The 57,671-nt window shown below is 28.1% G+C and carries 56 protein-coding genes, 1 other RNA gene and 1 pseudogene (1 of these 58 only partly in view); 53 read left to right on the forward strand and 5 right to left on the reverse strand.

Annotated elements, in window-relative coordinates:
- The 22 genes from BN7997_RS01705 to BN7997_RS16395 form a co-directional block, all read left to right on the forward strand.
- Positions 1-991 carry the 3' portion of a sigma-54-dependent Fis family transcriptional regulator gene (locus BN7997_RS01705; RefSeq protein WP_071119161.1) on the forward strand. It extends 779 nt beyond the left edge of the window, so only the last 991 of its 1,770 coding nucleotides appear in the window; the start codon falls outside the window, past its left edge; its stop codon occupies positions 989-991.
- 292 nt (positions 992-1,283) lie between these two features.
- Entirely contained in the window at positions 1,284-2,588 is a 1,305-nt protein-coding gene (locus BN7997_RS01710; protein ID WP_071119162.1) for an L-cysteine desulfidase family protein, read from the forward strand.
- Positions 2,589-2,656: 68 nt separating this feature from the next.
- On the forward strand, positions 2,657-3,196 hold the full coding sequence (gene hpt, locus BN7997_RS01715; RefSeq protein WP_071119163.1) for a hypoxanthine phosphoribosyltransferase: 540 nt from the start codon (positions 2,657-2,659) through the stop codon (positions 3,194-3,196).
- A 317-nt stretch (positions 3,197-3,513) separates the two neighbouring features.
- On the forward strand, positions 3,514-3,918 hold the full coding sequence (locus tag BN7997_RS01720) for a VOC family protein (protein WP_071119164.1): 405 nt from the start codon (positions 3,514-3,516) through the stop codon (positions 3,916-3,918).
- An 80-nt stretch (positions 3,919-3,998) separates the two neighbouring features.
- Positions 3,999-4,604, forward strand: a complete 606-nt coding sequence (locus BN7997_RS01725; RefSeq protein WP_071119165.1) for a DUF4397 domain-containing protein — start codon at positions 3,999-4,001, stop codon at positions 4,602-4,604.
- Between the two features lie 313 nt (positions 4,605-4,917).
- Entirely contained in the window at positions 4,918-6,294 is a 1,377-nt protein-coding gene (locus BN7997_RS01730; protein WP_071119166.1) for a metallophosphoesterase, read from the forward strand.
- A 530-nt stretch (positions 6,295-6,824) separates the two neighbouring features.
- Complete coding sequence (locus BN7997_RS01735) at positions 6,825-7,076, forward strand: alpha/beta-type small acid-soluble spore protein (protein WP_083334976.1); 252 nt, start codon at positions 6,825-6,827, stop codon at positions 7,074-7,076.
- Positions 7,063-7,809 carry a class I SAM-dependent DNA methyltransferase gene (locus BN7997_RS01740; protein WP_071119167.1) on the forward strand — a complete coding sequence of 249 codons (747 nt, stop codon included), beginning with the start codon at positions 7,063-7,065 and terminating at the stop codon, positions 7,807-7,809. The genes BN7997_RS01735 and BN7997_RS01740 overlap by 14 nt, the downstream gene beginning before the upstream one ends.
- Before the next feature lie 26 nt (positions 7,810-7,835).
- Complete coding sequence (gene hslO, locus BN7997_RS01745; RefSeq protein WP_071119168.1) at positions 7,836-8,711, forward strand: Hsp33 family molecular chaperone HslO; 876 nt, start codon at positions 7,836-7,838, stop codon at positions 8,709-8,711.
- 178 nt (positions 8,712-8,889) lie between these two features.
- Entirely contained in the window at positions 8,890-10,236 is a 1,347-nt protein-coding gene (gene rpoN, locus BN7997_RS01750) for an RNA polymerase factor sigma-54 (protein ID WP_071119169.1), read from the forward strand.
- Positions 10,237-10,382: 146 nt separating this feature from the next.
- On the forward strand, positions 10,383-11,402 hold the full coding sequence (locus BN7997_RS01755; RefSeq protein WP_071119170.1) for a sugar-binding transcriptional regulator: 1,020 nt from the start codon (positions 10,383-10,385) through the stop codon (positions 11,400-11,402).
- 65 nt (positions 11,403-11,467) lie between these two features.
- Positions 11,468-12,475, forward strand: a complete 1,008-nt coding sequence (gene gap, locus BN7997_RS01760) for a type I glyceraldehyde-3-phosphate dehydrogenase (RefSeq protein WP_071119171.1) — start codon at positions 11,468-11,470, stop codon at positions 12,473-12,475.
- A gap of 125 nt (positions 12,476-12,600) precedes the next feature.
- Positions 12,601-13,800, forward strand: a complete 1,200-nt coding sequence (locus BN7997_RS01765; RefSeq protein ID WP_071119172.1) for a phosphoglycerate kinase — start codon at positions 12,601-12,603, stop codon at positions 13,798-13,800.
- Positions 13,801-13,964: 164 nt separating this feature from the next.
- Positions 13,965-14,708 carry a triose-phosphate isomerase gene (gene tpiA, locus BN7997_RS01770; RefSeq protein ID WP_071119173.1) on the forward strand — a complete coding sequence of 248 codons (744 nt, stop codon included), beginning with the start codon at positions 13,965-13,967 and terminating at the stop codon, positions 14,706-14,708.
- A 12-nt stretch (positions 14,709-14,720) separates the two neighbouring features.
- Positions 14,721-16,247 (forward strand): 2,3-bisphosphoglycerate-independent phosphoglycerate mutase, encoded by a 1,527-nt coding sequence (gene gpmI, locus BN7997_RS01775; protein WP_071119174.1) that lies wholly within the window; start codon positions 14,721-14,723, stop codon positions 16,245-16,247.
- Positions 16,248-16,349: 102 nt separating this feature from the next.
- Positions 16,350-17,660, forward strand: coding sequence for a phosphopyruvate hydratase (gene eno / locus BN7997_RS01780; protein WP_071119175.1), 1,311 nt, complete (start codon positions 16,350-16,352; stop codon positions 17,658-17,660).
- A gap of 216 nt (positions 17,661-17,876) precedes the next feature.
- Complete coding sequence (gene secG, locus BN7997_RS01785; RefSeq protein WP_083334988.1) at positions 17,877-18,098, forward strand: preprotein translocase subunit SecG; 222 nt, start codon at positions 17,877-17,879, stop codon at positions 18,096-18,098.
- A 389-nt stretch (positions 18,099-18,487) separates the two neighbouring features.
- Complete coding sequence (melB, locus tag BN7997_RS01790; RefSeq protein WP_071119177.1) at positions 18,488-19,864, forward strand: melibiose:sodium transporter MelB; 1,377 nt, start codon at positions 18,488-18,490, stop codon at positions 19,862-19,864.
- A gap of 69 nt (positions 19,865-19,933) precedes the next feature.
- Entirely contained in the window at positions 19,934-22,201 is a 2,268-nt protein-coding gene (locus tag BN7997_RS01795) for an alpha-galactosidase (protein ID WP_071119178.1), read from the forward strand.
- Positions 22,202-22,229: 28 nt separating this feature from the next.
- Positions 22,230-22,850 carry a YczE/YyaS/YitT family protein gene (locus BN7997_RS01800; RefSeq protein WP_071119179.1) on the forward strand — a complete coding sequence of 207 codons (621 nt, stop codon included), beginning with the start codon at positions 22,230-22,232 and terminating at the stop codon, positions 22,848-22,850.
- Positions 22,851-22,968: 118 nt separating this feature from the next.
- Positions 22,969-23,448 (forward strand): HTH domain-containing protein, encoded by a 480-nt coding sequence (locus tag BN7997_RS16280; RefSeq protein WP_071119180.1) that lies wholly within the window; start codon positions 22,969-22,971, stop codon positions 23,446-23,448.
- A 19-nt stretch (positions 23,449-23,467) separates the two neighbouring features.
- Positions 23,468-23,557 (forward strand): IS3 family transposase, encoded by a 90-nt coding sequence (locus tag BN7997_RS16395; protein WP_083334977.1) that lies wholly within the window; start codon positions 23,468-23,470, stop codon positions 23,555-23,557.
- A gap of 59 nt (positions 23,558-23,616) precedes the next feature.
- Here BN7997_RS16395 and BN7997_RS01810 read toward each other — a convergent pair whose 3' ends face one another.
- Complete coding sequence (locus tag BN7997_RS01810; RefSeq protein ID WP_071119181.1) at positions 23,617-24,480, reverse strand: AraC family transcriptional regulator; 864 nt, start codon at positions 24,478-24,480, stop codon at positions 23,617-23,619.
- A 291-nt stretch (positions 24,481-24,771) separates the two neighbouring features.
- Between BN7997_RS01810 and rnr the strand changes: the two genes are divergently transcribed.
- The 9 genes from rnr (at position 24,772) to BN7997_RS01855 (ending at position 36,773) form a co-directional block, all read left to right on the forward strand.
- The gene (gene rnr, locus BN7997_RS01815; protein ID WP_071119182.1) at positions 24,772-26,961 is read left to right on the forward strand and encodes a ribonuclease R; all 2,190 of its coding nucleotides are present in this window, start codon (positions 24,772-24,774) and stop codon (positions 26,959-26,961) included.
- A 130-nt stretch (positions 26,962-27,091) separates the two neighbouring features.
- Positions 27,092-27,547: an SsrA-binding protein SmpB gene (gene smpB / locus BN7997_RS01820; protein WP_071119183.1), complete on the forward strand. Its 456-nt coding sequence runs from the start codon at positions 27,092-27,094 to the stop codon at positions 27,545-27,547.
- 126 nt (positions 27,548-27,673) lie between these two features.
- Positions 27,674-28,025, forward strand: a transfer-messenger RNA (tmRNA) gene (gene ssrA / locus BN7997_RS01825).
- A gap of 140 nt (positions 28,026-28,165) precedes the next feature.
- Positions 28,166-28,870, forward strand: coding sequence for a lantibiotic protection ABC transporter ATP-binding protein (locus tag BN7997_RS01830; RefSeq protein ID WP_071119184.1), 705 nt, complete (start codon positions 28,166-28,168; stop codon positions 28,868-28,870).
- Positions 28,863-29,585: a lantibiotic immunity ABC transporter MutE/EpiE family permease subunit gene (locus tag BN7997_RS01835; RefSeq protein WP_071119185.1), complete on the forward strand. Its 723-nt coding sequence runs from the start codon at positions 28,863-28,865 to the stop codon at positions 29,583-29,585. The genes BN7997_RS01830 and BN7997_RS01835 overlap by 8 nt, the downstream gene beginning before the upstream one ends.
- Before the next feature lie 2 nt (positions 29,586-29,587).
- Complete coding sequence (locus BN7997_RS01840) at positions 29,588-30,334, forward strand: lantibiotic immunity ABC transporter MutG family permease subunit (protein ID WP_071119186.1); 747 nt, start codon at positions 29,588-29,590, stop codon at positions 30,332-30,334.
- Positions 30,335-30,348: 14 nt separating this feature from the next.
- Positions 30,349-31,014, forward strand: a complete 666-nt coding sequence (locus tag BN7997_RS01845) for a response regulator transcription factor (protein ID WP_071119187.1) — start codon at positions 30,349-30,351, stop codon at positions 31,012-31,014.
- On the forward strand, positions 31,005-32,369 hold the full coding sequence (locus tag BN7997_RS01850; RefSeq protein WP_071119188.1) for a sensor histidine kinase: 1,365 nt from the start codon (positions 31,005-31,007) through the stop codon (positions 32,367-32,369). The genes BN7997_RS01845 and BN7997_RS01850 overlap by 10 nt, the downstream gene beginning before the upstream one ends.
- Positions 32,370-33,116: 747 nt before the next feature.
- A complete protein-coding gene (locus BN7997_RS01855; RefSeq protein ID WP_071119189.1) occupies positions 33,117-36,773 on the forward strand; it encodes a cell wall-binding repeat-containing protein in 3,657 nt (1,218 codons plus the stop codon).
- Positions 36,774-36,996: 223 nt separating this feature from the next.
- Here BN7997_RS01855 and BN7997_RS15525 read toward each other — a convergent pair whose 3' ends face one another.
- Entirely contained in the window at positions 36,997-37,143 is a 147-nt protein-coding gene (locus BN7997_RS15525) for a hypothetical protein (protein WP_154665232.1), read from the reverse strand.
- Between the two features lie 314 nt (positions 37,144-37,457).
- On the opposite strand from BN7997_RS15525, the gene BN7997_RS15530 reads away from it, so the two are divergent.
- Entirely contained in the window at positions 37,458-37,601 is a 144-nt protein-coding gene (locus BN7997_RS15530) for a hypothetical protein (RefSeq protein ID WP_154665233.1), read from the forward strand.
- Between the two features lie 55 nt (positions 37,602-37,656).
- Here the strand turns inward: BN7997_RS15530 and BN7997_RS01860 are convergent, their stop codons facing one another.
- Positions 37,657-38,631, reverse strand: a complete 975-nt coding sequence (locus tag BN7997_RS01860; RefSeq protein ID WP_071119190.1) for an IS30 family transposase — start codon at positions 38,629-38,631, stop codon at positions 37,657-37,659.
- A 72-nt stretch (positions 38,632-38,703) separates the two neighbouring features.
- Here BN7997_RS01860 and BN7997_RS01865 point away from each other — a divergent pair, with 72 nt between their 5' ends.
- From BN7997_RS01865 to BN7997_RS16140, 3 genes and pseudogenes are all read left to right on the forward strand, one after another.
- Positions 38,704-39,750: a DUF5011 domain-containing protein gene (locus BN7997_RS01865; RefSeq protein WP_195906789.1), complete on the forward strand. Its 1,047-nt coding sequence runs from the start codon at positions 38,704-38,706 to the stop codon at positions 39,748-39,750.
- Between the two features lie 24 nt (positions 39,751-39,774).
- Positions 39,775-40,392 (forward strand): annotated as a pseudogene (locus BN7997_RS01870) (immunoglobulin-like domain-containing protein); the annotation flags it as partial.
- 33 nt (positions 40,393-40,425) lie between these two features.
- Positions 40,426-40,530: an LPXTG cell wall anchor domain-containing protein gene (locus BN7997_RS16140; RefSeq protein ID WP_278335231.1), complete on the forward strand. Its 105-nt coding sequence runs from the start codon at positions 40,426-40,428 to the stop codon at positions 40,528-40,530.
- 204 nt (positions 40,531-40,734) lie between these two features.
- Here BN7997_RS16140 and BN7997_RS01875 read toward each other — a convergent pair whose 3' ends face one another.
- Positions 40,735-41,316: an IS630 family transposase gene (locus BN7997_RS01875; protein WP_143023134.1), complete on the reverse strand. Its 582-nt coding sequence runs from the start codon at positions 41,314-41,316 to the stop codon at positions 40,735-40,737.
- Complete coding sequence (locus tag BN7997_RS01880) at positions 41,229-41,579, reverse strand: IS630 transposase-related protein (RefSeq protein WP_071119193.1); 351 nt, start codon at positions 41,577-41,579, stop codon at positions 41,229-41,231. Before BN7997_RS01880 ends, BN7997_RS01875 begins: the two co-directional genes overlap by 88 nt.
- Positions 41,580-41,911: 332 nt before the next feature.
- Between BN7997_RS01880 and BN7997_RS01885 the strand changes: the two genes are divergently transcribed.
- From BN7997_RS01885 to BN7997_RS16160, 18 genes are all read left to right on the forward strand, one after another.
- The gene (locus tag BN7997_RS01885; protein WP_071119194.1) at positions 41,912-43,075 is read left to right on the forward strand and encodes a V-type ATP synthase subunit I domain-containing protein; all 1,164 of its coding nucleotides are present in this window, start codon (positions 41,912-41,914) and stop codon (positions 43,073-43,075) included.
- A gap of 314 nt (positions 43,076-43,389) precedes the next feature.
- Entirely contained in the window at positions 43,390-44,121 is a 732-nt protein-coding gene (locus BN7997_RS01890; protein WP_071119195.1) for a C40 family peptidase, read from the forward strand.
- Between the two features lie 508 nt (positions 44,122-44,629).
- Complete coding sequence (locus tag BN7997_RS01895; protein ID WP_330385851.1) at positions 44,630-45,286, forward strand: lytic transglycosylase domain-containing protein; 657 nt, start codon at positions 44,630-44,632, stop codon at positions 45,284-45,286.
- A gap of 36 nt (positions 45,287-45,322) precedes the next feature.
- Positions 45,323-45,745 (forward strand): YaaR family protein, encoded by a 423-nt coding sequence (locus tag BN7997_RS01900; RefSeq protein ID WP_071119196.1) that lies wholly within the window; start codon positions 45,323-45,325, stop codon positions 45,743-45,745.
- 11 nt (positions 45,746-45,756) lie between these two features.
- A complete protein-coding gene (locus BN7997_RS01905) occupies positions 45,757-46,077 on the forward strand; it encodes a FliM/FliN family flagellar motor switch protein (RefSeq protein ID WP_071119197.1) in 321 nt (106 codons plus the stop codon).
- Between the two features lie 28 nt (positions 46,078-46,105).
- On the forward strand, positions 46,106-46,375 hold the full coding sequence (locus BN7997_RS01910) for a flagellar biosynthesis anti-sigma factor FlgM (protein ID WP_071119198.1): 270 nt from the start codon (positions 46,106-46,108) through the stop codon (positions 46,373-46,375).
- A complete protein-coding gene (locus tag BN7997_RS01915; protein WP_071119199.1) occupies positions 46,376-46,789 on the forward strand; it encodes a flagellar protein FlgN in 414 nt (137 codons plus the stop codon). It begins immediately after the preceding gene.
- A gap of 16 nt (positions 46,790-46,805) precedes the next feature.
- Positions 46,806-48,125 (forward strand): flagellar hook-associated protein FlgK, encoded by a 1,320-nt coding sequence (gene flgK, locus BN7997_RS01920; RefSeq protein WP_071119200.1) that lies wholly within the window; start codon positions 46,806-46,808, stop codon positions 48,123-48,125.
- Between the two features lie 13 nt (positions 48,126-48,138).
- Positions 48,139-49,113 carry a flagellin N-terminal helical domain-containing protein gene (locus BN7997_RS01925; protein WP_071119201.1) on the forward strand — a complete coding sequence of 325 codons (975 nt, stop codon included), beginning with the start codon at positions 48,139-48,141 and terminating at the stop codon, positions 49,111-49,113.
- A gap of 12 nt (positions 49,114-49,125) precedes the next feature.
- A complete protein-coding gene (gene fliW / locus BN7997_RS01930; RefSeq protein WP_071119202.1) occupies positions 49,126-49,497 on the forward strand; it encodes a flagellar assembly protein FliW in 372 nt (123 codons plus the stop codon).
- 11 nt (positions 49,498-49,508) lie between these two features.
- Positions 49,509-49,721 (forward strand): carbon storage regulator CsrA, encoded by a 213-nt coding sequence (gene csrA, locus BN7997_RS01935; RefSeq protein ID WP_071119203.1) that lies wholly within the window; start codon positions 49,509-49,511, stop codon positions 49,719-49,721.
- A gap of 9 nt (positions 49,722-49,730) precedes the next feature.
- Positions 49,731-50,111, forward strand: a complete 381-nt coding sequence (fliS, locus tag BN7997_RS01940; RefSeq protein ID WP_071119204.1) for a flagellar export chaperone FliS — start codon at positions 49,731-49,733, stop codon at positions 50,109-50,111.
- A gap of 12 nt (positions 50,112-50,123) precedes the next feature.
- Complete coding sequence (gene fliD, locus BN7997_RS01945) at positions 50,124-51,665, forward strand: flagellar filament capping protein FliD (RefSeq protein ID WP_071119205.1); 1,542 nt, start codon at positions 50,124-50,126, stop codon at positions 51,663-51,665.
- Between the two features lie 20 nt (positions 51,666-51,685).
- Positions 51,686-52,003, forward strand: coding sequence for a hypothetical protein (locus BN7997_RS01950; protein ID WP_071119206.1), 318 nt, complete (start codon positions 51,686-51,688; stop codon positions 52,001-52,003).
- Positions 52,004-52,113: 110 nt separating this feature from the next.
- The gene (locus tag BN7997_RS16145) at positions 52,114-53,259 is read left to right on the forward strand and encodes a flagellin N-terminal helical domain-containing protein (RefSeq protein ID WP_071119207.1); all 1,146 of its coding nucleotides are present in this window, start codon (positions 52,114-52,116) and stop codon (positions 53,257-53,259) included.
- 287 nt (positions 53,260-53,546) lie between these two features.
- The gene (locus tag BN7997_RS16150) at positions 53,547-54,695 is read left to right on the forward strand and encodes a flagellin N-terminal helical domain-containing protein (RefSeq protein WP_071119208.1); all 1,149 of its coding nucleotides are present in this window, start codon (positions 53,547-53,549) and stop codon (positions 54,693-54,695) included.
- Between the two features lie 287 nt (positions 54,696-54,982).
- Positions 54,983-56,140 carry a flagellin N-terminal helical domain-containing protein gene (locus BN7997_RS16155; RefSeq protein ID WP_071119209.1) on the forward strand — a complete coding sequence of 386 codons (1,158 nt, stop codon included), beginning with the start codon at positions 54,983-54,985 and terminating at the stop codon, positions 56,138-56,140.
- Positions 56,141-56,427: 287 nt separating this feature from the next.
- On the forward strand, positions 56,428-57,576 hold the full coding sequence (locus tag BN7997_RS16160) for a flagellin N-terminal helical domain-containing protein (protein WP_071119210.1): 1,149 nt from the start codon (positions 56,428-56,430) through the stop codon (positions 57,574-57,576).
- Positions 57,577-57,671: the final 95 nt, after the last annotated feature.

Consider the following 57,671-nt stretch of genomic DNA (forward strand, 5'->3'; position numbering starts at 1 on the left):
AAAAAATTATAATAAAATTAATAAAGAATATAAGATAATGCTTGATAATATAATAGGAGAAAGTCAAATTATAAAAAATACAAAAAGTGAAGCATTGATGGCATCAAAATCAACATCTACTGTATTAATAATTGGAGAAAGTGGGACAGGTAAAGAATTATTTGCAAGAGCTATACATAACCACAGTCAAAGGAGTGAGAATCCTTTTATAGCAGTAAATTGCGCTGCTATACCAGATAATTTACTAGAAAGTGAACTATTTGGATATGAAGAAGGAGCATTTACTGGTGCTAAAAAGGGGGGAAATTTAGGAAAGTTTGAACTAGCTGATAAAGGTACTATTTTCTTAGATGAAATAGGAGATATGAGCCTTCACTTGCAAGCTAAATTACTTAGAGTTCTACAAGAAAAGGAACTTAATAAAATAGGATCTAATTTAAATAAATCAATAGATGTAAGGGTAATAGCGGCTACAAATAAAAATCTAGAAAATATGGTCAGCAATGGATTATTTAGAGAAGATTTATACTATAGATTAAATGTTATACCTATAAATTTACCAAGTTTAAGAGAACGGAAAGAAGATATACCTTTATTGATAGATTTTATGGTTAAAGAGTATGCTAAAAAGCTTGATAAAGATGTAGAATATGTTGATGAAAGTGTATTAGAAACTTTAATAAAATATAAATGGCCAGGCAATATTAGAGAACTACAAAATATAATAGAATATAGTGTAAACATGTCATCCTCTAATAGAATTACCGTTGATATATTACCAAGCCAAATAAAGCAAAAGCCAAAAAATCAAGTATCGATGGAGATTGAAGATATAGAAACTTTGGATGAGCTAGAAAGAAGAGAGATAATAAAAGCCTTAAATAAATATAAGGACTATAAAAAGGATAAAGATTTAGTAGCTAAGGCTTTAGGAATATCAAGAGCTACTTTATATCGAAAATTAGATAAATATAACATAATCTCAAAATGAGACAAAATCTCATTTTGAGATTTTTTTTTATCATTTTGATACAAATATATAATTTTAATAATGCATAAAATTTATTTTTTGTATAAAATAAAATTAATAAATAAAAATATTTTTTTATGACAAATTTAGATAAATCTTTAAATAACTATATTACACATATTAAGTTTATGAATTTAGATGCAGTAAACTATTATTTTATAACTAAATGTCATAAAAATTATATTAAAAATAAAAAGTTGGCATGATTATTGCTTGATATAAATATATCAAAATATTTTGGAGGGATAAAATTATGAGAAATGTAAAAGAACAATTAGTTAATATATTAAATGCGGAGGTAAAACCAGCATTAGGGTGTACTGAGCCAGTTGCTGTAGCGCTAGCTTGTGCGAAAGCTAAAGAATTATTAGGGGAAGAAATAGTAAAACACTCTGTATTAGTTAGTCCAAATGTATATAAAAATGGAATGTGCGTAGGAATACCAGGAACAGAAAGATTAGGTCTTAAGATATCAGTAGCTTTAGGATTTATAGGTGGACACTCTGAAAATGGATTAAGGGTATTAGAAACTTTAACACCAGAAGAGGTTAAACTTGCAGAAGAGTATATGGATAATACTCCGATAGATATATCACCTGCTAACACTAAGGAAAAGGTTTATATAGAAGTTTCTTTACAAGGGGCTACAAGAAGTTCAAAGGTTGAAATAAGAACTAAGCATGATAACTTTGTTTACTTAGAAGCTAACGGAGAAGTATTATTAAATGAAGAACAACCAGCAGAAGTAGCAATTACAGTTGAAAATGAAGAAAATATATTGGATACAATAACTATAAAAGAATTAGTTGAAAATGTAGAAGCATTAGATTTTAATGATATAGAATTCTTATTAGAAGGAATAGCTATGAATGAAGAAATAGCTAATTATGGATTAAATCATAAAGTTGGTATAGGTGTTGGATACGGAATAAAAAAATCTATGGAAGATGGATTACTTGGAGATGATTTATTAAACAATGCGATGATGATAACAGCAGCTGCATCAGATGCTAGAATGGCAGGAATTAAAATGCCAGTTATGAGTTCAAATGGTAGTGGAAATCATGGTATAACAGCTATACTTCCAATAGTTGCTTATAATAAAAAATTCCCACAAACTGATGAAAAATTAGCTAAAGCATTAGCAATATCTCACTTAGTAACAGCGTATGTTAAAAACTATACTGGTAGATTATCTGCCGTATGTGGATGTGGTGTTGCTGCATCAACAGGAGCTACAGCAGCTATAGCGTGGCTAATGAGTGGAGACATAAAGAAAGTTGAAGGAGCTATGGAACATATAGTAGCTAGTTTAAGTGGTATGATATGTGATGGAGCTAAATCTGGTTGTGCAGTAAAATTAGCATCAGCAGCATCAGCAGCAGTACAAAGTGCTATAATTGCAAATCAAAATTGTTTCGTACCATCTAAAAATGGAATAGTAGGTTCAAGTGTAGAAGAAAGTATACAAAATTTAGGTAGAGTAAGTGATAAAGGAATGACAGTCACAGATGAGGTTATAATAAATGTAATGGATGATATGAACAAGGTTAAGTAATTATCTTGCAAAACTATTTAATCTCCTATAAAATGAATAATATCATCATATTAGTGGAGGGTTAAACTATGAATATAGAAATTAAAAAGTGGGAAGTTTTATGTTCTGAAGAGCAAATAGCATCAAGACTTAAAGAATTAGGAGCTCAAATATCTAAAGACTATGAAGGAAAAAAACTTTTAGTAGTATCTTTATTAAAGGGAAGCTTCATATTCTGTGCAGACTTAGTAAGAAATATAACTGTACCAGTTAAAATTGAATTTATGACTACTTCAAGTTACGGACATGGAGAAGTAAGTACAGGAAATGTAAAAGTAGTATCGGATGTTAACTGTGACTTAGAAGGATACGATGTATTAATAGTTGATGACATAACAGACACAGCACTTACTATGCACCACGTTATGAATCATTTAAAAGCTAAAAATCCTAACAGTGTAAAATCTTGTGTATTACTTGATAAGCCAAGCAGAAGAAAGGTAGAATTAGTACCTGATTACTGTGGATTTGAAATAGAGGATAAATTCGTTGTCGGATACGGATTAAACTACGGAGACTATTATAGAAATATACCTTACGTATTTAATGTTACAAATGAAGATAGATAATAAAAAAGTTGCTCGAAATGAGCAACTTTTTTGTATAAGTAGATAGAGGATGTGACTTAAGTAAATTAAACTATTGTTCTAGTTATTTTGCTGATTATATTGAAATTACTATATAAAGTTTTTTACATATGAAAAATGTAGATTGTTAGGTTTTAGTATTTTCAATAATTATATTTAATTATCAAAACGGGTTAAACTATATAATAAAAATAAGATATGATTTATTAATATTAGACATAAAATTATACACATAATAACAAAATGATTGTTACTATGTGTATAAAATAAATGATAAAAAAGCTATAAGGAGAACTAAAATGTGTATAAAAATGTTACACCATGTGTGTATACAAACTGATAAATATAAGGAATCATTAGACTTTTATACAAATGTACTAGGATTTAAAGTGATTAGAGAGAGTAAAGATTTCCATACTAGAGATTATAATACTTGGATAAAATTTGGCGAATTTATGATAGAGTTACAAACTGCTAAATCTAATGACACTTTACATAAATGGAGTTCATCAAACGCAGGACCTGTGCATTTAGGTTTTTTAGTTGATGATGTGCAAAAGGAATATGATAGAATTAAAGATTTGGGGTATACAAACTTTAAATTAAAAAATGGACAAATTGTATATGAAGTTGAAGGTGAAAAATTATTTAAAATAAAGGCTCCAGAAGGTACAGAAATAGAAATAAGGGATACGGATATATAGAAAATTTAAATAGTGTCAAAAAGGTAAATGGTTAATATTATGATAGTAGTATGATATTTTAAACTTAAGGGGGATACAAAGTGAGAAATTTCAACGAAAATTACTCTTTAGTCAGAGGATTACATGCAGTAGTAGGTGGAGATACCGTAGATATATATTTAAATGGAAATCCATTTTTTTATAATATTAAATTTACCGATTTTACACCATATGTATATGTACCAGAAGGAAAATATACAGTAGAAGTTTTTCCAAGAGATCAAAAGGAAAATCCAATTGTTACAGGAACTATAGAGGTTAGTCCAGGTGAACTAATTACTATAGCAATTACAGGTGAGTCTGATAAGACAATAGAAATACTACCAATAAAAGAAGAAATGGAAACACCAACAGGTAATAAATCTAGGGCAAGATTTATACATTTAGTTCCAAATGGAAGACCAGTAGATATACTATTAGATAAAGAAATGGTTTTAGAGGATGTTGAGTATAAAGAAGTAACTCCATATACAGATGTAGACCCTAAAACATATCAAGTAGATGTATTATTAAATGAAAATGGTCAATTAATTAGGCAAATAAGAGTTACTATAAATCCAGGAAGAGTTTATAGTTTTTATGCATTAGGGAATAAACCTAACTTTCAAATTTTTCAATCCCTTGATGGAGCTACTTTTATGATTTAAATTAAATACAAAAGAGTATCTTATAAATATAAAATACAAGATACTCTTTTTTATATTTACTTTTTTAATAACAAGGAGATTATTATACTTTAAAATCTGAGGATAGCCTATGTGTTAAAGCAATATCAATATATTCATAAAAGTAAAAAGTGACAAAAATATTCTGAATGAAATATGCAAATTAAGTTAGTGCTATAATATAATAAAGGTCGTAATTGTTATATATAACAAACCTAGAATAGGAGAGAGATATCTAGTAAGTATCAAAAGAATATTTGATTAATATATTTAAAAGGAGGTAGTAAAGGGGAATATGAAAAATAAAAAAGTTTTAATTATAGTATCAGCATTAATCTTAATACTAATATTATCAACAGGATGTACAAGCTCAAATACAACAGAAATAAATGTTGTGGCAACGACAGACTTACATGGTGAGGTACCATACAACATAACTGAATATATAAAAGTAGAAAAAGAAAAGAATCCAAATACAGTAGCAGTAGATGCAGGAGATTTTTTTGATAGTAGGGTGTATGGAACTCCCACGAAGAAATACTTTGATGATAGACAAAATAATATCGAACAAGGAATAGAACAATATATAGAAATGCCATTAGTGAAAGAAATGAAGGAGGCTGGGTATGATGCAGTAGTTCTAGGAAACCATGAATTTGTATCAAATAATAAATTTTATCTAGATAATATGGTATCAGACTTTGAAAAGTATAATTTAGATATATTATCAGCAAATACTTATAAAAGAGATAATGCAAACTATGTAAAGCCATATACCATAAAGGAAATAGAAACGGAGTATGGTAATTTAAACTTAGGCATACTTGGACTTACTATAAAAGAAGTAGGTGAATCTATTGATGAATCTAGAGAATTAAAAGATATGCCGCAATATAATGAAGAATTATACATAAATGATTTAGTAGATGAAGCTAAAAAATGGGTAAAAATAATGCAAGAAGAAGAAAATATAGATGTAATAGTAGCAGTGGCACATAGTGGAGAAGAACCTAAAAATCCTAAAAATCCAGGAAATAGAATACAAGAATTAGCACAAGAAGTAGACGGAATAGATGCTATAGTTGCAGGTCATACACATCAAACTTTTGAACAACACAACTATAAAAATAGTAAAGGTGAAGAAGTTATAGTTACTCAGCCTGGTAAGCATGGAGAGGCTATATCTAAAATAACTTTTGAATTAAAAAATCAAAATGGTAATTGGAAGGTAGCAGATAAATATGCGAAATTAACTAAATTTGATACAATAAAATTTGATGAATATTTAGTTGAATTATTATCTAAAATATCAAGTTTAAAAAGTACTGATAAAGAAATACACTTGAGTGAAGTAGTTCCATTTCAGTGGGATAAGGTTTATGTATTTGATGAAAATATTGATGTAGATAAAATATATGAAACTATAGGATATAAATGGCAAAGTATTGTATCAAAAGATAAACATAGTGAACAGCAAATGGTATTTATGAATGATGATAAAGTAGTTTGTTATTTATATGGTGATATTAGTGATATGGATATAAATATTAACTTTGATAAATCATCTTATAAAGATGGCATTATAGAAATTTATCCAAATAAAAATGATGAATTTAAGGTGAAAAAAGGAGAAGAAGAGTATCAAACATATTTAACATATATATCAAAGTAAAGTATAAAATAAATCTTTGTAATTGAGATGTGTATATAATTATAGAGTAAGTATTTTTCATTTTAATAAAAAATATATATAACTAATATATTAGGACTAATTTATAATATATAATATAAGTATACACATTTAATTTATGGTTTATTTTTATAGTATAACATAAGTATATAAAAAATTATAATTTAGTAGCACAGAATACGATTTATAAGTGATTAATTAGATATTAAATGTTTGAATCGCTCTTATTGGCAATAAGAGTGATTTTTAATATATTTAGTTAAATTTAGAGAGAGTGTCTCTAGATTTGTAAATAAGATTTTTTTATAAGTATTTTTATAGCTAAAAGTTATATAGTATTTTAAATATATGTAGTAGATTAGATGGCACAATGGACTAATAAAGGTTAAAATTTATAAATTGATAAAATATACCATCAATAGAAAAATACATTTAATGAAGTTGTACCCCTTTAAATATGTGCATAAATTTTATTCATATGATAAAACTAAAAATACAAGAGGTGATTATATATGGAAAAAGATATTTTAAATAAACCAGGTAAAAAAAGTGCAACAAAATCTAAAAAAAGTAAGATATTGACAGATAATGATATAATGAAATATGAGATTGCATCTGAGCTTGGACTAATAGACAAAGTTACAGAGCTAGGGTGGGCAGGACTTACTGCTAAAGAAGCTGGAAAAATTGGTGGAATGTTAACATCAAGGAAAAAGCAAAAGAAAAAGGCGGAGGAAGCGAAAAAGGACGATGGAACAGTATAGAGACTTCGCATTCGTATACGATGAACTGATGAATGAAGTTGATTACAACGGATGGGTTAAATATATAGAAGATATAATAAAAAATGAAAATGCTCAAGTGAAAAATATATTAGAACTTGCTTGTGGGACAGGTAATTTAACTATACCTTTAACTAAGAAAAACTATGATATAGCAGGAATAGATATATCGGATGAGATGCTTAGTGTGGCTAGGGAAAAGGCAGAAAAAGAAGGTATTGAATTAGTATTACTTCAACAAGATATAGCAGAATTAGATTTTGATGTACCAAATCTAGATTGTATATTATGTGCATGTGATGGATTTAATTACTTAACTTATGATGATGAATTAGAAAGTGTATTTGAAAAAGCACATGAACTATTAAAAGATGATGGAATATTTATATTTGATATAAGTTCATATTATAAATTGTCTACTATATTAGGAAATAACATGTATGGGGAAAATAGAGAAGAAGTTGCATATATGTGGCAAAATTACTTCGATGAAGAAGAAAATATAGTAGAAATGGAATTAGCATTTTTTATAAAAGAAGAAGATGGTAGATTTAAAAGATTTGAAGAAGTACATCAACAAAGAGCTTATACAGAAAAAGAAGTTCTTAAAATGCTTAAAAAATCTGGATTCACAACGGTGAAGACTTACGGAGACTTTACTTTTGAAGATCCAAAAGAAAATAGCGAAAGAATATTTTTTGTATGTAAAAAATAGAATCATTAACGGAGGAATACACTTATATGAAAGATTATGTAATAAGAGCAACAGGTGCAAGTGGTCAAATAAGAGCTTTCGTAGGAATAACTACAAATATGGTAGAGGAAGCTAGAAGACTTCATGAAACTTCAAAAGTTGCAACAGCAGCACTTGGTAGAACATTAACTGCAACTTCTATGATGGGGTTAATGATGAAAAACAAAGGTGATAAGTTATCAGTTATAATAAAAGGTGGGGGACCTATAGGAACGATACTTACTACATCTGATGTAAATGGAACAGTTAAAGGATATGTATCAAATCCTAAAGTTGAAGTTCCTGACTATGAGAATGGTAAGTTAAATGTAGCAGCTGCGGTAGGTACTAATGGAGTTGTTAAGGTAATAAAAGACTTAGGTCTTAGAGAACCATATAATGGAGCTTATCCATTAGTAAGTGGAGAAATAGCTGAAGATTTTACACACTACTTTGCAGTATCAGAGCAAACACCATCAGTAGTTGCATTAGGTGTTTTAACAACTGAAACACATGTAGAATGTGCAGGAGGACTTATAGTTCAATTAATGCCAGATGCTACTGAAGAAACTATATCTCAATTAGAGAAAAATATTCAAAACTTAAAATCAATAACAACTATGCTATCAGAAGGTAAAACACCAGAAGATATGTTAGACATAGTTTTAGAAGGATTACAACCTAGAATATTAGATAAAATAGATGTTAAGTTCGAATGTGAATGCTGTAAAGACAAGGTTCAAGAAGCGTTAGTAGCTATAGGAAAAACTGCATTATCTCAAATAATAGAAGAAGACAAACAAGCAGAGGTAGGATGTCAATTCTGTAACTCTAAGTATATGTATAATGAAGAAGAACTATTAAATATCTTAAAAGATATGTAAGTTTTAATATTTTAAAATTAATAAATTTTATACGAAATAAAAAACCTTATATGAAGATATATTATAAATGTTAAAATATATCTGGTATAAGGTTTTTTTATTTTTTTGAAGCGGATGTATTCAAAGTGAATTTTTAATTTAAGTTATATGTAAACAAGGAAGGTTATTAGGTGAAGATATGAATTTTAATAATAGTTTAGAATTAACTCAATCTCAAAAACTAATAATAACTATGCAGTTAAAACAATCTTTAAATATATTAAATATGAGCAAGTTAGAATTAGAGGAAGAAATCAAAAGAGAATATGAAGAAAATCCACTATTAGAAGTGGAAAAAAGCGGCGAAGTAGACTGGGAAAGATACATTAAAAATATTGAAAATTCACGTCCGAGTTATAAAAATGAATTATATTATAATTATGATAATGATATAAACCTAGAAAATATTATAAAAAACACATATAGTTTATATGAAAACCTACATTTACAAGTCAGCTTACATAAAATTAATAAAATAGAAAAAGAAATTTGTGACTATATAATAGATAGCTTAGATGAAGATGGATATTTAAGGATAGATGAAAAATATATAATAGATGAATTAAATATAACTAACAGCTTATTTGAAATATGTTTAAAAATAGTACAGCAATTAGAACCTGTTGGAGTAGGTGCTAGAAATTTATCTGAATGTTTGATAATACAAATGAGAAATCTTGGAATAGATAATGCGTTATTAGAGACTATAGTATCTAAAGATTTAGAGTTAATTGGAAAAAATAAATATAAGGAAATAACTAAGAAATATAATATATCTATGCAAAAATGTGTAAATCTCATAAATTTTATAAAAACATTAGATCCAAAGCCAGGGAGAGTATGTTCTGATGAAAAGAGTGTATATATTCAACCTGATGTTGTTGTAGAAAAAATAGAAGATGAATTTATAGTTTACATAAATGAAAGTGATAGTTTAAAAATTAGAATAAGTAATTTCTATAAAGAAATTCTAAAAAATTCAAAGTATGATGAAAGTACTAAAAATTTTATAAAGGAAAAATTAAATTCTGCAACAGGATTAGTTAAAAGTATAGAAAGTCGAAAATCTACAATATTAAAGATAGCTAAAGAAATTGTAAAAAATCAAAAGGATTTTTTTGATAAAGGAGAGAAGTATATTAAGCCTATGAAAATGAAAGATATTGCACAAAACTTAGATTTTCATGAGTCTACTATTAGTAGAGGGGTTAATGGAAAATACATGCTAACTCCCTTTGGGATATATGAATTTAAATATTTCTTTAGTAGTGCACTAGAAACTAATTATGATAACTTAGCATCTAGTGTTAGCATAAAAAGAATGATACAGGAGACAATAAAGTCTGAAAATAAGAAAAAACCATTAAGTGATGACCAAATATCAAAAATACTAAATGATAGGGGAATTAATATTGCTAGGAGAACGATTGCGAAATATAGAGAAGAACTTGGTATATTATCATCAAGTAAAAGAAAGCAGTATTAGATTAAATATAAGTTATAAAAAAATATGAAAATATTAGAAAAACTATTGAAAAAAAAATTTATTTAATATAAAATTAAATTATCTTGTGGGACTAAAATAAATACGAGGGACGATTAATGTCCCTTGCAAACAATAAGGAGTAGTAAATGAAAGACTTATTAAAGATACAACAAAAACTTATTCCGCAAGTGATTGAGCTTATGGAAAGAAGATACTCTATACTTAGACAGATATCTTTAAGTGAGCCAGTAGGAAGAAGAACTCTATCAAATATACTTGATATAAGTGAGAGAGTTGTTAGATCAGAAACTGAATTTCTTAAAGAACAAGGTCTTATAGATGTAGCGGTATCCGGAATGACCATAACATATGAAGGTATTAAACTTTTAGATGAACTCAAAGATGTCATAAATGATGTTATGGGATTATCTACATTACAAGAAAAAGTAAAAAATAAGCTAGGTATAAAAAAGGTTTTATTAGTATCAGGTAGCTTTGATAGTAATAATAGTTTAATAAAAGATGTAGCAAGATGTGGATCAGAATATTTCTTAAGCGTATTGAAGGATGGAGATACAGTATCTGTTACAGGTGGAAGTACTATGTTAGAATTTGCAAATAGTATAAAAACTGATAAAAGATATAATGATGTAACAGTTGTACCTGCAAGAGGAAGTATGGGGAAAGACGTAGAAATACAATCAAATAACATTGTAGCTATAACTAGTAAAAAACTACACTCTCAATATAAGTTACTGAATATACCAGATGAACTAGGCGAGGAATCTATGAAAATGCTTAGTCAAGAGCCTGAAATAAAAAATACCTTAGATTATATACAAAAAACAGACGTATTAGTATTTGCAATAGGTAAAGCAGATGAAATGGCAAAGAGAAGAAAGCTGCCAGAAGATAAGGTTAATGAAATTATATCAAAAGGTGCAGTTGGGGAAGCTTTTGGTCATTACTTCAATGAAAATGGAGAAATCGTTTATAAATTAAATACTGCTGGTATTGATTTAGAAACATTCAAAAATGTTGAAGAAAGTATTGCTATATTCGCAGGTAAAAGAAAAGCGAATGCTTTAATTGCATTATCTAATATAAATAAAAATATAGTCCTTATAACTGATGAAGAAAGTGCTCAGGCTATATTAGAACAATAAATGCCAATCACTAGCATTGCTAGTAAAATATATTATAAATCTTATACATATTAGGAGGAAACAAAATGGTTAAAGTTGCTATAAACGGTTTTGGGAGAATAGGAAGATTAGCTTTAAGAAAATTAATGGAGCAAACAGATAAGTTTGAAGTTGTTGCTATAAATGACTTAACAGACGCTAAAACATTAGCTCACTTATTCAAGTATGACTCTGCTCAAGGTAGATTCAATGGTGAAATAGAAGTTAAAGAAGGTGCTTTCGTAGTTAATGGACAAGAAATAAAAGTTACTGCTGAAAGAAACCCAGCTGACTTACCATGGGCTGAATTAGGGGTAGATATAGTATTAGAATGTACTGGATTCTTCACTTCTCAAGAGAAGGCTGGACTTCACTTACAAGCTGGAGCTAAGAAAGTTGTTATATCTGCACCAGCTACAGGAGATTTAAAAACTGTAGTATTCAATGTAAACCATGATGTATTAGATGGTAGTGAAACAGTTATATCAGGAGCTTCTTGTACAACTAACTGTTTAGCACCAATGGCTAAAACATTAAACGATGTATTTGGATTACAAAAAGGATTCATGACTACAATACATGCATACACTAATGACCAAAATACATTAGATGGACCTCATGGAAAAGGTGACTTAAGAAGAGCTAGAGCTGCTGCTTCTAACATAGTTCCTAACACTACAGGAGCTGCAAAAGCTATAGGTTTAGTTATACCTGAATTAAAAGGTAAATTAGACGGAGGAGCTCAAAGAGTTCCAGTTATAACTGGTTCTTTAACTGAATTAGTTTGTACATTAGACAAAAAAGTTACAGTAGAAGAAATAAACGCTGCTATGAAAGCTGCTGCTAACGAATCTTTCGGATACACTGAAGAGCAATTAGTTTCTTCTGATATAGTAGGAATGAACTTCGGATCATTATTCGATGCAACTCAAACAAGAGTTATGGAAGTAAACGGAGAGCAATTAGTTAAAGTTGTTTCTTGGTACGATAACGAAATGTCTTATACAGCTCAATTAATAAGAACATTAGGATACTTCGCTAACTTAGCTAAGTAATTTCATATAAGTCCGAGTTTGTAGCACTTTGCTACAAATTACGGACTTTTTTAAGAGTAGATATATTAAATAAAAAGTATTATGAATTATACCATTAGGGTTTCTTTTTGAGAGGAGAGATAACGATGTCAATGCTTAACAAAAAAACAATAGAAGATATAAATGTAAACGGAAAAAAAGTTTTAGTAAGATGTGATTTCAACGTTCCATTAAAAGATGGTGTTATAACAGATGAAAATAGATTAAATGGAGCACTTCCAACTATAAAATACTTAATAGAAAATGGAGCGAAAGTTATATTATGCTCTCATTTAGGAAAACCAAAAGGGGAAGCTAAACCAGAATTATCTTTAGCACCAGTTGCAAAAAGATTATCTGAAATGTTAAACAAAGAAGTAGTATTTGCTGCAGATGATAATGTTGTTGGAGAAAATGCAAAAGCAGCTATAGAAAAAATGGAAAATGGAGATGTAGTTTTACTACAAAATACAAGATATAGAAAAGAAGAAACTAAAAATGAAGAAAACTTCTCTAAAGAATTAGCTTCACTTGCTGATGTATATGTAAATGATGCATTCGGAACAGCTCATAGAGCACACTGTTCAACAGTTGGAGCAGGAGAATTCTTAGAAGAAAGAGCTTGTGGATATTTAATACAAAAAGAATTAAAGTTCTTAGGGGAAGCAGTTGAAAATCCTGTTAGACCTTTCACAGCAATATTAGGGGGAGCAAAGGTATCGGACAAAATAGCTGTTATAGAACAATTATTAGAAAAAGTAGACAACCTAATAATAGGTGGAGGAATGGCATATACATTCTTAAAAGCTCAAGGATATGAAATAGGAACTTCTTTAGTTGAAGAAGAAAAAGTAGAATACGCTAAAGAAATGATGGAAAAAGCAAAAGCTAAAGGTGTTAAATTATTATTACCTATAGACAATGCTGTTGCTGATAAATTTGCAGATGTTGCACCTGTTATAACAGAAGATGCTAATATACCAGAAGGATTTATGGGACTAGATATAGGACCTAAAACAATAGAAGAATATGTAAACACTGTAAACGCTTCTAAAACAATAGTATGGAATGGACCAATGGGAGTATTTGAATTTGAAAACTTCGCAAATGGTACATTAGCTGTTGCTAAAGCTATGGCTGCATTAACTGATGCTACTACTGTAATAGGTGGTGGAGATAGTGCTGCTGCTGTAAACCAATTAGGATTTGGAGATAAAATGACTCATGTATCAACTGGTGGAGGAGCTTCTTTAGAATTCTTAGAAGGTAAAGAATTACCAGGTATAGTAGCTTTAGATAACAAATAAATTTGTAAATTACTATAAAGTACTTTAAAGTACAATATATTTAGATAAATTTGACCACAGTTTAGCTTTACAAAAGTAAAGCTACCTTAAAATAAAATAATTAAGTCAAGAGAAATCTGATTATCAGATTTCTCTAAGATTTAATTTTATTGGGAGGAATATTAATGAGAAAACCAATAATAGCAGGTAACTGGAAAATGCACAAAACTATAGCGGAAGCTTTAGAATTTGTGAATGAAGTTAAAGATAGAGTAAACAATGATAAAGTAGAAGCTGTTATATGTGCGCCTTTTACATTATTAAAAGATTTAAAACAAGCAACAAAAGGCACTAACATAAAGATAGGTGCTCAAAATATGCACTTTGAAGAAAAAGGGGCTTTCACTGGTGAAATATCACCACTTATGTTAAAAGAATTAGATATGGACTATGTAGTAATAGGACATTCTGAAAGAAGACAATACTTCAATGAAACTGATGAAACTGTAAACAAAAAAGTTTTAAAAGCATTAGAAGTTGGAATAGATCCAATATTATGTGTTGGTGAAACTTTAGAAGAAAGAGAAGCAGGAAATACTAAGGATGTTTGTAAAGTTCAAGTTGAAAAAGCTTTAGAAAATGTATCTAAAGAAGATTTAGCTAAGGTGGTTATAGCTTACGAACCAGTATGGGCTATAGGAACTGGAAAAACTGCTACATCTGAAGATGCTAACGATGTTATAGCTTACATAAGAGAAGTTGTAGCTAATCTTTATGGTGAGTTAGCAAATGAAGTTAGAATTCAGTACGGAGGAAGTGTAAAACCTTCAAACGTAGCTGAAATAATGAATCAAAGTGATATAGACGGAGCTTTAGTAGGTGGAGCTAGTTTAGAAGCTAATGATTATGTAGAGCTTGTTAATTTCTAAGGAGAGACATATATGAAAAAACCAGTCGCTTTAATAATAATGGATGGATTTGGAGAAAGCAAAAATACTGATGGTAATGCTATAGCATCTTCAAATACACCTAATTTAGATAAAATAATGAATGAATATCCTCATACATTAATCCAAGCTAGTGGACTTGATGTAGGTCTTCCAGATGGACAAATGGGTAACTCAGAAGTTGGTCATACTAACATTGGTGCAGGAAGAATAGTATATCAAGATTTAACTAGAGTTAGTAAAGCTATAGAAGATGGAGATTTCTTCACAAATGAAGTTTTACTAAAAGCTATGGAAAATGCAAAAGAACATTCTCTTCACTTAATGGGATTACTATCTAATGGTGGAGTGCACTCTCACATAGACCATTTAAAAGCTTTAGTGAAAATGGCTAAAGAAAATGGTGTAGAAAATGTATTTGTACATGCATTTACAGATGGAAGAGACGTAGATCCAAGAAGTGCTTTAGAATTTATTGAAGATGTAGAAAACTATATGAAAGAAGTTGGAGTTGGTAAAATAGCTTCAGTTTCTGGTAGATACTACGCTATGGATAGAGATAAAAGATGGGAAAGAGTTCAGCTTGCATATGATGCAATGGTTAATGGAAAAGGAAATACTGCAACTTCTGCTAAGGAAGCAATAGAAAAATCTTATGCTGATGATAAGAATGACGAATTCGTTGTTCCTACAGTTATAGTTGAAGATGGGAAACCATTAGGACTAATAAAAGAAGGTGATTCTATAGTATTTGGTAACTTTAGACCAGATAGAGCTAGAGAAATAACTAGAGCTATAGTTGATACTGATTTTGCAGGATTTGAAAGACCAAACATGAATACATTCTTCGTATGTTTAACTACATATGATGTAACTATAAAAAATGTAAATGTAGCATTTAAACCACAAAGTTTAGAAAATACATTAGGTGAATATTTATCATCAAAAGGAAAGAGCCAATTAAGAGCTGCTGAAACTGAAAAGTATGCTCACGTTACATTCTTCTTTAATGGTGGAGTAGAAGAAGCAAATGATGGCGAAGATAGATTATTAGTTCCATCTCCAAAGGTTGCAACTTATGACTTACAACCAGAGATGAGTGCTTATGAATTAACAGATAAATTATTATCTAAAATAGATGAAGATAGATATGATTTAATAGTAGTAAACTACGCTAACCCTGATATGGTAGGGCATACAGGTGTTATGGAAGCAGCTGTAAAGGCTGTAGAAGCTGTAGATACTTGCGTAGGAAAAGTAGTAGATAAAATACTTTCTAAAGGTGGAACTGCAATAATAACTGCTGACCACGGTAACGCAGAGTATATGTGGGATGCAAATACAGAGTCAACTGTAACAGCTCACTCAACTAATCCAGTGCCATTTATGGTAGTAGGAGAAGAATTAAAAGATGCAAAATTAAAAGAAGATGGTAGGTTATCAGATATTGCACCTACAATCTTAGATATGATGAATTTAGAGAAACCAGAACAAATGACTGGTCACTCTTTAATAAAATAAATTTTATAAAAACTATAAATTACAGAAAAATTCAAAATTTACCCATCAAATAAATTTTAATATGATGTAATTTAATATACAAATTGGAGAGGAGATATACATATGTCAGTTATAGAATTAGTATATGCAAGAGAAGTATTAGATTCAAGAGGAAATCCAACAGTAGAGGTTGAAGTAGCATTAGAAAGTGGAGCAGTAGGAAGAGCTATAGTTCCATCAGGAGCTTCTACAGGAGCTTTCGAAGCAGTTGAATTAAGAGATGGTGACAAGGGAAGATACATAGGAAAAGGTGTAGAAAAAGCTGTTGCTAACGTGAATGAAATAATAGCTCCAGAATTAGAAGGAATGGATGCTTTTGATCAACCAGCAGTAGATGCTTTAATGATAGAATTAGATGGAACTCACAACAAAGGGAAATTAGGGGCTAATGCTATATTAGGTGTTTCTATGGCTGTTGCTAGAGCTGCTGCTGAAGAATTAGGATTACCATTATTCCAATACATAGGTGGAGTTAATGCTAAGCAATTACCAGTACCAATGATGAACATATTAAACGGTGGAGAGCATGCTGATAACAGTGTTGACGTTCAAGAGTTCATGATATTACCAGTAGGAGCTAAGTCATTCAGAGAAGGATTAAGAATGGGTGCAGAAGTATTCCACTCATTAAAGAAAGTTCTTTCAGAAAGAGGATTAGCTTGTGGTGTAGGTGACGAAGGTGGATTCGCTCCAAACTTAGGATCAAACAGAGAAGCTTTAGAATTAATAGTTGAAGCTATAGAAAAAGCTGGATACAAGCCAGGAGATGACGTAAAATTAGGTCTTGACGTTGCTGCTACAGAAATGTACGATAAAGAAACTAAACTTTATGATTTAAAACACGAAGGTAAAAAATTAACTGCTGAACAAATGGTTGATTTATACGAAGAGTGGGTTAACAACTTCCCAATAGTAACAATAGAAGACGGTTTAGATGAAGAAGACTGGGATGGATGGAAAGTATTAACTGAAAGATTAGGAAAGAAAGTACAATTAGTTGGAGACGACTTATTCGTTACTAACACAGAAAGATTAGAAAGAGGAATAGAAGCAGGTGTTGCTAACTCTATATTAATAAAAGTTAACCAAATAGGTACAATAACTGAAACTTTAGATGCTATAGAAATGGCTAAGAGAGCTGGATACACTGCAGTTATATCTCACAGATCAGGAGAAACAGAAGATACAACTATAGCTGACTTAGCAGTAGCTGTAAACGCTGGACAAATAAAAACTGGTGCTCCATCAAGAACTGATAGAGTTGCTAAGTACAACCAATTATTAAGAATAGAAGAAATGGTTGGAGAGCAAGCTAGATACTGTGGAATGAAGTCTTTCTACAACTTAAAGAAAGAATCTGTTCTTGTAAAATAAATTAATTACAAATTTAATATTATTTAAAAATAAATTTTGAAAAATGGTCCCTATACAGTATATTTGTATAGGGATTATTTGTATATTACACTGTTGTTAAGATATTGAATAGAAGGTTAATTTTAGGCTACATACCTTGAATTGACTACATTAGTGTGATATATTAAAGTATAAAGCAATTTTATAAATAAAATAGTAGGAGGTGGACATATGAACATAAGTAATATACTAATGGGAGTACAAGTTGTACTAGCAATAGTTCTTATATTAAGTATAATGCCACAAGATACAAAGAGTGCTGTTCCATCACAATATGGTGGTGAAGGAAACCAAAGCTACTTCAAACCAAAAGGAAAAGAAGCTTTCTTAGGAAGAGTAACAAAAATAGCTGCAGTATTATTCTTTATAAATGCAATAGCTATGCTTTTAGTTAAATAATTGGCCATTATTTAGCTTATTTATTTTAAGAATTAAATTTAATTTTTAAAAAGAAAATGTCTAATAATTTTATTAGACATTTTTTTTATACATCAATTATAAATTTATATTACTAAAACAAATATTACTATCTTCTTTAATAGCACCTTTAATTAAATTGTAAAGCAATTATCTATGTTTTAACAAATTATAGTGTAATAAATATTAAAAATAAAATAAACAGACATTTAACCATATTATCCCTACATAAATATGTTTAAAAAATATACGAAAATAGATATAATTAAGTTAAAGAAAACGGTTTCTGAAGGTTATCTAAATTTATTCAATATAATATAAAATCAAAACATGTAAGGAACCATAAAATTTTATTTTTGGGGGGAATTTAGATGCAAAAGTTAACATCTAGAGAAAAGTATTCTTATGGAATAGGAGCATATGGTAAAGATTTAGCATGTGGGATAGTTTATACATTTTTAATGATTTATTTTACAGATGTAGTTGGAATCAATCCAGCATTTGTAGGAACATTATTTTTAATGGCAAGATTATGGGATGCCATAAATGACCCAATCATGGGAATGATTGTAGATAATACAAGAAGTAGATTTGGTAAGTTTAGACCGTGGATATTTATAGGAACAATATTAAATTCAGTTGTACTATTTTTATTATTTAGAAAACCGGATTTAGAAGGAACATCACTTTATTTATATTATTCAGTTATGTATATATTATGGGGAATGACTTATACAATAATGGATATACCATATTGGTCAATGATACCAACATTAGCAACAACAAAAGAAGATAGAGAAAAAATATCAGTAGTACCCAGAATATTTGCAAGTTTAGGTGGGCTTACAGTAACAACATTTGGTATTGCATTGGTAAATAAGCTTGGAAATGGAAACCAAATAAAAGGATTTGAATATTTTGCATTGGGAATAATAATTATATTTATAATATCTACAATAGTAACTTGTATAAATGTAAAGGAAAAGACACAAGTACAAGTTAATAATGAAAAAGTAAATATAAAGCAAGCATTCAATATACTTAAACAAAATGATCAATTATTAGTATTTATTGGAATTGTTTTGGCATATAACCTTGCAATGCAATTAGCAGGTGGTGCTGCTATTTATTACTTTAAATATGTAGCAGGTAAAGAAAGCTTATTCTCAGTATACTCTTTCTTTAAAGTAGCAGAAATAGGTGGACTTATGTTATTCCCAGTAGTAACAAGAAAAATAGGAAGACAGCAAGTATTTAGAGTGGCAACTATATTACCGATGTTTGGTTTAATAACATTATTTATATCTGGGTTAATAGCACCTCAAAGTATATTATTTATATCAGTATCAGCAGTTTTATTAAACTTAGGTTCAGGATTTTTATTAGGTTCAACTACTGTAATGCTTGCAGATATAGTTGATTATGGTGAGTATAAATTAGGAAGTAGAAATGAAAGTATAATATTTTCAGCACAAACATTATTGGTTAAATTAGCATCTGCATTAAGTGGATGGTTAATAGGTGTAGGATTATCATTAATAGGATATGTAGCTGGTGCAGCGGTACAATCAAATATAACTATAATAGGAATAAGAGTAATAATGACAATAATACCTTCAATAGTTGCTTTAGTTATGTATGTTATATATAAATCTAAGTATAAAATAAATGGATCTTTCCATGATGAGATATTACAAGTTATAGGAAGTAGAAAAAAAGTAAAGGTTCTTAATATAAACAATAAATAATTTTGATAGATAATTAGATTTAAACTTAGTTTAAAAATATATATAAACTAATATACGGAGGGATAGGGTATGCCAATATTATTTAACCAAAAAACTAAGGAATTTCATTTATATAACTCAGAAATAAGCTATATATTAAATATAATGAAAAATAATCAACTAGGACAATTATATTTTGGAAAAAAAATAAAGCATAGAGATTCATTTGAACATTTATTTGAAATTGTAAATAGATCATTAACAGCTTATGTATTTCCAGATGATAATAAATTTTCATTAGAAGAATTAAAGCAGGAATATCCATCTTATGGAACTACTGACTTTAGATATCCAGCATTTGAAATACACCAAGAAAATGGAAGTAAAATAACTAATTTTGAATATGTATCTCATGAAATTTTTAGAGGTAAAAAGAAATTAGAAAGCCTGCCAGCAACATATGTAGAAGAAGATAATGAAGCAACAACTTTAGAAATAACACTTAGAGACTCACTTATAAATACAGAGGTAGCATTAAGTTATACAATATATGAAAATTTACCTGTAATAACTAGACATTCAAGATTTATAAATTGTGGAGATAGTAATTTAAGATTAACTAAAGCTATGAGTTTAAATCTTGATTTACCAGATTATGATTATGAAATGGTTCAATTATCAGGTGCATGGTCTAGAGAAAGACATATAAAGACTAGAAAATTAGAGCAAGGTATACAATCAATATATTCACTAAGAGGTGCAAGTAGCCCAAATCATAATCCATTTATAGCACTTAAAAGACCTAATGCTGATGAACATAATGGGGATGTATATGGATTTAGCTTAGTATATAGTGGAAATTTTTTAGCTCAAGTTGAAGTAGATACACACTCTCAAACAAGAGTATCCTTAGGGATAAATCCACATGGATTTGAATGGCATTTAAATGCGAATGAAGAATTTCAAACACCAGAAGCTGTAATGGTTTATTCAAGTGAAGGTCTGAATAAGATGAGTCAAATATATCATACACTATATAGAACAAGACTTGCTAGAGGATATTGGAGAGATAGAGTTAGACCAATATTAATAAATAACTGGGAAGCTACTAAATTTTCTTTCAATGAGGAAAAAATATTAGATATTGCTAAATCGGCAGCTGATGTAGGAATAGAATTATTTGTACTTGATGATGGATGGTTTGGAGAAAGAAATGATGACTATAGAGGATTAGGGGATTGGTATCCAAATACTAATAAATTACCAAGTGGTATATCTGGCTTATCTAAAAAAGTAAATGATTTAGGTTTAAATTTTGGTTTATGGATTGAGCCAGAAATGGTAAATAAAGATAGTGAATTATATAGAAATCATCCAGACTGGATAATAAGTACACCAAATAGATCTGATTCTCATGGAAGAAATCAATATGTATTAGATTTCTCAAGACATGAAGTTGTAGACTATATACATGAAATGATATCTAAAGTTCTTAGAGAATCTAATATATCTTATATAAAATGGGATATGAACAGAAGTATAACAGAGTGTTACTCAAAAGCATTTCCTAAAGAACAACAAGGCGAAGTAATGCACAGATATATATTAGGTGTATATGATTTATATGAAAGACTAATAAATGAATTTCCTAAAATATTATTTGAATCTTGTTCAAGTGGTGGCGGAAGGTTTGATCCAGGTATGTTATATTATGCACCTCAAGCTTGGGCAAGTGATGATTCTGATGCAATAGAAAGATTAAAGATACAATATGGAACATCAATGGTTTATCCGATAAGTAGTATAGGTGCTCATGTATCAGAAATTGTTAATCAACAAGTATTTAGAAATACACCAATAGAAACAAGAGCTAATGTTGCATATTTTGGAGCTTTTGGGTATGAACTTGATTTAAATGAATTAACAGAACTTGAAAAACAAAAAGTTAAAGAACAGGTAGAGTTTATTAAACAATATAGAGAACTTATACATAAAGGAAAATTCTATAGACTGCAAAGTCCATTTGAAAATAATATAACAGCATGGATGGTAGTATCAGATGATAAAAAAGAAGCTATAGTTGGATGGTATAAAGTTTTAAATGATGTAAATGAAAGCTTTAAAAGGATAAAGTTAAAAGGATTAAATGAGAATTTAAATTACTATATAGAACAAAAAGGTGAATATCATTATGGTGATGAACTTATGAATCTAGGTATGATAACTAGTGATTATGCAGTAGGGGATCCGTGTAATGAAGAAATATTACCATATATGGAAGATGAAAAAGAACTATATTGTAATGGAAGTAGAGACTTCTTATCTAAACTATTTATTTTAAAAGCAACTGAAGAATAAAATACTATTATAATAAAAGGTGGACATTATGAAATTACAATATAAAAAGTATATGATTTTTTTATTAGGGATAGCAATATTAACATTAGGAGTATCAATGACAGTAAAATCAGATATTGGGGCAGGTTCTTATGATTCTATAAATTTTGCTATTGCAGATATATTAAACACAAAAGTATCTTTAGCAATAAGTATGACAGCTTTTCTTGTATTAATAATAACAGCGTATATAAGAAAAGGATTTATAAGAATAACAACATTTATAACATCTGTTATAATGGGATTGTTTACAGATGTGTGGGTTAAAGTGGTTGATTTAATACCAGTTGATACGATTTTAAATAAATTGATATTATTTATAGTTGGAATGATACTTGTGTGTTTAGGAATAGCACTTTATATGATACCAAAGTTACCAACTAATCCAACAGATGATTTAATGGTAGCATTAACAGAAAAAAAACTTAGTATAAAAAAATCTAAAATGATTATAGATATTATATGTATAGTTTTAGCATTCATTTTAAAAGGACCAATAGGTATTGGAACAATAGTACTTACATTTTTGGTTGGTCCTATGGTAGATATGTTCTATAAGATACTTATAAAATATATAGATTTTAATGAACTAGAAGAATCATTGAGTTAATAAATAAAAAAGTGTAACTTATATTAAAATGGATCCTATATGGTGGACACGAGAAAAAGCGTGTCTGTCTATAATGGGATCTTTTTTTGTACAATATTAACTAAGAGGTGATTATAAGATGAGTAAAAAAATATTTACAGAACAAGAAATATTAGAATTATCTAAAAATAAATATGTAAAAAATGTAACTGCTAAAGGTATAACTTATACTAATGAGTTTAAATTGCAGTTTATTGCTGAATATGAGAATGGGAAAACTTCAAGAGCTATTTTTGAAGATGCAGGATTTGATGTTAATATAATTGGAATTAAACGTATAGATTCTGCTAGTCTAAGATGGAGAAAAGCATATAACGATAAAGGTATTTTAGGTTTAGAAGATACTAGGACTTTAAATTCAGGAAGAACACTTAATAGAGAATTAACTATTGAAGAGATTATCGCTAAGAAAGATGCTGAAATAGAGTATCTTAAAGCGGAGCTTGAATTGATAAAAAAGTTAGAGCTGCAAGAAAGGCAGGTGATAAATAAGAAAATACCTGCATCTAAAATATTTAGACTAATACAAAATTTAATTNGAAACAATAGAAGAACTTAAAATATTGATAGATGATTACATGGATTATTACAATAATGAACGTTGCCAGTGGAATTTAAAAAAGCTGACTCCTGTGCAATACAGGAATCAGCTTTTAGTAACTTCTTAAGAACCCTTTTTTTCTAGTATACTTGACAAAGGGTCCATTTTAATAATAGTTACACTTTTTTACTTATCTGGTAATTGGGTAAGTTTATTTGAAAATTTACGTTTTTCTTCTCTATATAGTGTTGGATTTACTCCTTTAAATTTCTTAAATGATCTTGAAAATGCTAATGGGTCACTATAACCGCAAGACCTAGCAATATCCCCGATTGGTAAGTCTGTTTGATATAATAATTCTTCTGCTTTTCGTATTCTAAATTCCATTAAAAATTTTTGTGGTGATGTATTTAAATGTTTATTAAATAGTGAAGTAAGATATGTTCTATTTAGACATAAATAATTAGAAATATCACTAACTTTTATATAAGCATTATCATAATTTTTTTCAATAAATTCTATAGATTTAGTTATATAAATATTTTCAAAAGAATTTTTAGCTTTATATGGCTTAGTTGATATACTAGCAAGTTCTGAAAAGAATAGATATAATAAACCTTGTAATTTTAATTCATTTGAAGTACTCATAGTACTATAATTTAGCATATCTATTATATAATTTTTTAAGTTATCATCCTTATCATATGTAAATATTAAGTTGTTATCATAAAGACCGATACTTTTTATATAAGTATCAACTTTTTCCCCATCGAAACTAATATATAAATATTTCCAAGGATTATCCTTATCTGCTTGATAAAAAGTTAGTTTATTAGGATTGATTAAAAAACCTTGATTTTTACCTAATTTATATTTTTGATCATTAACATAATATGTACCATATCCATCAATAATATAATGTATTAAATAATGAGGTCTTATAGCAGGACCATAAGAATGACAAGGTGGACACTCGTGAATACCACAAGTACATAAAAATAAATCTTTAAAATTTCTATCAGTAATTTCTAAACTAAAATGATTAGACATAATACCCCCTAAAATGTATAAATTTATTTAACGTGATTAAAATCAAAATAAAATAATTTAAAACATTATAGTAAAATTATAACATTAGCAATATACAAAATCAAATTATAGGTAATTTAATCGAGTTTTACCAATCCATTACAATAGTGTATAATAGTTAAATGGTAATAATAAAATAATAATGGAAATTGAAATCTATCTTATTATTTTTTATCAATTATATAAATTTATATAATAAGATAAAATATAAAAGACTTTATATATAAAATACAGAACAAAGGAGGTACATTAATGTTACCAGGACTTAAAGAACGATTATTAGGATTAATAAATGACCCAGCATATACACCTTTAAAAAAGGAAGAATTAGCCTTAATATTTGACATACATCCAACAGAGATGCCGATGTTTTATAACTTCTTAGAGGAATTAGAAGAAGACGGATATATAGGGAAAACTAAAAAAGGAAAAATAGCTTCACCTAAATCAATGGGATACTTTGTAGGTAAATTCGTAGCTCATAGAAAAGGATTTGGATTTGTTGAGTCAGATGAAGAATACATACAAGACTTATTTATACCAGCAGCAGATGTAAATGGAGCTATGCACAATGATAGAGTTGTAGCAGAAATAACTAAACCTGCAACTGATGAAAGAAGAGCAGAAGGTGCAATAATAAAAGTACTTGAAAGAGAAATAACAAAGGTAGTTGGTGAATTTCAATCAAACAAAACTTTTGGATTCGTAATAGCTGATGAAAAGAAATTTAATCAAGATATATATATACCTAAAAAATACTTCAGTGGTGCAAAAGATGGAGATAAAGTTGTTGTTCAAATAACTATATGGCCACAAGCTGGCAGAAAGCCAGAAGGTAAAATAATAGAAGTGTTAGGACCAAAAGGTGAAAAAGAAGTTGAAATACTTTCTATAATAAGAGCACATGGACTTCCAGAAGAATTCCCTAAAAAGGTATTAGAAGAAGCTCAAAAAGTAGCAGTACCAATACCGCAAGAAGAAATTGATAGAAGATTAGATATAAGAGATTTAAATATATTTACTATAGATGGTGAAGATGCAAAAGACTTAGATGATGCTATATCTATAGAAAGATTATCTAACGGAAACTTCAAATTAGGTGTTCACATTGCTGACGTTACACACTATGTACATGAAAAAAGTAAATTAGATAAAGAAGCTTTAAAAAGAGCAACATCTGTTTACTTAGTAGACACAGTAATTCCAATGTTACCTAAAACTCTTTCAAATGGAGTATGTAGTTTAAATCCTCATGAAGATAAGCTTACATTATCAGTATTTATGGAAATAGATAGAAAAGGTAATGTAAAACAATACGATATAAAAGAAACAATAATAAACTCTAAAGCTAGAATGACTTATACAGAAGTATCTGACATACTAGAAAATGATGATGAAGAATTAAAAGCTAAATACTCTCATGTAGTAGAAGAATTTAAAACTGCAGAAGTTTTAGCAAAAATATTAATGGAAAGAAGAAATAGAAGAGGAGCAATAGATTTTGACTTCCCAGAAGCTAAAATAATATTAACTCCAGAAGGTAAAGTTTCTGATATAAAAGAATATGAAAGAAGAATATCAAACAGAATAATAGAAGAATTCATGCTTATAACAAATGAAACAGTAGCAGAACATTACTTCTGGTTAAATATACCGTTTGTTTATAGAATACATGAAACTCCATCACCTGAAAAAATGCAAGAACTAGGAAAATTTGTATCTACATTTGGATATACTATAAAAGGTGACTTAGAAGAAGTTCATCCAAAAGCACTACAATCAATAATAAGTGCAATAAAAGGAAAAAAAGAAGAAGAAGCTATAAGTACAATAATGTTACGTTCATTAAAACAAGCTAGATATTCACCAGAATGTAGCGGACATTTTGGATTAGCAGCACAATACTATAGCCATTTTACTTCTCCAATAAGAAGATATCCTGACCTTCAAATACACAGAATAATGAAGGAACATTTAAATAATAAAATAAATAAGAAAAGACAAGAACAACTTGTAAACATAGTAGATTATGCATCAACTCAATCATCAGAAAGAGAAAGAGCAGCAGACTTAGCTGAAAGAGATGTTAAAGACTATTACAAAGCAGTTTATATGGAAGATAAAGTTGGAGAAGAATTTGACGGTGTTGTATCAAGTGTAACTTCATTTGGTATGTTTATAGAATTACCTAATACTGTTGAAGGATTATCTAGACTTGCAAATATGGGTGATGACTATTATATTTATGACGAAATGACATATACTATAATAGGAGAAAGAACAAGAAAGACATATAGAATAGGTGACCCTGTTAGAATAAAAGTTGCTAATATAAATGTAGATTTAAGAGAAATAGACTTTAAGATACTTTACAAATTAGAAGATAGACCACAAAATGAAGGTGAACAGCAAGATCAACCTTTTGATGATATAGAAGAGTAGTAAATATAAGGTGTCGGTTTTCTCGACACCCTGTATTAAACTAGCAACCTTGACTAATAAGTATATATATGGTATATTTTTACTAATAGGATATATACTAAATAAGAATTTAAAGTAAGAAGGTGAACGTATGGCAGGAACTAAAACATTAGCTACAAATAGAAAAGCAAGACATGAGTACTTTATAGAAGAAACTTATGAATGTGGTATAGAATTAAAAGGGACAGAGGTAAAATCAATCAGACAAGGAAAAGTAAACTTAACTGATGGATATGCATCTGTAGATAATAGCGAAGTATTTATAAAACAAGTTCATATAAGCCCATACGAGCAAGGAAATAGATTTAATGTCGACCCTTTAAGAGTAAGAAAATTATTACTTCATAAGCATGAAATAAGAAAGCTTATAGGGGCTACAACTGTTAAAGGATACTCATTAATTCCTTTAAGTATGTATCTTAAAAATGGTAAGGTAAAAGTAGAATTAGCCTTAGCAAAGGGTAAAAAGTTACACGACAAACGTCAAGACTTAGCTAAAAAAGATGCTCAAAGAACTATAGAAAGAGAACTTAGAGGAAAATACTAATTTACCCACTAAATAACATTTGATTTTAATGCTAAAAAGTATTAATATATAAATACAACGAACAACTTAATATAAATGGTGAATAAAAAGTTTGCGAAAACAGTCCAAGGACTTTAAAATTACCACGGGGGCGTAAAGGTTTCGACGTGGGTTTGGAACTTGGGGTTGCGTGTCGTGTTACTCTGGGTCACGTAAAAACTGGGGAAGTTAAAATAAACGCAAACGATAATTACGCTTTAGCAGCTTAATAATGCTGCTCGACCCGCCTCGCCCTCCTGCCGGTTAGGCCTGGTCGTCATTTATGCAGGGAACTACTTTTGGGGTGTCTCGACCAAAAGCGGACTAATTGGGACTGGTCAAGCACATAGCCTGCCGCTGGGCGATGTGTGAGACGAGATTTTAGTACAGTTGGCTACACACGTAGATGCAACGAGGAAAAGACTTGCGGACAGGGGTTCGACTCCCCTCGTCTCCACCATTGAAATCCACGAAAAACACATTGATATAATAGTCAATGTGTTTTTTTATTTATAGTATAAAAAATACTAATCCTTATAAAATCCTTATAAACATTCTTTATACTTTTATTAAATCAAAAAGTAGAAGGGATGTTTTTTTATGAAATATATGATACAGACAAAAAATTTAAATAAAAGCTATAAAAAACAAGAAGTAAATAAAGATATATCTTTACTAGTACCAAAGAATTCAATATATGGATTACTAGGCCCAAATGGAGCTGGAAAATCAACATTACTTAAAATGCTTACAGGAATGATAAATCCTACATCAGGAGAAATAATATACAAAGAAAAACCATGGTCAAGAAATGACTTATTAGAAATAGGTTCACTTATAGAGCAATCGCCAATATATGAAAACCTAACCGCAAGAGAAAATCTAAAAGTACGTACACTATTATACAACTTACCAGATTCAAGAATTGAAGACGTTCTAGAAATTGTTAACCTTACAAATACAGGAAACAAAAAAGCAGGCAAATTTTCAATGGGAATGAAACAAAGACTAGGAATTGCAATAGCTTTATTAAATAATCCAAAACTATTAATCTTAGATGAGCCTACCAATGGATTAGACCCAATAGGCATAGGAGATTTAAGAGAATTAATTAAATCATTTCCCAAAAAAGGAATAACAGTAATCATATCTAGCCACATTTTATCTGAAGTAGAGCAAATTGCAGATTATATAGGAATAATTGCAAATGGTCAACTTTGGTATCAAGAAAAGGTTCAAGAGGATATAGATTTAGAAAAGTTATTTTTAGAAGTTGTTAAAAAGGCAGGTACTAAATATGAATAAAATACTACAATCAGAGCACTTAAAACAAAAGCATACTTTTCAAAAAAAATTAATATATTTAGCTCCATTAGTAAGTATAGCAATAGCTTTTGTATTAATGGGAGGATACTATATACAAAAAAGTGCGTATAACTGGTGGTATACATTGATATTACCAGGAAGTTTTACTATGATATGTTCATTTATTATATCTAATGATAGGAAAAGAAAATTCAATGGATTATTTAGTGTTATAGTGGATAAACAAAAAATTTGGTATTCTAAAATTATTATCAGTACTATGTATTTAGGGTTAAGTTGTTTAGTGTTTTTCGTAGTAATAACAATTATGGGATTTATATTTGAAACTGCTATTCAAGTTCAAAATAGTTTATTAGCATCTACAATATTATTTATAACGTTCTCGTGGCAAATACCGGTACTGATGTACTTAACCATGAAATTTAGTACTGGATTTACTATAATTATTAGTATTTTATGCAATTTTCTTGGTGGCATACTATTAGCGTTAACACCAATATGGTGGATTCCATTTGCGATACCATCAAAACTTATGTGCTATATAATAAGAGTTATGCCAAATGGTTTATCTGTTGAGGCTGGAGCTTATCCATTTGATATAAAAGTTATATTAATAGGTGTATTAGTAACTATTACACTTTATATTGTCACGTCATATTTAACTGCAAAATGGTTTGAAAAACAGGAGGTTTAACTATGCCAAGTTTTATAAATTATATAAAGATAGATTTCTATAAATTTTATCATTCAAAAATAATTAAAGTGCATTTTATTATTCCAGTGTTAGCTATGATACCTTTTTTATCGTACTATTCAGTTTCTCCATGGAATGAATTGGATAAAGTTATTTCATATATTCAAATTATTTCAATGTCATTTCCTTTAATAATATCTATTATATTGAATATGGTATATGAACAAGAAGAATGTGGAGGATTTCAATACTTTTTAACTACTCCGAATAAAAAATACCTTCCCCATTTTAGCAAGTTAATATCAATAATTATTTTAGGGTTAGTATCAACACTTATAGCAATATTAGGTTTTGGAATTATGTTTTATATTATGGGAAATGACTCTATAGAGATAAGTTTTTATTATAAAGAAACTTTGATAGTATTCTCAAGTAACATACTTTTATATATGATACAATATTTAGTAGTATTTTATTTTGGCAAAGGTGCATCAATTGGAATTGGAATAATTGGAAGCCTTATTTCAGCACTGATGTTAACTGGTTTAGGAGATGGAATATGGCAAGTGATACCTTGGGCATATTCAATGAGATTATCTTCTTACTTTATATTGTATAAGGAAAATATATTAATTCAAAATAGTGAGATAATACAAGGTATATTTATAATGATAATATTTATAGCTATAACTTTTATTTCACAATTAATATTTAGTAATCATTGGGAAGGGAACAGAGAAAATTATTAGAGCAAGGAGTATTTATGAATAGTATAAATATTTTAGTAGTTGATGATGAGATTGAGATTTGTAATTTGATAAAAAGTGCATTGAAAAAGCAGGGATACGCAGTTACTGTAAGAAATAATGCAATAGATATTAGTAAAGAAGAACTTAATAAATTTGATTTAATACTATTAGATGTAATGATGCCAACCGTAGATGGATTTACTTTATGTAGATATATTCGAGATGAAGTTGATTGTCCAATAATTTTCATAACTGCCAAAACGATGGAGGAAGATATACTAGAAGGATTCTCTATAGGTGCAGATGATTATATAAAAAAGCCTTTTAGTATTTTGGAATTAAGGGCAAGAGTAGAGGCTCATCTCAGAAGAGAACATAGAGAAAAACAACAAGTTTTATCAACAAATGAATTAAAATTTAACTTGAAATCAAAAGAAATATATTTTAATGATGAAAAAATACTACTTACAAAAGGTGAATATAAAATTTGTGAGTATTTAGCAAGACACAAGGGACAAGTTTTCACATTAGAACAAATTTTTATAGAAGTTTATGGATTTGATAAAGATAGTGACAGTAGCTGCATTAGAGAACATATAAAAAATATACGTGCCAAGCTTACTAAGTATATAGAAAGCCCCATCACAACAGTTTGGGGGATAGGATACAAATGGATATAAAAAGAGGAAAAAGTCTGTACATGATATTTTTAGGATACTTGATTAGTTTTTGTATTTTAAGCATAATATGGATTTTTTCATTAGTAGCTTTTATTAATATTTCTGTTAATAAGGATATAATAAAGCCTGCTAACTATATGGAAAATCAAGTAGAAAAATTAAAACTAGAAGCAAAGCAAGGTTTGAAGTTTGATTCAAGTAAAATACCTTATTCAAGTAATTACATTTTTTTTGATAATAAAAATAAAGTGGTTAAATCAAACACTAATGAAGATGAAACAAAGAATATAAATAAATATTTAGATGGGGAAAAATTCAGCAGTAAATATGTTTACGATAAAATAATCTTTAAAGATGGAACTTGTATAATTGGATATGATATTAAAGCACACTTTACATCAAGGATACTGCATGACTTAATACCATACCCAGAAAAACTATTAATAGTTGTATTTTTAACAGGATTTATATTTATAGCACTTATCATAGCAATACAGTTTGGTAAAAAATTAAAAAAAGAATTGTATCCTCTTAAATTATCAACTGAGAAAATAATGAATCAAGACTTAGATTTTGAAGTGAAAAATAGTGATGTGAAAGAATTTAATGAAGTATTAATTTCCATTTCAAATATGAAAATAGCCTTAAAAGAATCGTTAATGATGCAGTGGCATATGGAAAAGGAAAAGAAAAATCAAATATGTGCGCTAGCTCATGATATAAAAACACCAATAACTATAATAAAAGGAAATGCAGAACTTTTAAAGGAGAGTCAACTATGTCAAGAGGATAGAGAGTTTACAGACTACATTATTAATAATGCAGATAAAGTTGAAAAATATATATCTATATTAATTGATATATCAAAATCACCTTTAGAAAAAAATGAAACTAAAGAAGCTATTGACATAGATAAATTTGTAGAAGAATTAAAATGTGAACTTTACGCATTGTGTTCATTAAAAAGCATAGCAGTTTCTAATAAGATGAGTTATAAAACAAAAATAATTATAGGGAATAAAGAACTCTTAATGAGAGCTATTGTAAACATAATGTCAAATGCAGTTGACTATTCACCTACAAAAAGTGAGATTGAGTTTGTAGTAAGTGAGAAGGAAGGTATGTTTATATTTACTATAAGGGATTCTGGTAGAGGATTTACTGAGGGTGGACTCAAAAATGCCACAAGTCAATTTTATATGGAAGCAAATGAAAGAAAAGTTGGAGAACATTATGGTATGGGATTGTATATTGCAGAATCCGTAGCTAAAAAGCATGGTGGTTTTGTAATCTTAAAAAATAGAGAAGACAAAGTTGGTGCAGAGGTTTCGTTAATGATTAATACTAAAGTATGATATATTCAGATAGATTATATATATACTTAGTATAGCTAGAGTATATTTATTGTAATGCTAGACGTATAGCATTTTAAATAAGCTATAAATGAATGTGAAGTTTTATTAGGCATTTATTATAAAGTTGAGTATAAGTTAATTGTGGGTATGATTCTTGTGAATCGTCTCCACCATTGAAATCCACGAAAAACACATTGATAATTTTATCAATGTGTTTTTTTATTGCAATAAATTGATTTTATAAAGACATAAAATATGAAATATAAATTAGAAAGTTAAGATTAAATATAGTAAGAATTAAGCTAAAAAGTACATGATGAATTACTAGTCATTTAGAGTATCTTCCTTAAGTTTGTCAAACTAAGTATTATAAAATGCTGTTAAATTTTCCTTCTGATGAACATTTTGAGGGACATTAATAAAGCAATTTTTTTATTTTAACAATTTATAAATTGCATACTTTAATTAGAATTACGTTGTTTTTAATATAGCCTTTTGATATAAATTTTAGATAATGAAAGGTACTTATAAGTAAATTTACTTTTAGGAGTTTTTATTATTTAATTGAAAATATATTAAAATGATAGATGATGTTACTATTTTTAAAAACAAACTACAAAATTCGACAAAATAACCTACAATATCATTGAAAAAACTATATTATTTAATATATAATATTAGAAAATAAATTAAAAATTTATTATTTATAGTACTTATAATAAAAAATATATTGGAGGAATATTAAAGGTGATAAAAAGAATAATGGCGCTTTTTTTAGCATTAATTATGTGCTTAGATGTAAGTATAACAGCAAATGCAGCTGTTTTGAATAAACCTACTGAGCATATTGCAAATGTAGTTTATTTTGTTGATTTTAAAGATAGCAATTCAAATTTTATGGATGGCAAAGTTGATAAGGTTAAAGATATGTTTGATGGAAATAAGGATACTTCATTAAGTAACTATATAAAAATTATATCTTATAATCAAATGAATGTGCATAATTACTTTCCACAAGAACAAAATGGAAAAATAACACCATATAGATTACCGAATAATAGAAGTTACTATAACAATAGTAACGAAACTGAATTAATATCAAATGTACTTGAAAATGTTCCTGTAGACCCAAGTTACAATATTGATATGAATAATGATGGATATGTTGATAATGTTATATTTATTTTTGGTGCAAAAAAGGGTGAAGATGGTGATGTGCTTTGGGCACATAAAGCTAATCATAATGGTGCAACAGAAGTAAACGGTAAAAAAGTAAATAACTACAATATACATAGCTCATATGGTTTGATTGACTCTGTATTAAGGGAAAGAGGAGTACTTATACATGAATTTATGCACTCAATAGGTTACCCAGATTTATATCGTTCAAGAGGAACTGGTGCACCAGTTGGAGGATGGGACATAATGGCTAGTGTTTCATCATTTGTTCAGTACCCATTATCTTATTTAAGAAGTGCCATATCTGGATGGATATCGATAGATACTATAACTCAAAATGGAACATACACATTAAAGCCTTCAAGTAATTCAGGTGATAATCAAGCTTTAATTTTAAAAACTCCTATTTCAGAAAAAGAGTTTTTTGTTGTTGAGTATAGAAAAGCTGGAACACCATATAAAGATCAGCTTGATGAAAAAATACCAGGTAGTGGCTTAATAATTTATAGAGTAAATACAGAAGAAACTTCGAACTATCATGGTAACAAAGATTATATTTATGTATTTAGACCAGGTGAGACAGGAGAAGGTGATGGTAATGGAAAATTATCAGAAGCTTTCTTATCTAAAGAATCTGGAAGAACAACTTATGGTAGTTCTGATTTTAGTAAAAAAATAAGTGACAAAGCAATAACTTATTCTAACGGGCAAAATAGTGGAATAGTTATAGAGAATGTTTCAAATGCAGGAGAAGAAATCACTTTTGATGTTAAATTTACAGATACATCAAATCTAGATATATGGGATGTAGTAGGAAATAAAGAAGTATCAAATAGAACAAACAATGATATTGATATGGATGTAGTTGGAGATAAAGTTTATACAGTATATAATGAGGATAATAAGTTAAAAGCTAAGATGTTTGATGGTTCAAATTGGGTTAGTTTAGGAGATAGTATAATAAATAATAAAGGAAATAACCCAACAATTACAGTGTACAATGATACACCATATGTTTTATATCATGATTCTGCTTATAAAAGTATAGTTGCAAAATTTACGAATAATAAATGGGAAACTGTGCAAACTCTAACAAGCGATTTAAGTCAGTATTCAGATATGATTGCAACTAATAATGGAGTATATATTGCAATTACAAATGGTAAGACAACATTTATGAATGAAGGTAAGGCGTATTTAAAAGTATTTAAATTAAATTCAAATACAAATAAGTTTGAATGCATTGGAAACAATATACATACAGGGTATGTAGTAGAACCTTCTTTAAGTGAGAGTAACGGAAATGTATATGTGTCATATACAGATTTTTTACAGAATAATAAAGTTTTCATACAGAAGTATGAAAATAATACTTGGAAAAATATAGAGGGGATAAATTTATCAGCATCAAGAGCTGTTATTGAGGTAACTGATAAAAAATTATACCTTGCAACTACTTTTGTAAATGGAACAAACTCTTCGCAAGTTCATGTTTATGAAAATAACAAATGGACTAAACTTGGAGAAGATGTTGGTGGAAGTGAAGTAACAAATTTACTTATAGATGTTAATGGTAAAATACCGTATGTAGCTTATGTTGATAGCGTAAAGGGTTGTTCAATAGTTAAAAAAATTAATGGTGATAAATGGGTACAAGAAGGATTAAATGTATCAGACGAGAATTTAAGTAAACTTGATTTTAAAATAAGTAATAATAAAGCGTATGTTGCAATTAATCCAACTGCATCAAAAAAATTATTAATTAAATCGAGACAATTAGAAAAATCAAATACAGGACAAATAGTTGGAGTTTCAGGTATTACCTTGAACAAAACAGCTCTGAATTTAACAATAGGAGCTAGTGAAAGTTTAGTAGCAACAATAAGTCCAAGTAATGCCACAAATAAAGATGTGGAATGGACAAGTAGCAATACAAACGTAGCTACGGTAGATACAACAGGAAAAGTAACAGGTGTATCAGCAGGAAGTGCAACAATAACGGTAAAAACGAAAGATGGATCTAAAGTAGCAACATGTAATGTTACAGTAAAAAATCCAGTAATATCAGTAACAGGAGTTACTTTAAACAAAACAGCACTGAATTTAGTAACGGGAGCTAGTGAAAGTTTAGTAGCAACAATAAGTCCAAGTAATGCCACAAATAAAAATGTGGAATGGACAAGTAGCAATACAAATGTAGCTACAGTAGATACAACAGGAAAAGTAACAGGTGTATCATCAGGAAGTGCAACAATAACGGTAAAAACAAAAGATGGAGCTAAAGTAGCAACATGTAATGTTACAGTAAAAAATCCAGTAATATCAGCAAATGAAAATAAGCTGATTGGAGAAGATAGATATAAAACTGCTATAAAAGTAAGTAATAGAGGATGGAGTAAATCAGATAATGTAGTAATAGTAAATTCAAGTGCTATAGTAGATGCACTTAGTGCAACACCTTTTGCTAAGATGAAAAATGCTCCAATACTTCTTACTGGAGCAGAGAATTTAAATAATGAAACTAAAAAAGAAATAACTCGATTAGGAGCAAAAAATGTATATGTAATAGGTGGAACAGGTGTAGTATCAAAAAATGTAGTATCTGAATTAAAAGCTATGAATCTTAATGTAGATAGAATAAGCGGAGATACTAGATATACTACAGCATTAGAAGTTGCAAAAAGATTAGGTAATGTTTCGGAAATAGCTGTTGTAAATGGAGTTACTGGTTTAGCAGATGCAGTATCAATAGCACCTGTTGCAGCAGATAGAAATATGCCAATAGTACTATCATCACCAAATGAAGGAACAAAAGTGTTTGATGAATTTATAAAGGTTAATAGCATAAAAACATCCTATGTAATAGGAGGAGAAGCGGCTATTTCAAAAGATGTAGCATTTAAACTACCTAATGCAAATAGATTAGGTGGAGCAAGTAGAAATGAAACTAATGCGATTATATTAGAGAAGTTTTATACAAATAGGGATTTAAATAATATATTTGTTGCAAAAGATGGAATGAAAAAAGTAGACGATCTAATAGATGCTTTAGCAGTAGGTGTCTTAGCATCTAAAGAAAAATCTCCAGTAGTAATAGTAGGAAATAAACTAGACGCTAAACAAGAAGAATTATTAGAGTACAAGAATCCAAAAGAGATAACTCAAGTTGGAGGAAATGGAAATGAAAATGCATTTAGCCAAATAGTAAATATATTTAAAAAGTAAATATAACAAAGGAGATAGAATTATGGGGATTATTGCTGTGATTTATCTCAACTATTAAAATCCTCAAAAAACGTATATTGAAGGGGTAGAACTCAGGCAAGGTAATGCACTATATAAAGTCCACTGTCTTTAAAAGTCGATACTATAGAAGGATTAAAAGAATTATTAAATTTTACAGAAAAATCAAGATTTACTGTAGTTAATGTTGAAGAAGTAAAAGTTACTAAAGATAATCAAGAAGTAATATACATTTAGATAATATTGTAGATACAGATAATACAAATAATGAAAATAATACTACAGGAGAAGATAAAGCAAATAATAATACACCTGATAAGAATAAAAATTCTTCATCTAATAATACTTCCAATGATAATAGTAATAATTTAGATGATAACTCTAACGAAACTAATAAAGAAGGAAATCCTAAAACTTATGATGGTGGAGTATGGTAATATATATTAAATGGAATAGGAACACTAGGATTATTATCAATATTAAATAAGAGAAACAGAAGAAAAAATAATATAAATAAAGAAATAAGTAGATAGATAAATAAAACTATCTACTTATTTCTTTATTTATAATAATAAATCTTGTTAAATAAAAATAGAATGCTATCGTATAAATTTACAAATCCTTATCCTTCTTTGGAAATGGGAGAGTAATGAGAACACTAATGGATTGTTAAGAAATTTTTATCCTAAAAGAGTTGATTTTTATGATATAACACAAAATGAGCTTGATGCTGTAGTGAATATAATAAATAATAGATTTTGCAAGTGTTTTGAATATAAAATACCTGTAGAAGTGTTTGCTGTAGCATAAATATATTTTATTACCTGAATTGTCAATTTAAATCAGACAAATTACTTATGAATCACTAAGCAAATGTAAGTAAGCTTTCAAATCCAGTTGCTTCTTTTATAACCTCATTTGGTGTTTTATAGTCTAGTGATTTTCTAGGTATAGAATTCCATTTATACGCAATCATATTTAATTCTTCTTGAGAATATGCAGATAAATCTGTAGACTTAGGTAAATCTTTTCTAACTATTCCATTTGAATTCTCATTTAGCCCTCTTTGACCTGGTGATCCAGGGTCTCCAAAGTAGATTTCAATATTAACTGAACTATCTTTTTCTATGTCTGACCATTTTGAAAACTCTTTACCTCTATCAAATGTAATAGTAGATATACACGACTTATGTAAAGATGATAGCCATTTGCAAATTGCTTCTTTAACATCCTCACTCTTTCTACTTGCTTTAAGTAATACAATATATTTTGAATACTTTTCTACTAAAGTAACTATAGCTGATTTTCTAGCTTTTCCTACAATAGTATCTCCCTCAAAATGGCCATATTCTATACTAGTTTTAGCATTAGGATACTTTTCATCTCTTTCATGAATTGTTTTACATGTATTAATTTTACCTCTTGTTTCGTTATGACCCTTCGGGTTATTTTTACCCTTACGTCTCAACTTATTTATATCTATTACACCTTGTTTTGCTAATTTGTATAATGTTTTTGTTGATATTTTTTCATCTTTTCCATCTATTTTATCTCTTCCTGCGATAGCATCTAAAGACCAATCATTTTCTAGCTTATTATTGATATCATCTAATTTTTCTTTGCTTAATACAATGGGCTTTCTTCCACATCTAGATTTATTTATTAGGTATTGATTATATATTTCTTGAACAGTAAGTCCTTGCATAAATAGCTTGTAATATCTGTAAACTTTATCTTTTCCAATTTTCATTCTTTGAGCGCAAGCTCTTGCTTTCACGCCTAAATAGTAATTTGCTTCTAGATTTGTTAGCTGATTTATGTTAATATGATTAAAAGACATTTTTGGTACTCCTTTTGTTGATTTTAGTAGGTTAACTAAGTATATCATAAGTGTCTTTTTTTGTTTATATATTTGTCTGATTTAATTATACAATTCAGGTATAAAAATGAGTTTTTAAGTGATGATAAAGATCAGATTACAATAAGTGGTAGAGCACAAACAGCATATAATAATAAACAATTTTTAGCTTATGGAAATAAATATTTAGAGACTAAAGATACTGTTAATTACAATAAAGGAAATTTAATATTATCTGAATCTCAAGAATCAGAAGTATCGTCAAAATTAAATGCTGGATATGACAAGTACAAGAATGTTAATATTCCATTGACACCAGCAACAGTAGATTACACATATATAAATAAATTAATTAATGAAGATAATGTATTCTATGAAGATGTAAAAAATAAAGGCTTAATAGGTATTTTAGGTGGCCAATATTCAGAAGCAGTGGCTAATGAATTAAAATCTTTAATAGAGGAAACACAGAACTTAATTAATTCAAAATCATTAAATCAATATAATACAAATAAGAAACTTACATTTATTGAAGAAACTTTTAATAAATTTAAATCTAGTATAAATACAAAAGGTGATGCACCTACAATAACAGGATCAAGTATTGTTACTATAAATCAAGGAGATTCATTTGATTTTATGGATGGAATTACAATAGTAGATGACCGTGATACTATAGATCAAATGAATATAAAAATAGAACAAGGTAATTTTGATTCACATATACCAGGACAATATACAATAAAATATATTATTCAAGATAGAGATGGTAATGTAACAGAATTTGAAAGAGAAGTTGTTGTAATAATTATAGGTGCTCCAGTAATAGAAGGATTAAATAAAGTAGAATTAAAAGTAGGAGACAAGTTTGAACCATTAGCAGGAGTAAAAGCTACTGATAAAGATGGTAGAGATATAACAAAAGACATAAAGGTAAGTGGAAGAGTAGATGTTAATGTAGAAGGAACATATGAATTAATATACTCAGTAACAGACTCATATGGAAAGAAAACAGAAATTAAAAGAGAAGTTGTTGTAAGAAGTAATGAAGCTCCAGTAATAGAAGGATTAGATAGAGTAGAACTAAAAGTAGGAGATTAATTTGAACCATTAGCAGGAGTAAAAGCAACAGATAAAGAAGATGGAGATATAACAAAAGATATAAAGGTAATGGGAAGAGTAGATGTTAATGTAGAAGGAACATATGAATTAACATATACAGTAACAGATTCAGATGGTAACAAAACGGAATCTAAAAGAGAAGTTGTTGTAAGACCTATAAAAGTTGAAATAAATAATGCACCAACTATAGAAGCAAATGATAAAATTATAAAAGTTGGAACTGAGTTTAATCCACTTAGTGATGTAACTGCATTTGATGCTGAAGATGGAGATATAACTAATAAAATAAATATAGTATCAAATAATGTTAATACAAGTAAAGTTGGAAATTATGAAGTAGTATACGAAGTTACTGATAGTAAAGGTGTATCTACAACTAAAGTTATATCAGTAGTTGTAGTTTCTAATAATAAACCAGTAATAATAGGTGCTAATGATATTAAAATCAAAAAAGGAAGTAAATTTGATTTAATGGCTGGTGTAAGTGCCTACGATTATGAAGATGGAGACTTGACTAATAAGATTACTGTATTAGGTACTGTAGATACAAATAAACCTGGTAGATATGGTATTGTTTATAGCGTTTCTGACAGTGAAGATAATATTACTAAAATCACAAGAAAAGTAACTGTATATGACAATAAATCAAATTTAATGCAGAACCCTCAGACTGGAGAACAATCAAATACAATGCTTTGGGTAGCAACAGGTGCAGTAGCTCTTATGGGATTAGCACTTCTAAATAGAAGGAAAAAATAAATTAAGAAATATGTATAAAAATACAGAATAATATTTCATAATAAAGTAAATATTCTAATAACTAATTATTTTACAAAAAACTTAAGGTAATTTAATTATTAATTGATATTTATATTAAATATTTAAATAAGATTTATCAAAAGAAGTATTGCATAGTAGCAATACTTCTTTTTTACGCTTAAGGATATTATATAGTAGTCGAACTTAAAAAAGTTCGTAAATAGATTCTTCAAGGCTCTTGTTATTTTTAGTTATTTTTTTCAAATTTTTCTTTAATGTTGCCCAATACTTTTCTATAGGATTTAAATTTGGAGAATATGGTGGTAAAAATATTAGTTTTAGATTTTTATTAGCATTTTTACATAATTCGTATAATCTACTCTTACAATGAAATGTTGCATTATCCATTACAATAGCTTTATTTTTTTCTACTTCATTTAAAAACATTTCTTTAAACCATTTTTCGAAAAACTTACTATCCATTATTTTATCGTACACTAAAGGAGAGATAATCTTATCTCCACATTTTCCTGCTACTATATTTGTTCTTTTGTATTTTTTACCTGGTATTTTATCGTAAACTTTTTTACCTCTTATAGCTCTTGCATATTCTCTATAAATATAACCTTGTATTCCTGTTTCATCAATATATACTATATCTTCTTCGCTAAAGTTTTTTATCTCATTTAAATATTTATTTACTTTTTCCTTACATTGTTCTTTGTATGAAGTTGTCTTTTTTTTCGTGTTATATTTAATTTCTTTAATGCTTTTCTTATTGCACACTCACTACAATTAAACTCCTCTGCAATCTCAACTAAATATGCATCTGGATGTTTTTCTATATATTTAATTAACTTTTCTGGATAAATCTTTTTTGGTTTTCTAACCTGTATTTTTACTTCACCTAATTTACCTTCCTTTTCTTTATTTATCCACCTAGTTAGTGTTGTTTCAGATATTTTAAATACTTTACAAGTTTCTTTGTAAGTATGGCCTTCTCTTTGGTATTCTACTGCTCTTTGTTTAAACTTTATATCATAACTCATATTATATTTGTTAACTTATTTAATAATTTTCATACCTTTATTATTAAGTTCGTTTACTATAATATTTAAAAAAATGTGGATAACTTCTGAATGTAAGTAATATCAATCAACTGGTTTTGAGCGTAAAAAAGATTTTGAGCAACGGACGAAGTCGTTGGCGACATGAAGTGTTTCGCCGACACGTCGCTCAGGCGAAGCGAATTTTTTATGTGCAATGAAATTAGATTAATATAAAAATCAAACTATTATGATATGTATCTTTTATCCGTATATTAATTTATATAGTATAACTTTATAAATTATTCAAACAGTTAGTAAAGGAAATTTTAAAAATGAATAGTATTAATAATAATCCATTTAGAAATAGCAATATAAATATGGAAAATAATAATATATTGAATAATACATCACCTAAAATGAAAAAAATAGATAAATTTGAGCAACCAATAGATAAAAATTTTCTTAATAAAATAAAAGAAGAAATAGAAAAAACACAATTAATATGTGTGAAAATAGTTAGAGGTGAAGAGGTAAGTAAGAAAGATTTAGAATTTATATCAAAGAAATATCCAGATATGAAGCAAATGGCAGAAGAATCATTAAAAGATTACAATAACATTATAAAAGAATTAAAACTATGTAAAGACCATGATGAAGTAGAACAATTACTATTTAAATTTTCTAAGGAAACCTCAAATACAGCTAAAAATGGATATCTATCTGAGCTTCAATCTAAGATAAAAGCGACAATTATGGAGGAAATGATAAAGTCTAGTAAAAATATAAAGTCTGAACTTGATAATGCAGAAAAAATAGCATTAAAAATAGTTAAAGGAGAAGAAATTACTTCTAATCAAGAAAACTTTTTAAAACAAAAGTACCCTCATATAAAGCAGATGTCACAACAAACATTAAAGTATATTAATGATTTAAAAATAGATTTAAAGAATTGTAAAACACAACAGGAAAGAGAGCAATTACTATCTAAAGAAATTAAAAATCTAGATAGTAAAAAAAATATACTAAGTAAAACTGAAATTAAGTTTAAAATGGCAGAAATAGAACAAGTTCAAAAATTTTTAAATAACAATAAAAAAGATAATGAAAAATTGAGATTAATTGCACTAAAAATAATTAAGAATAAAACTCTAACTAAATCTGAAGAAAAATTTATAAGTGAAAAATACCCGAATTTAAAAGAAGAAATAAGAGAATATGAATATTTAAAAGAACCATTTAAAGATTATAAATATAAAGAAGAAATATTAGATAAAGAATTAAAAAAAATAGAACAACAAATTGTAAGTAGTAAAATTACAGAACATCAAGCGATAATAAAAAAAGCTATCATAGAAGATATAAAAAAAGAAAATGAATATGGTATATATTATTATATGAATTTATACTTACATATGATTTTTAATAAAATAAGTGAGAACAGTCTAGGAATTATAATATTAACAATATTAATTATAACTATGATGTATATATTTTAAACTAATTTGTTATGATAGCTATTTTGTTAAGTATATTGAGATTACTATATAAATCTTTTAACTATAAAAAAGTAGCTTGTTATACTCTAGTGTTTTCAAGAATTATATTTAATTAGTATAACGAGTAAATCTAAAAATTCACTAGATAGAAATTTTAATCTTGTGTATGTTATAATAATAAATATAATAATATTATCAAATATATTATAAAAATAAAGAAAGGAGTTGCTACTCATTATAATATCTAAAAGAAATAATATGAATTTTAGTTTATTGTAGATATATTCAAGTATACAAAGAGTAGCTAAATATAAATGAGTGATATAAGTAGAATTATATTAAATACTATGTTATATGAGATAAATAATTCAAATACTAGTAAATCTGTTTCAAATAATGAATCTTTTAGTAAACTCCTTCAAAGCTCTATAGGATTGTTAGGTAGTAGCAGTAGTGATTATTCATGTAGTAACAGTGGAGTTTCTTCTTTAGGTATGATAGTAACTTTAACAGGACTGATTAATCAAAATAGAATATATGAAAGTAATTCAAATATAAATAATAATTTAGATAGTAACAATCAAACTATACAAATTAATAATCAAAACTCAAATGTAAATAGCAATATATCTGATAGTACTACTACATCTGTAAATAACAATACAGAAAGTATCAATCCTAATATGGATAAAGCTATAAAATTATTAAAAGAACAAGTAGGTAAACCGTATGTATGGGGGGCTAATGGACCAGATTCTTTTGATTGTTCAGGTCTTGTTAGATATGTTTATAAAAATGCATTAGGCAAAGATATACCAAGAGTATCAGAGGATCAAAGTAAAGTTGGACAAGCTGTCTCTAGAGAGAATTTGCAACCAGGAGATTTAGTATTTTTTGATACTATGGACAAAGGTAAAGTGAGTCATGTTGGAATGTATATAGGAAATAATGAATTTATACATGCAGCAAACTCTAAAAAGGGAGTTATAAAATCCACACTAACAGGATACTATGATAAAAAGTTTATAAATGCAAGGCGACCATAATTAAATATATATTTTGAAAAGTCTCTTAAAATACAAAATTAGTATATGTACTTTAAGAGGCTTTATTTATTGTAAGCAAAAGTATCACAAGTGGAGAACGGCATTTTACCACAAAATACTATAAAAACAGAACGAAATGAAATATAATAAAAGTTGTAATGCATAATACGTAAATGAAAATAGGATGAAAAGATATGAACAAAAAATTATCGTCATTGTTTTTATCAAGACTGATTGTTTTAAATAGTACATACTATTAAAGAAGAAAATACTAAAACTTATGATGGTGGATTAGGGTCATATACATTAAGTGGAATAGGATCATTAGGATTATTATCAATGTTTAATAAGAGAAACAGAAGAAAAAATAATATAAAATAAAGAACTAAGTAGATAGCTAAATAAACTATCTACTTATTTTTTTTAATCATAATAATAAATCTAGTTAAAGAAAAATGTAATGTTACCGTATAAATTAGTATTATAAGAATTACGTGGGGTGATAATAGTGACTAACAGCATATATGGTATAAGCAATTTAACATCAATGTCATCATTGACAGGTGGATGTAGTTGTAATTCATCATCAAGTAGTAATGCTTTTGATATTGTTTTAATAAGTCTTCTTAAAGCTGTATCAGAAGTAAATAAAAATAACAATAGTTATCAATCAGGTGATATTTTAGATAATATTGAAAATAGTTTAGAAACTTTAAATAGTACTCAAAATACAAATAAAGTTGAAAGTTCAAATAAAGACGAGAGCGTGAATGAAAGAATAGATAAAGCTATAAGCATATCATCTAAAAAATATGGAGTAGATGAAAACTTAATAAGAGCAATTATAAAAGTTGAATCAAACTTTAATCCTAATTGTGTATCTAAGGCAGGGGCAAAAGGCTTAATGCAACTTATGCCAGAAAATTGTAGAGATCTTGATGTAACTGACCCATTTGATATTGAACAAAATATAGATGGAGGAACAAGACACATAAAAGAATACTTAGATAAGTACAATGGAGATGTAGAAATGGCTCTTATGGCATACAATGGAGGTCCAACAAGAATGGCAAAAAGAGGTGTAAAATCAATTAATGATATTTACAAAATGCCTAAGGAAACTCAAAATTACGTGCCTAAAGTTATGAAATATTACAAGGGATAGATATATATCATATAACTACAAAGAAAGGAGAGTCAAATGAAAGTAGGAAGCATAACCCATAATAGAAACTTAAGTGTAGAAAGTAAAGGTAGTAAAGAAAAAGCTAATTTTAGTGATAGTTTTAACTTAGCTCGTAGGGCAAAAACAAAAGAAGAATTAGAGTTACAAATGACGGAAATTAAAAAAACTGGAGAAAAACTAGTTGCAACAAAGTGTTATGGCGATGTTATACAATATAAAAAGTTAATAAAAGACTATCTTAAATCTGTAGTTGACTATATATATGATATAAATAAAAATACAAGTTTTTGGGATAGAAATTATTTTACAACAGTAAATACCATAAATGAAAAATTGGAGAATATGACGAGAGAATTAATTTATGAAGAACAAAGCAATATAAATATAGCATCTCAAATAGATGAAATAAACGGATTATTATTAGATATTTATATGTAAGGGAGGATAATATGGAAAATTCAATAAAAACTGATGAAATATATGAAGTAAAGTTTGAGCAATTAGTAGAAACTGAAAAACAACCACTAAGTGCTGTAAATGATATAATGGAAGGATTAATGGATGTATCTGTATCAATGGGATCAACTAAGGAGAAGATTGGAAGAATAGTTAATTATAAAATAGGAGATGTCATAGTACTAGACAAGCCTGTAGAAGAAGCATTAGACATTAGTGTAAATGGGAAGTTAATTGCAAGTGGAGAAAGTATGATATTAGATAATAAACTGGCAATAAGATTATCTAATGTAAAAACAGAGGAAGAAAATTAATAAGATTCAATTATAAAGGAGGCTCTCTATGAATATAGCTTCAGTAAAATTTAAAGGAATAGAAAATTTATATACAAGAAATAAACAAGAAGTAAAACAAACATTAAAAGTTAATAACAGAGATACTGTTGAAATATCAGATTTAGGTATGTATTTAAATAAAATTAATTCAAGCGAAGATAAGGATAGATTAGAGAAGATAAATGAGATAAAAAGAAAAATAGAAAATAATACTTATAGAATTGATTCTAATGAATTAGCTAAAAAGATTATAGAACGTACTAAGGGGGAGATTTAATTGAATCCTGATATTAAAGTAATAATATATGAAGAAAAAAGTATTTTAAAAAAGCTATTAAGTTTATTAGATGAGCAATATGACTGTATTATAAATAAAGATGCGATACAGATGGATAAAATTGCTTCAAAATTAGATGAGGCTTCTAAGGAGTTAGCCAAAATTGAAATACAAAGAAGAAATATCATGGGAAGTGAAGCTAGTATGAGAGAGACTATTTCACTTTGTGATGATGAAAATATAAAAAGTGCATATGAAGAAATAGTAAGTACCATAAAAATGGTGCAACTTCAAAAGGAAGCAAATGATACTCTTATAAAGCAAAGATTATTTTTTACAAAGAAAATGATAAACCTTATAAAACCGAGCAAAGATATAGGTGTTTATAATGCATATGGAAAAGTAGGTAAGTAAAACTTGGAGGGAATTTATGGCAGGATTAATAGGTAGTTTACACTCAGCAGGAACGGGTATGAGTGTAAGTCAAGCCTCTATACAGACAACATCTCATAATATAAATAATATAAATACACCAGGGTATTCTAGACAAAGAGTAGAGCAAAGTGCAAAAAATGCATACAGTAATCCTGGTTATAACAGTAGTATGGGTCCAGGGCAAATAGGAACTGGAGTACAAGCTACAGATGTAATAAGAATAAGAAATACATTTTATGATTTTCAATATAGAAGTGAATCGCATAACTACGGAGAAATTAGTATAAAATATCAACACTATACAAATATAGAAAAAATATTTAATGAACCATCAGATTCAGCAATATCAGGATCTATGAGTGACTTTTTCTCAAGCTGGCAAGAACTTAGCAAAAGCCCTAATGATACAGGAGCAAAAGATATAGTAATACAAAATGCTAAGTATTTAGCTACTAATATAAGTGACGTAAAAGAAAAGTTAGATAAATTAGCTACTCAAGCTGAGAAAAAGCTAAATGATGATGTAGTAGAAATAAATGATATGATAAATCAAATTAGAGACTTAAATAAAGATATAAAGCTTATCGAAGGAAGTGGGAAAACTCCTAATGACCTTATGGATAAAAGAGATAGTGTAATTGATGAATTAAGTCACAAACTAAATATAGAAAATACTGAAGTTCAAAAGTTAATAAATGAAAAATTAGAAAATAAAACAGAAGTAACACTTGATGAACTAAAAAATATTGGGAATGTATCAGGTGAAGTTCAAGGGTCATTAGATATGATTGATAAAATATCAGAATATACATCTAACTTAAAAGAACTTGCAAAAGGCTTAACTAAAGGTGTTAATAATGTTATGAATGGTAGAGATTTTAATGATAACACTGTCGATGCAACTGATCAACAAATATTCATATTCAATGATAATGGAGACCCTATCATTAAAGCTAATGATAAATTAGTAAATAATCCTAAGGACTTAGTTATAACTGCAGAAAAAGCAGAAAAAATGTACAAATTAAAAGACGAAAAAATTACTATAGATGGTGAAGATATAACTATAGGTAATTATTACAACAATATAGTACAAAAGCTAGGAAACGAAACAAAAGAAGTAATAAGAAATGAAAAAAATCAAAGTAAACTATTAGAAGAAATAGATAACTTAAGACTTAATGTATCAGGGGTATCTCTTGATGAAGAAATGGTAAATCTAATACAATTCCAACATTCATATAATGCAAGTGCAAAAGTAATATCTACAATAGACTCTTTATTAGATGTTGTAGTAAATGGATTGGTTAGATAATTAGGAGGATAATATGAGAATAACAAATGCATCTATGGTGAGAAGTCACCTATATGATACTCAAAATAATTTAACAAACATGAGTAAAATAAATCAACAAATCAGTACTAGTAAAGTAATAAACACAGTATCTGATGATCCACATAAAGCTATAAAAATAATGAATATAAACAATGAAATAAAATACACTGAAAAGTATAATTATAATATAGATGAATCTGTTGGTTGGATGAATACCACAGATGGAGCATTAGATAATGTGGGAAATCTACTTGGTGAAATAAAAGAAACTATTTTAAAAGTTGGTAATGGAACTTACTCACAAAATGAAATGAAATCTTTAAATGAAGATATGAACGAAAAAATAAAGCAATTAGCAGATACGCTTAACTCAACTCATGGTGGGAAATACTTATTTGGTGGAAGTAGTGTAGATGATGCACCAATTACAGTTATTGAAAATCCAGATGGAACAGTTAAATTAGAATTTAGTAAAGATAAAAATGGACAAACAATACCAAATACAGATGACTTAAAAGCTGATATATCTAGTGGAATTAATATTGACTATAATATTTCAGTTGGAGAAATACTTAATATAAAAGATGGAAATGGAAATACTGTAAATTTATTAGATGAAATAAATAATTTATCTACACTTATGAATGATATAGCAAATGGTGATGAACAAACAGCTGCAAAGGCAAAAGAAACTTTACTTAATGACACAAAAGGTAAAATTGATACATTATTTGATCATGTAGTTAACGAAAGAACATCACTTGGAGTTAGAGTAAGTACTGCAGAAAAAATAAAAGAATTAAATGACGAAGATATATTAAATATACAAGATGTACTTTCTAAAACTCAAGACACTGATGTTGTAGAAAAATTCATAGAACTAAAATCAGCAGAAATGATTTATCAAGCATCAATACAAGTTGGAGCTAAGTTAATACAACCTACAATATTAGATTATATAAGATAATCGGAGGTTAATATGGAAATACTATTTGAAAAAGGTATACCGGGATTTGAAAGTTATAATTACTTTAATGTAAGTGCAATAGAAGGAAATGAAAGATTTTATAATATAGTTTCAAAAGAAGATTCAAATATAGGTTTTGTTTCTATATCTCCATTTGAGATAAAAACAGACTATGAAATAGACTTAGATGATGAATTTATAAAAGAATTAGATATAAAAGATGAAAAAGATGTATTAGTAATATGTTTAATAACACTAGGAAAATCATTAAAAGACAGTACAGCAAATTTAAAAGCACCTATAATAATAAACATAAAAAATAATAGAGGTAAGCAATTAATACTTCAAGATGATAAATATAAAATAAAAGAACCATTAGAATAGGGTGTGATAATATGCTAGTAATTTCAAGAAAAAAAGGTGAGTCATTATTAATAGGTGATGATATAGAAATAACAGTAGAAAAAATAGATAGTTCAAGTGTAAAAATATCTATAAAAGCACCTAAGGAAAAAGTAATACTTAGAAAAGAAGTATATGAAAAAGTAAAAGACGAAAATTCAAACGCTATAGCGACAACAAAGGATATATTAAACATTTTAAAGTAGGAGGACAACATGTATACAGCTAATCCGTACAATATATACAAACAAAACTCTGTAAATATGGCATCAAGTCAACAACTGTTACTTATGCTATTAGATGGAGCAGTAAAATATACAAAAATAGCTAGGATGGCTATTTTAAACAAAGATATAGCAAGAGCGCATAAAGAGTTAGTTAGAGTTCAAGATATATTCTTAGAACTTATGATAACTATGGATAAAAATACAGAGTACATGGAAGATTTATATAATTTATATGATTTTATAAAAAATGAGCTTGCAAAAGCAAATATGAAAAAAGATGTTCAAACAATAGAAGAAGTATTACCACTTATTGAAGAAATAAGAGATATGTGGTACGAAGTAGATAAAAAGATAAAATCAGGAAAGTAGTAGGGGGATTTTATGTCAAGCATAAGCGGTATAAGATTATCTGGTCTTGCAACAGGTATGGATACTGACGCAATGGTAAAGTCTATGACAACAGCAGACCAAGAGAAAGTAGATAAGGCGCAACAAAAAGAACAAACAATAAAATGGCAACAAGAAATATATAGAGAAGTTATGTCAGATGTAATGGACTTTAATGATAAATACTTTTCATTAACATCTAAAGATTCTATTGTAAATAGCAGCGCTTGGAATACTTTATCAATTTCAAGCACTAATAGTAGCGTAATAACTGCAACTGGAAATGCAGGAGCAAGTAATGTAGATTATAAATTTAATGTAACTAAACTTGCAGAACCGGCAAAAGCACAATCTTCTATAGTGGACTTAAAAAAAGACAACAAAATAGCAGATTTACAAGCTAAAAATCCTGGTGTAACATATGACACTAAATTTAAAATAGAGCTAGGAAAAGATGAACAAAACAATCCTATATACTCTAATACTATAGAAATAGAACCAGATGAAACAATAGAAACCTTAATAAATAAAATAAACAATAGTACTGATGGAAAAGTTAAAGCGTCTTATAGTGAAATGACAGGAAAATTCACTATAGAAACTAAAGCTACAGGTGTAAGCAGTGAATTTAAAATAGTTAGAGAAGATGGAAAAGCTAGTAATGCACTAGATTTTTTAGGCTTACAAACTAAAGATAGTGGTGGAAACTTAGTTAAGTTTGATGCAAATGGTGCAAAAGGAAGTAACTCTGAAATTGAAGTATTATCAAAAGATAGTACATTTATAAAAACTCTTAGTGAAGAAAGCAATACATTCACTATAGATGGTATAAGATATAATGTTAATAGTGTAGGAAGTGCTGAAATAACATCAACACAAGATACAAGTGCAGTAGTACAAAAAATGAAGTCTTTTGTTGATGATTACAACAAAATCATGGACAAAGTATACGACCTTGTAACAGAAAAGACTAACAAAGATTATCAACCATTAACAGAAGCTCAAAAAGAAGAAATGAGTGAAAAAGAAATAGAAAAATGGGAAGAAAAAGCTAAAGAAGGTATACTTAGAAATGACTCTGAAATGAGAAAGTTCATGAGTGATATGGAAAATGCCATATTCGGAGATAAGATGGATGTATTACGAGAAATGGGTATTTCTACTCATGATGACTACAATAAAAAAGGTCAACTAGCATTAGATGAATCTAAGTTAATAGCAGCACTTCAAAAGGACTCAGAAAAAGTTTATGAAGTATTTGCTAAAGGTCCTGATAGTATGATGGATAAAATGAAATCAACTGTAAAAAATTATGTTGGTAGCTCTTCATCTATATTTGCAAAAAAAGCAGGTATTGAAAAGACAGCATCTGCAGCAAATAACTTTTATTCAGAGCAATTAAAAAAGCAAGCAGAACTTATAAAAACTCTTCAAAATAAGTTGAGTGATAAAGAAGAAAAGTTATACTTAAAATTTGGTAGCTTAGAATCACAAATGAATAAGCTTAATTCACAAATGAATTACTTTACGCAATGATAATAGAAAGAGAATAAGCTATGGATAATATAAACTTATATAAAAAAATAACTTTAGAGATTATACAATGCTTGAAAGATGAAAATCTAGATGATTTAGATACTCTTTTCGATAAAAGACAAAGTATATTAACTGAAGAAGAAGATAATAAAAATTTTAAAGCAAGTATGATAGCACTTGGTATAGTAGATTTAGATAAAAATATAAAAGATTTATTACATCAAAATATAATTAATACTAAAATTGAAATACAAAAACACAAGCTATCTACAATAACTAATAATAGTTATATCAATAGCAATCAACAAAAAATAAATATTTTTAATACAAAAGTATAAAGTATTAAAAATATTTAACGTATGTATATAGTATGTAAAAAAATACTTTACCAAGTATATAAAGATTTAATAAAAAATGACAAGGATGTCGAAAAACTAAGGAGAGTACAATGAGAATAAATACAAATTTAAATGCTATGGTAGCAACAAATCAAATGGCAAAAAATACAGCATTATCAGGAGCTTCTATGGAGAAGTTATCAACAGGTTTAAGAATAACTAAAGCTGGAGATGATGCAACAGGACTAGCAATATCTGAAAAAATGAGAGCACAAATAAGAGGTATGGAACAAGCAGATAGAAACGTACAAGACGGAATATCAATGGTTCAAACTGCAGAAGGTGCTATGGAAGAAATAGGGAACATAACTCAAAGAATGAGAGAGTTAACAGTACAAGCTTCAAATGAAACTAATACAGCTGATGATAGAACAAAGATAACAGAAGAATTAACTCAATTAAATGAAGAAATAACAAGAATAGCAGAAAGCACAACTTTCAACAATGAAAAAATATTAGTTGGAGGTAAAGGGTTTGATGCGGCGAGTATAAGTGCAGATAGTGTATCAGATTTAAAAATAACTTCAAATCTTAGTGGTATAGATGGTATATCATTTGAAGTAGATAATGCTCAAAATACAGTTACAATAACATTAAAGAATGAGAAAAATGAGGATGTAGCTACACAAACACTATCAAACATAACAGCTGCTCATAATGCTGAACTTAATTTTGATGAAGTTGGTATATCATTTAAGATAAATGCAACGGGTAATAAGTTGGAAGCTATACTTAAAGATAAAACAGTAGACTTAAAAGATGGATTTGGAGATAAAAATATATCTATCCAAGCTGGCGCAAATAACGAATCAAGCAACACTTTATCAGTAAATATAGGAGCAATGACATCAGAATCATTAGGAATAAATGCTGATGATATAAATGCTATAGGAGTTGCAGGAACAGTAGGAACGAAAGCAGCTAATGATTTCTTAGATAAATTAGATGAAGCAATAAGTAAAGTAAATACTTCAAGATCTAAATTAGGAGCACAACAAAATAGATTAGAGTATACTTCTTCAAATTTAGTATCATCAACAGAAAACTTAACATCTGCAGAATCAAGAATAAGAGATGTAGATGTTGCTAAAGAAATGGTTACATTATCTAAGTTAAACATATTAAACCAAGCTTCTCAAGCAATGGTATCTCAAGCTAAGCAACAACCAGAATCAGTATCTCAATTATTAAGATAATTATATTAGATTTATAAATTAATGGGTAAAGCATATGCTTTACTCTTTATTTATAAATACAATAACTTATAAGTATAGATTATTAGACGATATAAAATATTATAGAATCTAATAATTTTATTTGATTTTAGTATTTATTTATACAGAAAAATAAATATTTTTAATGCAAAAGTATAAAGTATTAAAAATATTTAACGTATGTATATAGTATATAAAAAAATACTTTACCAAGTATATAAAGATTTAATAAAAAATGACAAGGATGTCGAAAAACTAAGGAGAGTACAATGAGAATAAATACAAATTTAAATGCTATGGTAGCAACAAATCAAATGGCAAAAAATACAGCATTATCAGGAGCTTCTATGGAGAAGTTATCAACAGGTTTAAGAATAACTAAAGCTGGAGATGATGCAACAGGACTAGCAATATCTGAAAAAATGAGAGCACAAATAAGAGGTATGGAACAAGCAGATAGAAACGTACAAGACGGAATATCAATGGTTCAAACTGCAGAAGGTGCTATGGAAGAAATAGGGAACATAACTCAAAGAATGAGAGAGTTAACAGTACAAGCTTCAAATGAAACTAATACAGCTGATGATAGAACAAAGATAACAGAAGAATTAACTCAATTAAATGAAGAAATAACAAGAATAGCAGAAAGCACAACTTTCAACAATGAAAAAATATTAGTTGGAGGTAAAGGGTTTGATGCGGCGAGTATAAGTGCAGATAGTGTATCAGATTTAAAAATAACTTCAAATCTTAGTGGTATAGATGGTATATCATTTGAAGTAGATAATGCTCAAAATACAGTTACAATAACATTAAAGAATGGTGCTGACGAAATAGCTACACAAACATTAAATAATATAACTATGACTGGTACTAATGTAGAACTTAATTTTGACGAAGTTGGTATATCATTTAAAATAGATGGATCTGGTGCTACAGATATAGAAGGAATACTTGATAATGTGGATCTAGAATTAAAAGATGGATTTGGAGATAAAAATATATCTATCCAAGCTGGTGCAAATAACGAAACAAGCAACACTTTATCAGTAAATATAGGAGCAATGACATCAGAATCATTAGGGATAAACGCTGATGATATAAATGCTATAGGAGTTGCAGGAACAGTAGGAACAAAAGCAGCTAATGATTTCTTAGATAAATTAGATGAAGCAATAAGTAAAGTAAATACTTCAAGATCTAAATTAGGAGCACAACAAAATAGATTAGAGTATACTTCTTCAAACTTAGTATCATCAACAGAAAACTTAACATCTGCAGAATCAAGAATAAGAGATGTAGATGTTGCTAAAGAAATGGTTACATTATCTAAGTTAAACATATTAAACCAAGCTTCTCAAGCAATGGTATCTCAAGCTAAGCAACAACCAGAATCAGTATCTCAATTATTAAGATAATTATATTAGATTTATAAATTAATGGGTAAAGCATATGCTTTACTCTTTATTTATAAATACAATAACTTATAAGTATAGATTATTAGACGATATAAAATATTATAGAATCTAATAATTTTATTTGATTTTAGTATTTATTTATACAGAAAAATAAATATTTTTAATGCAAAAGTATAAAGTATTAAAAATATTTAACGTATGTATATAGTATATAAAAAAATACTTTACCAAGTATATAAAGATTTAATAAAAAATGACAAGGATGTCGAAAAACTAAGGAGAGTACAATGAGAATAAATACAAATTTAAATGCTATGGTAGCAACAAATCAAATGGCAAAAAATACAGCATTATCAGGAGCTTCTATGGAGAAGTTATCAACAGGTTTAAGAATAACTAAAGCTGGAGATGATGCAACAGGACTAGCAATATCTGAAAAAATGAGAGCACAAATAAGAGGTATGGAACAAGCAGATAGAAACGTACAAGACGGAATATCAATGGTTCAAACTGCAGAAGGTGCTATGGAAGAAATAGGGAACATAACTCAAAGAATGAGAGAGTTAACAGTACAAGCTTCAAATGAAACTAACACAGCAGAAGATAGAACAAAGATAACAGAAGAATTAACTCAATTAAATGAAGAAATAACAAGAATAGCAGAAAGTACAACTTTCAACAATGAAAAGATATTAGTTGGTGGAAGAGGATTTGATGTAGCTGATTTAGGAGCAAATGCAGCTAGTATATCAGATTTAAAAATAACTTCAAACCTTTCTGGAGTTAAAAAAGTTGAATTTACTGCAAATTCTGCTACTGAAGAAGTTACAGTAAAAGTATATGCAGATGATGCTAAAAATGAATTATTAGGTGAGCAAACTTTAACTGGTATTCCAAAAAATCATAATGGAGAGTTGAATTTTGATGATCTTGGTATAAAGTTCAATGTAGATGCTACAGGTAATAAAATAGAAGGTATACTTAAAGATAAAGAAGTAAGCTTAAAAGATGGTTTTGGAGATAAAAATATATCTATCCAAGCTGGTGCAAATAACGAATCAAGCAACACTTTATCAGTAAATATAGGAGCAATGACATCAGAATCATTAGGGATAAACGCTGATGATATAAATGCTATAGGAGTTGCAGGAACAGTAGGAACAAAAGCAGCTAATGATTTCTTAGATAAATTAGATGAAGCAATAAGTAAAGTAAATACTTCAAGATCTAAATTAGGAGCACAACAAAATAGATTAGAGTATACTTCTTCAAACTTAGTATCATCAACAGAAAACTTAACATCTGCAGAATCAAGAATAAGAGATGTAGATGTTGCTAAAGAAATGGTTACATTATCTAAGTTAAACATATTAAACCAAGCTTCTCAAGCAATGGTATCTCAAGCTAAGCAACAACCAGAATCAGTATCTCAATTATTAAGATAATTATATTAGATTTATAAATTAATGGGTAAAGCATATGCTTTACTCTTTATTTATAAATACAATAACTTATAAGTATAGATTATTAGACGATATAAAATATTATAGAATCTAATAATTTTATTTGATTTTAGTATTTATTTATACAGAAAAATAAATATTTTTAATGCAAAAGTATAAAGTATTAAAAATATTTAACGTATGTATATAGTATATAAAAAAATACTTTACCAAGTATATAAAGATTTAATAAAAAATGACAAGGATGTCGAAAAACTAAGGAGAGTACAATGAGAATAAATACAAATTTAAATGCTATGGTAGCAACAAATCAAATGGCAAAAAATACAGCATTATCAGGAGCTTCTATGGAGAAGTTATCAACAGGTTTAAGAATAACTAAAGCTGGAGATGATGCAACAGGACTAGCAATATCTGAAAAAATGAGAGCACAAATAAGAGGTATGGAACAAGCAGATAGAAACGTACAAGACGGAATATCAATGGTTCAAACTGCAGAAGGTGCTATGGAAGAAATAGGGAACATAACTCAAAGAATGAGAGAGTTAACAGTACAAGCTTCAAATGAAACTAACACAGCAGAAGATAGAACAAAGATAACAGAAGAATTAACTCAATTAAATGAAGAAATAACAAGAATAGCAGAAAGTACAACTTTCAACAATGAAAAAATATTAGTTGGAGGAAAAGGGTTTGATGCGGCGAGTATAAGTGCAGATAGTGTATCAGATTTAAAAATAACTTCAAATCTTAGTGGTATAGATGGTATATCATTTGAAGTAGATAATGCTCAAAATACAGTTACAATAACATTAAAGAATGGTGCTGACGAAATAGCTACACAAACATTAAATAATATAACTATGACTGGTACTAATGTAGAACTTAATTTTGACGAAGTTGGTATATCATTTAAAATAGATGGATCTGGTGCTACAGATATAGAAGGAATACTTGATAATGTGGATCTAGAATTAAAAGATGGATTTGGAGATAAAAATATATCTATCCAAGCTGGTGCAAATAACGAAACAAGCAACACTTTATCAGTAAATATAGGAGCAATGACATCAGAATCATTAGGGATAAACGCTGATGATATAAATGCTATAGGAGTTGCAGGAACAGTAGGAACAAAAGCAGCTAATGATTTCTTAGATAAATTAGATGAAGCAATAAGTAAAGTAAATACTTCAAGATCTAAATTAGGAGCACAACAAAATAGATTAGAGTATACTTCTTCAAATTTAGTATCATCAACAGAAAACTTAACATCTGCAGAATCAAGAATAAGAGATGTAGATGTTGCTAAAGAAATGGTTACATTATCTAAGTTAAACATATTAAACCAAGCTTCTCAAGCAATGGTATCTCAAGCTAAGCAACAACCAGAATCAGTATCTCAATTATTAAGATAATTATATTAGATTTATAAATTAATGGGTAAAGCATATGCTTTACTCTTTATTTATAAATACAATAACTTATAAGTATAGATTATTAGACGATATAA

Origin of the sequence: Romboutsia timonensis (assembly GCF_900106845.1) — a bacterium.
Taxonomy (GTDB): Bacteria; Bacillota; Clostridia; order Peptostreptococcales; family Peptostreptococcaceae; genus Romboutsia; species Romboutsia timonensis.

What these genes read in the sequence shown, in the direction of transcription:
- hslO (WP_071119168.1), top strand. Translation starts at nt 7,836, where the DNA reads ATGAAAGATTATGTAATAAGAGCAACAGGTGCAAGTGGTCAAATAAGA.
- BN7997_RS01910 (WP_071119198.1), top strand. Translation starts at nt 46,106, where the DNA reads ATGAATATAGCTTCAGTAAAATTTAAAGGAATAGAAAATTTATATACA.
- BN7997_RS01850 (WP_071119188.1), top strand. Translation starts at nt 31,005, where the DNA reads ATGGATATAAAAAGAGGAAAAAGTCTGTACATGATATTTTTAGGATAC.
- BN7997_RS01950 (WP_071119206.1), top strand. Translation starts at nt 51,686, where the DNA reads ATGGATAATATAAACTTATATAAAAAAATAACTTTAGAGATTATACAA.
- BN7997_RS01885 (WP_071119194.1), top strand. Translation starts at nt 41,912, where the DNA reads ATGAATAGTATTAATAATAATCCATTTAGAAATAGCAATATAAATATG.
- BN7997_RS01740 (WP_071119167.1), top strand. Translation starts at nt 7,063, where the DNA reads ATGGAACAGTATAGAGACTTCGCATTCGTATACGATGAACTGATGAAT.
- gap (WP_071119171.1), top strand. Translation starts at nt 11,468, where the DNA reads ATGGTTAAAGTTGCTATAAACGGTTTTGGGAGAATAGGAAGATTAGCT.
- BN7997_RS01890 (WP_071119195.1), top strand. Translation starts at nt 43,390, where the DNA reads ATGAGTGATATAAGTAGAATTATATTAAATACTATGTTATATGAGATA.
- BN7997_RS01810 (WP_071119181.1), bottom strand. Translation starts at nt 24,480, where the DNA reads ATGTCTAATCATTTTAGTTTAGAAATTACTGATAGAAATTTTAAAGAT.
- smpB (WP_071119183.1), top strand. Translation starts at nt 27,092, where the DNA reads ATGGCAGGAACTAAAACATTAGCTACAAATAGAAAAGCAAGACATGAG.
- BN7997_RS01860 (WP_071119190.1), bottom strand. Translation starts at nt 38,631, where the DNA reads ATGTCTTTTAATCATATTAACATAAATCAGCTAACAAATCTAGAAGCA.
- BN7997_RS16160 (WP_071119210.1), top strand. Translation starts at nt 56,428, where the DNA reads ATGAGAATAAATACAAATTTAAATGCTATGGTAGCAACAAATCAAATG.
- fliW (WP_071119202.1), top strand. Translation starts at nt 49,126, where the DNA reads ATGGAAATACTATTTGAAAAAGGTATACCGGGATTTGAAAGTTATAAT.
- BN7997_RS01835 (WP_071119185.1), top strand. Translation starts at nt 28,863, where the DNA reads ATGAATAAAATACTACAATCAGAGCACTTAAAACAAAAGCATACTTTT.
- BN7997_RS01845 (WP_071119187.1), top strand. Translation starts at nt 30,349, where the DNA reads ATGAATAGTATAAATATTTTAGTAGTTGATGATGAGATTGAGATTTGT.
- BN7997_RS16140 (WP_278335231.1), top strand. Translation starts at nt 40,426, where the DNA reads ATGCAGAACCCTCAGACTGGAGAACAATCAAATACAATGCTTTGGGTA.
- BN7997_RS01925 (WP_071119201.1), top strand. Translation starts at nt 48,139, where the DNA reads ATGAGAATAACAAATGCATCTATGGTGAGAAGTCACCTATATGATACT.
- tpiA (WP_071119173.1), top strand. Translation starts at nt 13,965, where the DNA reads ATGAGAAAACCAATAATAGCAGGTAACTGGAAAATGCACAAAACTATA.
- BN7997_RS01755 (WP_071119170.1), top strand. Translation starts at nt 10,383, where the DNA reads ATGAAAGACTTATTAAAGATACAACAAAAACTTATTCCGCAAGTGATT.
- BN7997_RS16145 (WP_071119207.1), top strand. Translation starts at nt 52,114, where the DNA reads ATGAGAATAAATACAAATTTAAATGCTATGGTAGCAACAAATCAAATG.
- BN7997_RS16150 (WP_071119208.1), top strand. Translation starts at nt 53,547, where the DNA reads ATGAGAATAAATACAAATTTAAATGCTATGGTAGCAACAAATCAAATG.
- BN7997_RS01765 (WP_071119172.1), top strand. Translation starts at nt 12,601, where the DNA reads ATGTCAATGCTTAACAAAAAAACAATAGAAGATATAAATGTAAACGGA.
- BN7997_RS01730 (WP_071119166.1), top strand. Translation starts at nt 4,918, where the DNA reads ATGAAAAATAAAAAAGTTTTAATTATAGTATCAGCATTAATCTTAATA.
- csrA (WP_071119203.1), top strand. Translation starts at nt 49,509, where the DNA reads ATGCTAGTAATTTCAAGAAAAAAAGGTGAGTCATTATTAATAGGTGAT.
- BN7997_RS01830 (WP_071119184.1), top strand. Translation starts at nt 28,166, where the DNA reads ATGAAATATATGATACAGACAAAAAATTTAAATAAAAGCTATAAAAAA.
- BN7997_RS01735 (WP_083334976.1), top strand. Translation starts at nt 6,825, where the DNA reads ATGGAAAAAGATATTTTAAATAAACCAGGTAAAAAAAGTGCAACAAAA.
- melB (WP_071119177.1), top strand. Translation starts at nt 18,488, where the DNA reads ATGCAAAAGTTAACATCTAGAGAAAAGTATTCTTATGGAATAGGAGCA.
- BN7997_RS01710 (WP_071119162.1), top strand. Translation starts at nt 1,284, where the DNA reads ATGAGAAATGTAAAAGAACAATTAGTTAATATATTAAATGCGGAGGTA.
- BN7997_RS01905 (WP_071119197.1), top strand. Translation starts at nt 45,757, where the DNA reads ATGGAAAATTCAATAAAAACTGATGAAATATATGAAGTAAAGTTTGAG.
- BN7997_RS01720 (WP_071119164.1), top strand. Translation starts at nt 3,514, where the DNA reads ATGTGTATAAAAATGTTACACCATGTGTGTATACAAACTGATAAATAT.
- hpt (WP_071119163.1), top strand. Translation starts at nt 2,657, where the DNA reads ATGAATATAGAAATTAAAAAGTGGGAAGTTTTATGTTCTGAAGAGCAA.
- BN7997_RS16155 (WP_071119209.1), top strand. Translation starts at nt 54,983, where the DNA reads ATGAGAATAAATACAAATTTAAATGCTATGGTAGCAACAAATCAAATG.
- BN7997_RS01880 (WP_071119193.1), bottom strand. Translation starts at nt 41,579, where the DNA reads ATGAGTTATGATATAAAGTTTAAACAAAGAGCAGTAGAATACCAAAGA.
- rnr (WP_071119182.1), top strand. Translation starts at nt 24,772, where the DNA reads ATGTTACCAGGACTTAAAGAACGATTATTAGGATTAATAAATGACCCA.
- gpmI (WP_071119174.1), top strand. Translation starts at nt 14,721, where the DNA reads ATGAAAAAACCAGTCGCTTTAATAATAATGGATGGATTTGGAGAAAGC.
- fliS (WP_071119204.1), top strand. Translation starts at nt 49,731, where the DNA reads ATGTATACAGCTAATCCGTACAATATATACAAACAAAACTCTGTAAAT.
- BN7997_RS01800 (WP_071119179.1), top strand. Translation starts at nt 22,230, where the DNA reads ATGAAATTACAATATAAAAAGTATATGATTTTTTTATTAGGGATAGCA.
- BN7997_RS01840 (WP_071119186.1), top strand. Translation starts at nt 29,588, where the DNA reads ATGCCAAGTTTTATAAATTATATAAAGATAGATTTCTATAAATTTTAT.
- BN7997_RS01900 (WP_071119196.1), top strand. Translation starts at nt 45,323, where the DNA reads ATGAAAGTAGGAAGCATAACCCATAATAGAAACTTAAGTGTAGAAAGT.
- BN7997_RS16395 (WP_083334977.1), top strand. Translation starts at nt 23,468, where the DNA reads ATGGATTATTACAATAATGAACGTTGCCAGTGGAATTTAAAAAAGCTG.
- BN7997_RS01795 (WP_071119178.1), top strand. Translation starts at nt 19,934, where the DNA reads ATGCCAATATTATTTAACCAAAAAACTAAGGAATTTCATTTATATAAC.
- eno (WP_071119175.1), top strand. Translation starts at nt 16,350, where the DNA reads ATGTCAGTTATAGAATTAGTATATGCAAGAGAAGTATTAGATTCAAGA.
- flgK (WP_071119200.1), top strand. Translation starts at nt 46,806, where the DNA reads ATGGCAGGATTAATAGGTAGTTTACACTCAGCAGGAACGGGTATGAGT.
- rpoN (WP_071119169.1), top strand. Translation starts at nt 8,890, where the DNA reads ATGAATTTTAATAATAGTTTAGAATTAACTCAATCTCAAAAACTAATA.
- fliD (WP_071119205.1), top strand. Translation starts at nt 50,124, where the DNA reads ATGTCAAGCATAAGCGGTATAAGATTATCTGGTCTTGCAACAGGTATG.